Origin of the sequence: Corynebacterium sp. CNCTC7651 (assembly GCF_021496665.1) — a bacterium.
Classification (GTDB): Bacteria; Actinomycetota; Actinomycetes; order Mycobacteriales; family Mycobacteriaceae; genus Corynebacterium.
The window spans coordinates 1,081,150-1,138,507 of record NZ_CP071246.1 but is presented as its reverse complement, the minus strand read 5'-3'; the positions used below and the strand labels follow the sequence as shown (position 1 = coordinate 1,138,507).

General features: G+C 65.6%; 53 protein-coding genes and 2 pseudogenes (2 of these 55 running past the window's edge). 40 read left to right on the top strand and 15 right to left on the bottom strand.

The window, feature by feature from the left end; translation table 11 throughout:
* Together JZY91_RS05465 and JZY91_RS05460 are read right to left on the bottom strand one after the other, a co-directional pair.
* On the bottom strand, positions 1–332 hold the 5' end (the start) of the coding sequence (locus JZY91_RS05465; RefSeq protein ID WP_234948920.1) for a quinone-dependent dihydroorotate dehydrogenase. It extends 754 nt beyond the left edge of the window; 332 of the gene's 1,086 nt are visible here — the first part of the coding sequence; it begins with the start codon at positions 330–332; the stop codon falls past the left edge of the window.
* Complete coding sequence (locus JZY91_RS05460; protein ID WP_234948919.1) at positions 332–1,375, bottom strand: YncE family protein; 1,044 nt, start codon at positions 1,373–1,375, stop codon at positions 332–334. The genes JZY91_RS05465 and JZY91_RS05460 overlap by 1 nt, the downstream gene beginning before the upstream one ends.
* A gap of 86 nt (positions 1,376–1,461) precedes the next feature.
* On the opposite strand from JZY91_RS05460, the gene JZY91_RS05455 reads away from it, so the two are divergent.
* The 9 genes from JZY91_RS05455 to JZY91_RS05415 all read left to right on the top strand — a co-directional run bounded on the left by JZY91_RS05455 (position 1,462) and on the right by JZY91_RS05415 (position 10,384).
* Positions 1,462–2,289, top strand: a complete 828-nt coding sequence (locus JZY91_RS05455; RefSeq protein ID WP_234949063.1) for an undecaprenyl-diphosphate phosphatase — start codon at positions 1,462–1,464, stop codon at positions 2,287–2,289.
* Positions 2,290–2,302: 13 nt separating this feature from the next.
* On the top strand, positions 2,303–3,580 hold the full coding sequence (mshC, locus tag JZY91_RS05450; protein ID WP_234948918.1) for a cysteine--1-D-myo-inosityl 2-amino-2-deoxy-alpha-D-glucopyranoside ligase: 1,278 nt from the start codon (positions 2,303–2,305) through the stop codon (positions 3,578–3,580).
* 21 nt (positions 3,581–3,601) lie between these two features.
* On the top strand, positions 3,602–3,997 hold the full coding sequence (locus JZY91_RS05445) for a hypothetical protein (protein ID WP_234948917.1): 396 nt from the start codon (positions 3,602–3,604) through the stop codon (positions 3,995–3,997).
* A complete protein-coding gene (locus JZY91_RS05440; RefSeq protein ID WP_370639270.1) occupies positions 3,963–4,655 on the top strand; it encodes an HAD family hydrolase in 693 nt (230 codons plus the stop codon). The genes JZY91_RS05445 and JZY91_RS05440 overlap by 35 nt, the downstream gene beginning before the upstream one ends.
* Before the next feature lie 11 nt (positions 4,656–4,666).
* Positions 4,667–4,930 carry a phosphoribosyl-ATP diphosphatase gene (locus tag JZY91_RS05435; protein ID WP_234948916.1) on the top strand — a complete coding sequence of 88 codons (264 nt, stop codon included), beginning with the start codon at positions 4,667–4,669 and terminating at the stop codon, positions 4,928–4,930.
* A 24-nt stretch (positions 4,931–4,954) separates the two neighbouring features.
* A complete protein-coding gene (gene hisG, locus JZY91_RS05430; protein WP_234948915.1) occupies positions 4,955–5,803 on the top strand; it encodes an ATP phosphoribosyltransferase in 849 nt (282 codons plus the stop codon).
* A gap of 27 nt (positions 5,804–5,830) precedes the next feature.
* Positions 5,831–7,264, top strand: a complete 1,434-nt coding sequence (aspA, locus tag JZY91_RS05425; protein ID WP_234948914.1) for an aspartate ammonia-lyase — start codon at positions 5,831–5,833, stop codon at positions 7,262–7,264.
* Between the two features lie 117 nt (positions 7,265–7,381).
* Positions 7,382–8,692, top strand: coding sequence for an anaerobic C4-dicarboxylate transporter (locus JZY91_RS05420; protein ID WP_304504136.1), 1,311 nt, complete (start codon positions 7,382–7,384; stop codon positions 8,690–8,692).
* Positions 8,693–8,698: 6 nt separating this feature from the next.
* Positions 8,699–10,384, top strand: a complete 1,686-nt coding sequence (locus JZY91_RS05415) for a formate--tetrahydrofolate ligase (protein ID WP_234948913.1) — start codon at positions 8,699–8,701, stop codon at positions 10,382–10,384.
* Here JZY91_RS05415 and JZY91_RS05410 read toward each other — a convergent pair.
* Positions 10,381–11,223, bottom strand: coding sequence for a RecB family exonuclease (locus JZY91_RS05410; protein WP_234948912.1), 843 nt, complete (start codon positions 11,221–11,223; stop codon positions 10,381–10,383). The genes JZY91_RS05415 and JZY91_RS05410 overlap by 4 nt on opposite strands.
* A gap of 37 nt (positions 11,224–11,260) precedes the next feature.
* Here JZY91_RS05410 and JZY91_RS05405 point away from each other — a divergent pair, with 37 nt between their 5' ends.
* From JZY91_RS05405 to JZY91_RS05390, 4 genes are all read left to right on the top strand, one after another.
* Positions 11,261–12,478, top strand: a complete 1,218-nt coding sequence (locus JZY91_RS05405; protein WP_234948911.1) for a M18 family aminopeptidase — start codon at positions 11,261–11,263, stop codon at positions 12,476–12,478.
* Positions 12,479–13,312 (top strand): tRNA (adenine-N1)-methyltransferase, encoded by an 834-nt coding sequence (locus tag JZY91_RS05400; protein ID WP_234948910.1) that lies wholly within the window; start codon positions 12,479–12,481, stop codon positions 13,310–13,312.
* A 77-nt stretch (positions 13,313–13,389) separates the two neighbouring features.
* Positions 13,390–15,018 (top strand): proteasome ATPase, encoded by a 1,629-nt coding sequence (gene arc, locus JZY91_RS05395; protein ID WP_234948909.1) that lies wholly within the window; start codon positions 13,390–13,392, stop codon positions 15,016–15,018.
* 138 nt (positions 15,019–15,156) lie between these two features.
* Positions 15,157–16,224 (top strand): bile acid:sodium symporter family protein, encoded by a 1,068-nt coding sequence (locus tag JZY91_RS05390; RefSeq protein ID WP_370639269.1) that lies wholly within the window; start codon positions 15,157–15,159, stop codon positions 16,222–16,224.
* A 65-nt stretch (positions 16,225–16,289) separates the two neighbouring features.
* Here JZY91_RS05390 and JZY91_RS05385 read toward each other — a convergent pair whose 3' ends face one another.
* Both JZY91_RS05385 and JZY91_RS05380 read right to left on the bottom strand, forming a co-directional pair.
* A complete protein-coding gene (locus JZY91_RS05385; protein ID WP_234948907.1) occupies positions 16,290–17,966 on the bottom strand; it encodes an HNH endonuclease signature motif containing protein in 1,677 nt (558 codons plus the stop codon).
* Between the two features lie 314 nt (positions 17,967–18,280).
* Positions 18,281–19,699, bottom strand: coding sequence for a PLP-dependent aminotransferase family protein (locus tag JZY91_RS05380; RefSeq protein ID WP_234948906.1), 1,419 nt, complete (start codon positions 19,697–19,699; stop codon positions 18,281–18,283).
* Positions 19,700–19,742: 43 nt separating this feature from the next.
* Here JZY91_RS05380 and pdxS point away from each other — a divergent pair, with 43 nt between their 5' ends.
* From pdxS to JZY91_RS05335, 9 genes and pseudogenes are all read left to right on the top strand, one after another.
* Positions 19,743–20,618, top strand: a complete 876-nt coding sequence (gene pdxS / locus JZY91_RS05375) for a pyridoxal 5'-phosphate synthase lyase subunit PdxS (protein ID WP_234948905.1) — start codon at positions 19,743–19,745, stop codon at positions 20,616–20,618.
* A 15-nt stretch (positions 20,619–20,633) separates the two neighbouring features.
* The gene (dop, locus tag JZY91_RS05370; RefSeq protein WP_234948904.1) at positions 20,634–22,133 is read left to right on the top strand and encodes a depupylase/deamidase Dop; all 1,500 of its coding nucleotides are present in this window, start codon (positions 20,634–20,636) and stop codon (positions 22,131–22,133) included.
* Positions 22,134–22,137: 4 nt separating this feature from the next.
* Positions 22,138–22,323 carry a ubiquitin-like protein Pup gene (locus JZY91_RS05365; protein ID WP_234948903.1) on the top strand — a complete coding sequence of 62 codons (186 nt, stop codon included), beginning with the start codon at positions 22,138–22,140 and terminating at the stop codon, positions 22,321–22,323.
* A 5-nt stretch (positions 22,324–22,328) separates the two neighbouring features.
* A complete protein-coding gene (gene pafA, locus JZY91_RS05360) occupies positions 22,329–23,723 on the top strand; it encodes a Pup--protein ligase (RefSeq protein ID WP_234948902.1) in 1,395 nt (464 codons plus the stop codon).
* A 6-nt stretch (positions 23,724–23,729) separates the two neighbouring features.
* Entirely contained in the window at positions 23,730–24,659 is a 930-nt protein-coding gene (locus JZY91_RS05355; RefSeq protein WP_234948901.1) for a YafY family protein, read from the top strand.
* Positions 24,656–25,618, top strand: coding sequence for a YafY family protein (locus JZY91_RS05350; RefSeq protein ID WP_234948900.1), 963 nt, complete (start codon positions 24,656–24,658; stop codon positions 25,616–25,618). The genes JZY91_RS05355 and JZY91_RS05350 overlap by 4 nt, the downstream gene beginning before the upstream one ends.
* A gap of 63 nt (positions 25,619–25,681) precedes the next feature.
* On the top strand, positions 25,682–26,023 hold the full coding sequence (tatA, locus tag JZY91_RS05345; RefSeq protein ID WP_234948899.1) for a Sec-independent protein translocase subunit TatA: 342 nt from the start codon (positions 25,682–25,684) through the stop codon (positions 26,021–26,023).
* 102 nt (positions 26,024–26,125) lie between these two features.
* Entirely contained in the window at positions 26,126–27,187 is a 1,062-nt protein-coding gene (gene tatC / locus JZY91_RS05340) for a twin-arginine translocase subunit TatC (protein ID WP_234948898.1), read from the top strand.
* 14 nt (positions 27,188–27,201) lie between these two features.
* Positions 27,202–29,990 (top strand): annotated as a pseudogene (locus JZY91_RS05335) (DEAD/DEAH box helicase).
* Here the strand turns inward: JZY91_RS05335 and JZY91_RS05330 are convergent.
* Positions 29,987–30,562 carry a trypsin-like peptidase domain-containing protein gene (locus JZY91_RS05330; protein WP_234948897.1) on the bottom strand — a complete coding sequence of 192 codons (576 nt, stop codon included), beginning with the start codon at positions 30,560–30,562 and terminating at the stop codon, positions 29,987–29,989. The pseudogene JZY91_RS05335 and the gene JZY91_RS05330 sit on opposite strands and share 4 nt — an antisense overlap.
* A gap of 52 nt (positions 30,563–30,614) precedes the next feature.
* On the opposite strand from JZY91_RS05330, the gene JZY91_RS05325 reads away from it, so the two are divergent.
* The 6 genes from JZY91_RS05325 to JZY91_RS05300 are packed head-to-tail and all read left to right on the top strand — an operon-like array spanning position 30,615 to position 36,914.
* The gene (locus JZY91_RS05325) at positions 30,615–31,787 is read left to right on the top strand and encodes a M24 family metallopeptidase (protein WP_234948896.1); all 1,173 of its coding nucleotides are present in this window, start codon (positions 30,615–30,617) and stop codon (positions 31,785–31,787) included.
* The gene (locus tag JZY91_RS05320; protein ID WP_234948895.1) at positions 31,784–32,533 is read left to right on the top strand and encodes an SDR family oxidoreductase; all 750 of its coding nucleotides are present in this window, start codon (positions 31,784–31,786) and stop codon (positions 32,531–32,533) included. The genes JZY91_RS05325 and JZY91_RS05320 overlap by 4 nt, the downstream gene beginning before the upstream one ends.
* 22 nt (positions 32,534–32,555) lie before the next feature.
* Complete coding sequence (locus tag JZY91_RS05315) at positions 32,556–33,710, top strand: lipase family protein (protein WP_234948894.1); 1,155 nt, start codon at positions 32,556–32,558, stop codon at positions 33,708–33,710.
* 10 nt (positions 33,711–33,720) lie between these two features.
* A complete protein-coding gene (locus JZY91_RS05310; protein ID WP_234948893.1) occupies positions 33,721–34,308 on the top strand; it encodes an FxsA family protein in 588 nt (195 codons plus the stop codon).
* Positions 34,305–35,888 (top strand): apolipoprotein N-acyltransferase, encoded by a 1,584-nt coding sequence (gene lnt / locus JZY91_RS05305; protein ID WP_234948892.1) that lies wholly within the window; start codon positions 34,305–34,307, stop codon positions 35,886–35,888. Before JZY91_RS05310 ends, lnt begins: the two co-directional genes overlap by 4 nt.
* A 12-nt stretch (positions 35,889–35,900) precedes the next feature.
* Positions 35,901–36,914: a polyprenol monophosphomannose synthase gene (locus JZY91_RS05300; RefSeq protein ID WP_234948891.1), complete on the top strand. Its 1,014-nt coding sequence runs from the start codon at positions 35,901–35,903 to the stop codon at positions 36,912–36,914.
* Between the two features lie 108 nt (positions 36,915–37,022).
* Here the strand turns inward: JZY91_RS05300 and JZY91_RS05295 are convergent, their stop codons facing one another.
* Complete coding sequence (locus JZY91_RS05295) at positions 37,023–37,403, bottom strand: RNA polymerase-binding protein RbpA (RefSeq protein WP_234948890.1); 381 nt, start codon at positions 37,401–37,403, stop codon at positions 37,023–37,025.
* A gap of 152 nt (positions 37,404–37,555) precedes the next feature.
* Here JZY91_RS05295 and JZY91_RS05290 point away from each other — a divergent pair, with 152 nt between their 5' ends.
* Complete coding sequence (locus JZY91_RS05290) at positions 37,556–37,903, top strand: hypothetical protein (RefSeq protein ID WP_234948889.1); 348 nt, start codon at positions 37,556–37,558, stop codon at positions 37,901–37,903.
* A gap of 8 nt (positions 37,904–37,911) precedes the next feature.
* Complete coding sequence (locus JZY91_RS05285; protein WP_234948888.1) at positions 37,912–38,622, top strand: YceI family protein; 711 nt, start codon at positions 37,912–37,914, stop codon at positions 38,620–38,622.
* A 166-nt stretch (positions 38,623–38,788) separates the two neighbouring features.
* On the opposite strand, the gene JZY91_RS11850 is transcribed toward JZY91_RS05285, so the two are convergent.
* Positions 38,789–39,103, bottom strand: a complete 315-nt coding sequence (locus JZY91_RS11850; protein ID WP_370639297.1) for a hypothetical protein — start codon at positions 39,101–39,103, stop codon at positions 38,789–38,791.
* Between JZY91_RS11850 and JZY91_RS11845 the strand changes: the two are divergent.
* Both JZY91_RS11845 and JZY91_RS05280 read left to right on the top strand, forming a co-directional pair.
* Positions 39,083–39,381, top strand: a pseudogene (locus tag JZY91_RS11845) (FAD-binding oxidoreductase); the annotation flags it as partial. The gene JZY91_RS11850 and the pseudogene JZY91_RS11845 sit on opposite strands and share 21 nt — an antisense overlap.
* Positions 39,358–41,745 (top strand): FAD-binding and (Fe-S)-binding domain-containing protein, encoded by a 2,388-nt coding sequence (locus JZY91_RS05280; RefSeq protein WP_370639280.1) that lies wholly within the window; start codon positions 39,358–39,360, stop codon positions 41,743–41,745. The pseudogene JZY91_RS11845 and the gene JZY91_RS05280, both read left to right, overlap by 24 nt.
* Before the next feature lie 26 nt (positions 41,746–41,771).
* Here the strand turns inward: JZY91_RS05280 and JZY91_RS05275 are convergent, their stop codons facing one another.
* A complete protein-coding gene (locus JZY91_RS05275; protein ID WP_234948887.1) occupies positions 41,772–43,076 on the bottom strand; it encodes a class I SAM-dependent methyltransferase in 1,305 nt (434 codons plus the stop codon).
* 129 nt (positions 43,077–43,205) lie between these two features.
* On the opposite strand from JZY91_RS05275, the gene JZY91_RS05270 reads away from it, so the two are divergent.
* Both JZY91_RS05270 and JZY91_RS05265 read left to right on the top strand, forming a co-directional pair.
* A complete protein-coding gene (locus tag JZY91_RS05270; protein ID WP_234948886.1) occupies positions 43,206–44,573 on the top strand; it encodes an NAD(P)/FAD-dependent oxidoreductase in 1,368 nt (455 codons plus the stop codon).
* 176 nt (positions 44,574–44,749) lie between these two features.
* Entirely contained in the window at positions 44,750–45,823 is a 1,074-nt protein-coding gene (locus JZY91_RS05265) for a magnesium and cobalt transport protein CorA (RefSeq protein ID WP_234948885.1), read from the top strand.
* Between the two features lie 5 nt (positions 45,824–45,828).
* On the opposite strand, the gene JZY91_RS05260 is transcribed toward JZY91_RS05265, so the two are convergent.
* The gene (locus JZY91_RS05260; RefSeq protein ID WP_234948884.1) at positions 45,829–46,263 is read right to left on the bottom strand and encodes a PaaI family thioesterase; all 435 of its coding nucleotides are present in this window, start codon (positions 46,261–46,263) and stop codon (positions 45,829–45,831) included.
* Between the two features lie 59 nt (positions 46,264–46,322).
* Between JZY91_RS05260 and gndA the strand changes: the two genes are divergently transcribed.
* The 6 genes from gndA to JZY91_RS05230 are packed head-to-tail and all read left to right on the top strand — an operon-like array spanning position 46,323 to position 53,995.
* Complete coding sequence (gene gndA, locus JZY91_RS05255) at positions 46,323–47,804, top strand: NADP-dependent phosphogluconate dehydrogenase (protein ID WP_234948883.1); 1,482 nt, start codon at positions 46,323–46,325, stop codon at positions 47,802–47,804.
* A gap of 55 nt (positions 47,805–47,859) precedes the next feature.
* Positions 47,860–49,182, top strand: coding sequence for a DEAD/DEAH box helicase (locus tag JZY91_RS05250; protein WP_234948882.1), 1,323 nt, complete (start codon positions 47,860–47,862; stop codon positions 49,180–49,182).
* A 21-nt stretch (positions 49,183–49,203) separates the two neighbouring features.
* Positions 49,204–50,619, top strand: a complete 1,416-nt coding sequence (locus JZY91_RS05245; protein ID WP_234948881.1) for a hemolysin family protein — start codon at positions 49,204–49,206, stop codon at positions 50,617–50,619.
* A complete protein-coding gene (locus tag JZY91_RS05240; RefSeq protein ID WP_234948880.1) occupies positions 50,616–51,668 on the top strand; it encodes a hemolysin family protein in 1,053 nt (350 codons plus the stop codon). The genes JZY91_RS05245 and JZY91_RS05240 overlap by 4 nt, the downstream gene beginning before the upstream one ends.
* A complete protein-coding gene (locus JZY91_RS05235; protein WP_234948879.1) occupies positions 51,669–52,532 on the top strand; it encodes a 3-methyladenine DNA glycosylase in 864 nt (287 codons plus the stop codon).
* An 11-nt stretch (positions 52,533–52,543) separates the two neighbouring features.
* Complete coding sequence (locus JZY91_RS05230; RefSeq protein ID WP_234948878.1) at positions 52,544–53,995, top strand: vWA domain-containing protein; 1,452 nt, start codon at positions 52,544–52,546, stop codon at positions 53,993–53,995.
* On the opposite strand, the gene JZY91_RS05225 is transcribed toward JZY91_RS05230, so the two are convergent.
* The 5 genes from JZY91_RS05225 to secA2 all read right to left on the bottom strand — a co-directional run.
* Complete coding sequence (locus JZY91_RS05225; RefSeq protein ID WP_370639268.1) at positions 53,992–54,567, bottom strand: MerR family transcriptional regulator; 576 nt, start codon at positions 54,565–54,567, stop codon at positions 53,992–53,994. The genes JZY91_RS05230 and JZY91_RS05225 overlap by 4 nt on opposite strands.
* Positions 54,568–54,683: 116 nt before the next feature.
* Positions 54,684–55,259 (bottom strand): bifunctional nuclease family protein, encoded by a 576-nt coding sequence (locus JZY91_RS05220; RefSeq protein ID WP_234948877.1) that lies wholly within the window; start codon positions 55,257–55,259, stop codon positions 54,684–54,686.
* A gap of 2 nt (positions 55,260–55,261) precedes the next feature.
* Positions 55,262–55,939, bottom strand: coding sequence for a MerR family transcriptional regulator (locus JZY91_RS05215; protein ID WP_234949059.1), 678 nt, complete (start codon positions 55,937–55,939; stop codon positions 55,262–55,264).
* A 186-nt stretch (positions 55,940–56,125) separates the two neighbouring features.
* Positions 56,126–56,557, bottom strand: a complete 432-nt coding sequence (gene odhI, locus JZY91_RS05210; protein ID WP_234948876.1) for an oxoglutarate dehydrogenase inhibitor Odhl — start codon at positions 56,555–56,557, stop codon at positions 56,126–56,128.
* Between the two features lie 86 nt (positions 56,558–56,643).
* Positions 56,644–57,358, bottom strand: partial view of an accessory Sec system translocase SecA2 gene (gene secA2, locus JZY91_RS05205; RefSeq protein ID WP_234948875.1) — the final stretch only. 1,577 nt of this gene lie beyond the right edge of the window; the window shows 715 of its 2,292 coding nt (coding positions 1,578–2,292); its start codon lies beyond the right edge, outside the window — the gene reads right to left on this strand; the stop codon is at positions 56,644–56,646.

Genomic DNA, 57,358 nt, shown 5'->3' with positions numbered 1-57,358 from the left:
GCCGGGAGCCGGAACAGACGCGGCGCCGGGTTGCCGGGCTGCGGCTTTGGGGTCACGGTGCCCATCTCGGCGTAGCCAAAGCCGAGCGCACCCCACGCGTCCACCTCGGCGGCGTTCTTGTCAAAGCCCGCCGCGAGGCCGAGCGGGGCGGGGAACTCGACACCGAAGAGCTCCTGGCACAGCACCGGATCGTGCACGCGCACGACGCGCTCCATGGCGCGGTTCGCCGGCTTCACCGCGTGCAGCACGCCGAGTGCGCCGCTGATGATGCCGTGGATGCGCTCCGGCGGGAGCAGGAACATGACTTTGAGGGCGCGCTCGTAGAGGCTCATTACTTTCCTTCCGGAAGGTCTCGCAATTGCTTATCGGTGGGGCGTACTACTTGCAGCCCGTCGCCGGTGGCGGAGGCGATGAGCAAAGTGCCGTCGTCAAGCGAAATAATGCTCTGCGGGTCGGCGACGGTGGCGATGGAGGCGCGCTCGAGCGGCACGCCGCGGGAGATGTCGTAGCCGGTGGCCACGTTGCCAGCGGTGGAGGCGACCCAGGCGAGGCGCTCCGCGGGATCCCACGCGGCGTCCCACGGGCTCTCCGGCACTGGGGCCATCTGCTGGAGACGGATGATGTCGTCGGTGGTGTAGACGAGGAGCTGCGAACCGGTCGCATCCGCGGCGAGTACCAGGCCGTTTTCCCCGCCGGTCACTTTGCCCACGCCGAGGCCGACGCGCAGGGTACCGCCCTGGCGCCCACCTTGCCAGTCCATGTCCTGGATGGTGGTGTCGAAGCTGTTGGTGCGCACCACGGTGTCCGGCTGCCCCTCGACGGGCACCGCCTGGATCTGGTCCGTTTCGCGCGCCACGGAGAAGGTCTTTGCCAGCTCCCCGTCCTTGTACAGCCAGACAGTGCGCTCCGCGTCGCTGCCGGCCAGCACCTCGCCCGTAGTGGTCACGGTCGCGGCAGTGACCGGGGCATCGGTGGCAATGGTCTCCTCGCCTTGGGCGGTGAAGAGGCGGATGCTGTCCCCGCAGCCCACCGCGAAAGTCCCGGCGTTGCCGGACGCGTCCCCGCACGCAGCGTCCAGCGGGTATGCCTTGGCCTTACCCGCCTTGAACTCCTCTAGGGTGCCCACGTGCAACGCGGACTCGGTGCGGGCGGCGATCAACCCGTCGGTGGCATCCAGATCGCGCACGGCTTCGAACTCCCACACCTCGCCGGCGAGCTGCGAGCGGTCCAGGGAGGGGGGAGAGGCGACCGGGGAGGCGTCGCCCATGTTCACCGCCAGCTCATCCGCGAGCTGGGTGGGGCCGGCGCCGCACGCCGTGGACAGCGCGGCGGCAGCGCAGGCCGCGGCCGCGACAAACATGCGGGAGTGTTTCACAGCCTTCAACCCTAGCAACCTGCCCCTGCGCGCCCGGTCCTTGGAGCGGGCGTGGGCGAGTAGTGTGTGCTGGCGTGACTGAAACGATGAGCTGGCTGCAAGTCATTGTCCTCTCCGTGGTGCAGGGCCTGACGGAGTTCCTCCCCGTATCCTCCTCGGGCCACCTGCGCATCGTCTCCGAGCTGTTCTGGGGACAGGACGCCGGCGCGAGCTTTACCGCGGTGATCCAGCTAGGCACGGAACTTGCCGTGCTGGTCTACTTTGCCAAGGACATCTGGCGCATCCTCACCGCGTGGTTTGCGGGACTCTTCGACAAATCGAAGCGCGGCTTTGATTACCGGATGGGTTGGATGGTCATCGTTGGCACCATCCCCGTCGGCCTGGCGGGCGTGCTGCTGAAGGATTTGATCCGGGAGAACTTCCGCAACCTGTGGATCACCGCGACGGTGCTCATCGTCTTCTCTTTCGTGTTCATCCTCGCGGAGCGGCAGGGCAAGAAGACCCGCGGGTTTGAGGAGCTGACGATGAAGGATGCCATCGTCATGGGCCTGTGGCAGTGCCTGGCGCTCATCCCCGGCGTGTCCCGCTCTGGCGGCACCATCTCCGGCGGCCTCTTCCTCAACCTGGACCGCGAAGTGGCCACCCGCTTTTCCTTCCTGCTGGCTATCCCGGCGGTGTTGGCTTCGGGGCTGTTCTCCTTGCCGGACGCGTTTGACCCCCAGGCGGGCCAGGCCGCTACCGGGTTGCAGCTGCTTGTGGGTTCCGGCATCGGCTTCGTGCTGGGCTACGTCTCCATTGCGTGGCTGCTCAAGTTCGTCTCCCACCATTCCTTCGCCTGGTTCGCGGCGTACCGCATCCCACTCGGCATCATCGTCATGGTGCTGCTGGGCACTGGTGTGATGCACGCCTACTAGTAGGCTGGCCGCCATGCAGTCTTGGCCACACCCGCACGTTCCCGCCGTGGGCGGCACCCCGGTCCCGCTCGCCCTCTTCGACACCGCTGACCAGAGCACGAAGCTTGTCGACGTTCCCGGGGACACCGCTCATGACACCGGCGACGGAGCGGGCCACGGAGCGGGCCACGCACGCCGCGAAGTTGGCATGTACGTCTGCGGCATCACGCCGTACGATTCCACGCACCTCGGCCACGCCGCTACCTACCTCACCTTCGACCTGATCCAACGCCAGCTGCTGGCCAACGGCCACAAAGTCCATTACGTGCAGAACATCACCGACGTGGATGATCCGCTGTTCGAGCGCGCCGAGCGCGACGGGGTGGACTGGCGCGAACTGGGCACCAGCCAGATTGATCTGTTCCGCAGCGACATGGAGGCGCTTGCCGTCATCCCGCCGCGGGAGTACGTCGGCGCGATGGAATCCATCGACGAAGTCATTGCGATGGTTCAGCGCCTGCTGGAGCTTGGCGCGGCGTACGCGTTGGAGGACCCGGACACAGGCGCCACCGACATCTACGCGCCGATCACCGCCACCGAGCAGTTTGGTTACGAGTCCAACCTGGACCGCGCCACCATGGAGGCCTATTTCGCGGAGCGCGGCGGCGACCCGGAGCGCCCCGGCAAGCGCGACCCGCTCGACGCGCTGCTGTGGCGCGGCCACCGCGAAGGGGAGCCCGCGTGGGAGTCACCGTTCGGCCCCGGGCGCCCGGGCTGGCACATCGAGTGCTCCGCCATTGCCACCACCAGGCTCGGATCCCACTTCGCCATCCAGGGCGGCGGCAGCGACCTGGCGTTTCCGCACCACGAGTTCTCCGCCGCCCACGCGGAGGCAGCCTTCGACGTACCCCGCATGGCCGGCCACTACGTGCACGCGGGCATGATCGCGCTGGACGGGGTGAAAATGTCCAAGTCCCTGGGCAACCTCGTCTTTGTGCACAAGCTCGCCGATGAGGGCCACCACCCGTCCGCCATCCGCCTCGCGGTCTTCGCCGGCCACTACCGCGCTGACCGCGACTTCTCCTACGAGGCCCTAGACCGCGCCGAGGAGCGCCTGGCGGTCTGGCGCGACATGCTCGCGCGGGAGGCGGACGAGGAGGCGGTGCTGGCAACCGTCGATAAGCTCAGGGAAGCCCTTGCGCAGGACCTGGACACGCCGCGCGCGTTGGAGATTGTGGATGCCGCCCCGGGGGACCACGGCGGGATCCTCGCCGCAGCGCTGGACGGGCTGCTTGGCGTGCGCCCGGCGTAGGTTTCGGGAACAATTACGGCTATGACCGCCCCGGAAAGTTCCATCCGCGCCCAGTTCCAGCCGGACGTTGATGAATTCATCGATGACCTGCGCACTTTCGCCACCGGCTCCTACCTCTCCGAGGACGATAAGGAGCTGTGGGACGAGCCCTTCGACCCGGAGGTGCTGCCGGAGCTCAAGGCGCTGATTGAGATGTTCCTCGACGCACTCGACTTGGTTGAGGATGACCCGGAGGGCGAGCGCCTCGCCGCCGTGGTGAAGCCGTTCTACGCCAACCTGGATGATTTCAACGAGAAGTACGCCAACGCCGTGCTGGAGCCGGAGGAGAAGGCGGACATTGAGTCCCTGGTCTTCCGCGCCGCCGCGGCCACCGGCGCGACCGATGAGGCGCTCAAGGAGCTGCCGGAAATTGAGTAGCCCCGCCGCCGTGTTCTGGGACATGGACGGCACCCTCATCGACACCGAGCCACTCTGGGGCCAGGCCACGTACGAGCTCGGCGAACTCCTCGGCCGACCGCTCACGCCCGAGGTCCGCGAGCGCACCGTGGGCGGCAGCTTCGACAACACCTTGCGCATCGTCGCGGCGTGGGCGGGCAGGGAGCTTTCGCTTGACGACGCTCACCTGTACAAAACCTGGATGTTCTCCCGCATGCGCGAGCTGTTCGCGGGCGGGATCGAGCTGAACCCAGGCGTGGAGGGGGTGTTGGCATCGCTTGCGGCCCGCGGGATGCCGATGCTGGTGACCACGAACACGGAACGCTCGCTGGCGGACCCGTGCATCGACGCGATTGGACGCGAGTTCTTCGTGGACACCATCACCGGGAACGAAGTTGGCCGGCCCAAGCCCGCGCCAGACATGTACCTGGAGGCGGCCCGTCGCGTCGGAGCCGCGCCGGGGGAGTGCCTGGTGTTCGAGGATTCCTGGTCCGGCATGAGCGCGGCAGCCGGGGCAGGGTGCCGGGTGCTTGGGCTTTCCGAGTCGGTGCCGGAGGGAGTTTCCGTGTTCGATCCCGCCCGCTTCGTGGGCGCGGGAGCGGCGGATGTTGACGAGTGGTTCGCCGAGCTAGTGGGTTAAGCTCGATGACCGTGAAAACTTTCGATGCGCTGTTCGCGGAACTGTCCCAGAAGGTCGCCGACCGCCCCGCCGGGTCCGGCACGGTGGAGGCGCTGGACAAGGGCGAGCATTTCATCGGCAAGAAGATCATCGAGGAAGCCGGCGAGGTGTGGATCGCCGCCGAGTACCAGTCCGACGCTGAGCTGGCCGAGGAGATGAGCCAGCTCATCTACTGGACCCAGGTCATGATGCTTAAGCGCGGGCTCACGCCGGACGACATTTACAAGTACCTCTAAGCAGCTTTACAAGGGGCATTTACGATGATCAAGATCGCCGTTCCCAACAAGGGATCACTCTCCGAACAGGCCGTCACCGTGCTCAAGGAGGCGGGCTACAAGGGCCGCGGGATGACGAAGGCGCTCAATGTGGTCGATGAGGCCAACGGGGTGGAGTTCTTCTTCCTCCGCCCGAAGGATATCGCCATCTACGTGGCGAAGGGCCACTTGGACCTGGGCATCACCGGCCGCGACCTGGCCGCCGATTCCCGCGCGAAGGTGGACGAGGTCCTGGATCTGGGCTTCGGCGCATCCACCTTCCGCTTCGCCGCCCCGCAGGGCGAGACGTGGACGGTGGAGACGCTGGAGGGCAAGCGCATTGCCACCTCGTATCCGCACCTGGTGGAGGATTACCTGGCGGAGCGCGAGATTTACCCGGCCGAGATCATCCGCCTGGACGGCGCGGTGGAGATTTCGATCAAGCTCGGCGTGGCCGACGTGATTGCAGATGTGGTCTCCACCGGAGCAACGTTGCGCCAGCAGGGGCTTGCGCCGTTTGGGGAGCCGATCATGGCGAGCGCCGCTGTCGTCGTCAAGCGTGCGGGAGCCGAGCTGGGGGAGGACCATGAGCGGGTGCTCAAGCGCATCACCGGCATTCTCACCGCGCACAACTACCTGATGATTGACTACAACGTGGCCCGCGAGAAGCTCGATGCCGCGGTGGCGCTTACCCCGGGCATCACTGGGCCGACGGTGTCCCCGCTCCAGCAGGAGGGTTGGGTGGCGGTCCGCGCGATGGTGCTCAAGCAGGACGCCAACCGCGTGATGGACGAGCTTGCGGCTATCGGGGCTGCGGGCATCTTGGCGACGGAACTTCGCATCGCCCGGCTCTAGCCTCCGCGGGAACGTACACTGGCGGGTATGACCACTTCGAATAGTCGCATTGAAGAAGACCTGCTTGGCACCCTCGAGGTGCCGGCCGACAAGTACTACGGTGTGCACACCCTCCGCGCCGTGGACAACTTCCAGATCTCCGGCACCACCATCAATGAATTTCCGGACTTCATCCGCGGCATGGTGCAGGTGAAGAAGGCCACCGCGATGGCGAACCGCCGCCTGCACACCCTGCCGAAGGCGAAGGCAGAGGCGATCGTCGCAGCGTGCGACAAGATTTTGGATGAGGGCTACTGCATGGACCAGTGGCCGTCCGACGTGTTCCAGGGCGGCGCCGGTACTTCGGTGAACATGAACACCAACGAAGTTGTGGCTAACGTTGCGCTCGAGCTGATTGGTGAGGAGAAGGGCGCCTACGACGTCATCAACCCGAACGATGACGTGAACATGTCCCAGTCCACCAACGACGCGTACCCCACCGGCTTCCGCCTCGGCGTGTACTACGCGGTCCAGGGGCTGCTGGAAGAGTTCGACGAGCTCCAGAAGGCGTTCCGCGCGAAGGGCGACGAATTCTCCGACATCATCAAGATGGGCCGCACCCAGCTGCAGGACGCGGTGCCGATGACCTTGGGCCAGGAATTCACCGCCTTCGGCGCGAACCTGAACGAGGAGCAGCGCACCATCTGCTCGGCGGCGGAGTCCCTGCTCGAGGTGAACTTGGGCGCGACCGCCATCGGCACCGGCATCAACACCCCGAGCGGCTACAAGGACCAGGTGGTCGCCGCCCTGCGCGAGGTGACCGGCCTGGACATTCAGGCGTCCCCGGACCTCATCGAGGCAACCTCCGACACCGGCGCGTACGTGATGATGCACTCCGCCATGAAGCGCGCCGCCATGAAGCTCTCCAAGATCTGCAACGACCTGCGACTGCTGTCTTCCGGCCCGCGCGCAGGCCTGAACGAAATCAACCTTCCGGAGCGCCAGGCAGGCTCCTCCATCATGCCGGCCAAGGTCAACCCGGTGATCCCGGAGGTTGTGAACCAGGTCTGCTTCAAGGTATTCGGCAACGATGTCACCGTCTCCATGGCGGCGGAGGCCGGCCAGCTCCAGCTCAACGTGATGGAGCCCGTGATTGCGCAGGCCCTGTTTGAGTCGATCTCGCTGCTGACCAACGCTGCCCGCACCCTGCGCGAGAAGTGCGTCACCGGCATCACCGCGAACAAGGAGGTGTGCGAGGCCTACGTGACCCGCTCCATCGGCATTGTTACCTACCTCAACCCGGTCATCGGCCACCACGCGGGCGACGTGATCGGCCGCGAGGCGGCTGCCACCGGCCGCAGCGTGTACGACCTCGTGCTGGAGAAGGAGCTCATGACCGAAGACGAGCTGAAGAAGGTCCTGAGCAAGGAGAACCTCATGCACCCAGAGTACCGCGGCAAGATCTACCTCGACGAGGAGTAGTAAGCGGGCAGGAGGAGGCGTAGCCGGAATCACACGCGCCTGGCTAGGTAAGGTGATATCTAGCGCGGGATAATAGGGGTGACAGTATTTCCCTCTCTATCCCGAAGGATTCGTGCCGTGCTACTCCTGCTGCAGCTCGTTATTCTCTTCGGCGCCATCGTTTTAGGTGCGCGCATGGGCTCCGTCGCCATCGGCTTCGCCGGCGGCCTCGGAGTCCTTCTTCTTGGTTTGACCGGCATGCCGGTGACTGCGGACGCCATCCCGTTCGACGTCATCGGCATCATCATGTGCGTCATCGCCGCCATCTCGGCGATGCAGCTCGCCGGCGGCATGGACTATTTGGTCCGGTTGGCGGAACAGTTCCTCCGCAGGAACCCGAAGCGCATCACGCTCTACGCGCCGATTGTTACCTGGTTGATGACGGTGTTCGCCGGCACCGGCCACACCGCATTCTCCACCCTCCCCGTGATTGTGGAGGTAGCGAAGGAAGGCAAGGTTCGGCCCTCGCGCCCGCTTTCGGTGGCGGTTATTGCCTCGCAGATGGCCATTGTGGCGTCACCGATCTCCGCAGCCGTGGTGTTCATGGCCTCCATCCTCGAGCCGCTCGGCGTAGGCTACCTCCAGCTGCTGGCGGTGATGATTCCAGCCACCTTCCTCGCTATCTTCCCGACTGCCTGGATTGCCAACCGCATGGGCAGGGACCTTGAGGAAGACCCCGTGTACCAGCAGCGCCTCCGCGACGGCTTGGTCGCCGCCCCGACGGGCCACACCAATGTGGCGACGAAACCCGGCGCGAAGACATCTGTGGTGATCTTCCTCGTCGCCATCTTGGTGGTGATGGTGTACGCAACCCTGATTTCGGACCAGATCGGCCTGATCCAGGATCCGACCATCCCGCGCAACGAGGCCATCATGGCCATCATGCTTGCCGCGGCCGCGGTGATCCTGCTGACCAGCAAGTCCCAGGCCGCGGAGGTGCTGAACACCCAGGTGTTCAAGTCCGGCATGTCTGCCTGCGTGTGCGTGCTGGGTGTGGCGTGGCTGGGCACCACGTTCATCAATTACTACATCGAGGACATTCAGAACATCGCCGGCGACGTGCTGCAGGCGCAGCCGTGGCTGCTCGCGGTGGTGCTCTTCTTCGCCGCTTGCCTGCTGTACTCCCAGGCAGCGACCGCGAAGGCGCTCATGCCGGCGGCGCTTGCCATCGGCGTCAGCCCGCTCACTGCAGTGGCGGCGTTCCCAGCGGTGTCCGCGCTCTTTGTGCTGCCGACCTACCCGACGCTGCTCGCGGCCGTGGAGATGGACGATACCGGCTCCACCCGCATCGGCAAGTACGTGTTCGACCACCCGTTCCTAGTGCCCGGCGTGCTCTGCATCACCGTCGCCGTTGCCCTCGGATACGCGATCGGAGCTGTTGTACTCTAGGGCGGTATGACGCAGACCACCCCGGATACTCAGCAGCCAAAGTCAGACGTCGAGATCGCCCAGGCGCACGAGTTGCGCCCGATCGGTGAGATTGCCCAGCGCGCGGGGGTGGCGGACGCCGCCCTCGTGCCCTACGGCAAGCACATGGCCAAGGTAGACATCACGCAGGTGCCGGAGCGTGAGCCGGGCAAACTTGTGCTGGTGACCGGTGTGTCCCCGACACCGGCGGGTGAGGGCAAGTCCACGATGCTAATCGGGCTCACCGATGCGCTCACCCGCCTTGGCCACAACGCAATGGTAGCGCTGCGCGAACCTTCCTTGGGCCCGGTGATGGGTATCAAGGGCGGCGCTGCCGGCGGCGGCTACTCCCAGGTGGTGCCGATGGAGAACATCAACCTCCACTTCACCGGCGACTTTCACGCGATCACCAGCGCCAACAACACGCTCGCCGCACTCATTGACAACCACATCCAGCAGGGCAACGACCTTGGCATCGACCCGCGCCGCGTGACCTGGCAGCGCTGCCTCGATGTGAACGACCGCAGCCTGCGCAACGTGGTCACCGGCCTTGGTGGTCCGGGCAACGGCGTGCCGGCGGAGACGGGATTCACCATCACCGCCGCGTCCGAGATCATGGCGATCCTCGGCCTAGCCACCGACCTGGAAGACCTGAAGCGCCGCCTGGGCAACATCACGATTGGCCTGACGTACGACAAGCAGCCGGTGACCGCTAGCCAGCTCAACGCCGAGGGTGCGATGGCCGCCCTGCTCAAGGACGCGATCAACCCCAACCTGGTGCAGACGCTGGGCGGCACCCCGGCCTTCATTCACGGCGGCCCCTTCGCCAACATTGCGCACGGTTGCAACACCCTCATCGCCACCCGCACCGCGCTGGCGTACGCAGACATTGTGCTCACGGAGGCGGGCTTCGGCTCCGACCTGGGCGCGGAGAAATTCTTCGACATCAAGGCGCGCTACGGCGAGTTGGATGTTGCAGGCGCCGTCATCGTGGTCACCATCCGCTCCATCAAGCACAACGGCGGTGTTGCCAAGGACCAGCTCAAGGAGGAAAACCTTGAGGCGCTTGAGGCTGGCATCGTGAACTTGGAGCGCCACGTGGACAACGTGCGCAAGTTCGGCGTCACCCCGGTCGTGGCGCTGAACCACTTCGCCACGGACACCGACGCGGAGCGCGAGTGGGTGAAGCAATGGGCGGAGGGCTTCGGCGTCGCCCTGCAGGAGGCCGATGTCTGGGCCCGCGGCGGCGAGGGCGCCGAGGACCTTGCCCGCACCCTGCTGGAGAACCTCACCGAGGGCACTTCGACTCAGCTCTATGATCCGGCGGACGGTGTGGAGAACGCCATCGCCACCATCGCGCGCGAGATCTACCGCGCCGACGATGTGCAGTACTCCGCCCAAGCGCTCAAGGACCTGCAGACTTTGAAAGAGAACGGCTTTGACACCCTCCCGGTGTGCGTGTCCAAGACGCAGTACTCTTTCTCGGACGACCCGGCCGCGCTCGGCGCCCCGACCGGCCACACCCTCCACGTGCGCAACCTGCTTCCGCGCACCGGTGCGGGCTTCATCGTGGCGCTGACTGGCGACGTAATGACCATGCCGGGCCTGCCCAAGGTCCCGTCCGCGAACAAGATTGACATCGATTCGGACGGCGTGATCTCTGGGCTGTTCTAGCGCAGCCCCTCCACCACATCTTCTACGGCATCTGCCGCCGAGCCCGGCCAGCCCGGGTAGGCGGGCGGGGTGCCGCCGAAGGCGGGGCAGAGCGCCTGGAACGGGCACCAGTCGCACAGCCGCGAGGTGCGGGGGCGGAAAGACCCGGCCTCGCCGTCGGCGACGATCTTTGCCCACAGGTCTCCCAGATCACGCTCGAAATATTCGAGCTCCTCGCGCGAGGGGGTCATGATCATTGAATCCATCACGCCCAGGTACATCAGCTTGAGCTGGGTGGGGATCACCCCGAACAACCGCCAGTACACCAGCCCGTAGAACCGCATCTGCGCCACCGCGGTGCCGGAATACTGCGGCTTGGGCATCTTGCCGGTTTTATAGTCCACCACCCGCACCTCGCCGGTGGGGGCAATGTCCACGCGGTCGATGAATCCGCGCACCGGCACACCGTTCGGCAGCACCGCGTTGACGTACATCTCCTGCGCCTCCGGGTCGAACCCAACCGGGTTCTCCATGTGGAAGTATCCGCGGAGGAGCGAGCGAGCGTCGATAAGCAGCTGAAGCTCATCCGTAACCGGCGCTGCGCAGTCCGGCTCCTGCTCGCGCATCTTTTCCCACGCGGGGCGCAGTTGCTTGACGGCGGCGGGGAAGGTGCGCTGCTCGCGAGGCCAGTCGAACATGGTCTCCAGCACCGCGTGAACCAGCGTGCCGCGGACCTGGTGAATCGATTTCGGCTCCGGCAACCTGTCAATCGCGCGCAACCGGTACTGCAGCGGGCACTGGCGGTAATCGGCGGCGCGGGACGGCGAGATGGCGAGGGGCTTGGCGGCGGCTTCGGTCATGGTGGGTTCAGCCTAACCCAGCGCTAGGGTGGACTGTATGACTATGTCCACTGAAGTGAACACACTGGCGGACTTCATCGCCGCCAGCCCGAGCTCCTTCCACGCGGCCGCGAACGTGCGCGACACGCTGGTCGCCGCCGGCTTCGCCGAGGATTGGGAAACCACCCCGGGCGGCCACGTGATGGTGGTCGGCGGCGCGGTGCTCGCCTGGTGGGTGCCGGAGAACCCGCGCCCGCGCTTCCGCATCGTGGGCTCCCACACGGACTCGCCGGGCCTCGCGCTCAAGCCGCAGCCTGACTTCGAGCGCGAAGGTTTCCGCCAACTCGCCGTCGAGGTCTACGGCGGCGCCATCCTGAGCACGTGGTTCGACCGCGAGCTCACGTTCGCGGGGCGCATCTCGCTTGACGACGGCTCCTCCCACCTCGTCAACACCGGACCCATCGCCCGGGTTCCCAACCTGGCTATCCACCTCTACCGCTCAGACCCGCCGGAGATGGACCGCCAGACCCACATGCAGCCGATCCTGGGCGCGGATCGCCCGATGATGGAGATCATCGCCGAGGCTGCCGGGGTGGATCAGGGGCGCATCGTCTCCCACGAGCTGATCTGCGCCGACGCCCAGGCCCCGGCGGTGCTGGGCGACACCTTGGCCGCCGGCCGGCTGGATAATCTCTCCAGCGTGCACGCCTCCTTGGTTGCCCTGTTGCGTGCGGTGGAGGAGGCGCCGACGGACGGCGACATCTTGGTGCTGGCCACCTACAACCACGAGGAGGTCGGCTCCGCCACCACCACCGGCGCCGGCGGCCCGCTCTTGGAGCGGCTGCTGGCCAAACTAGCGGCGCAGGTGGGGAACCCGGTGGACATCTACGCGCAGTCATCCCAGGTCTCCGCGGATGCTGCTCACGCCGTCCACCCGAACTACCCGCACAAGCACGACCCGACCCACCGCCCGCTGATGAACCGCGGCCCGGTGCTCAAGGTCAACGCAAACCAGCGTTACGCCACCGACGCGGACACCCAGGCCATCTGGCAGCGCGCCTCCCGCGCGGCCGGGGCGCCGGTGCAGTTCTTCGTTGGCCACAACGCGGTGCCGTGCGGCTCCACCATCGGGCCGATCTCCTCGACCCGGCTTGGCATCCCGACGGTGGACGTGGGCATCCCGCTTTTGTCCATGCACTCCGCCCGCGAGCTGTGCGGCCTCCAAGACCAACGCTGGTTCGAAGATGCCCTGACCGCCTACTACTTGGGGGCATAGGTGTACTCAGGCAAGTTCCAGCCCGGCGACAAGGTGCAGCTCACCGACGCGAAGCGCCGCCACTTCACCATCGAGCTCGTCCCCGGAGCACACTTCCACTCCCACAAGGGCATGGTTGCGCATGACGACATCATCGGCAACGACGAAGGCTGCGTCGTCCAATCCACCCTCGGCGCCGATTACCTCTGTTTCCGCCACCTGCTGGTGGACCACGTCCTCTCCATGCCGCGCGGCGCCGCGGTGATCTACCCGAAGGACGCGGCCCAGATCCTCGTTGAGGGCGACATCTTCATGGGTGCCAGGGTGCTGGAGGCCGGCGCCGGCTCGGGCGCGCTCACCATGTCGCTGCTGCGCGCGGTCGGGCCGGAGGGGCGCGTGTTCTCCTACGAGATCCGCGACGACCACCTCGCCTTCGCCCGCGACAACGTCGCCGAGTACTTCGGCGGGGAGCCGGATTGGTGGACCCCGCGCCTCGGCGACTTCGGCGAGGTAACCACCGAGGAGCTCGGCGGCCCAGTGGACCGCGTCATCTTGGACATGGTGGAACCGTGGCAGTTCATCGACACGGTGAAGAACGTGCTCATCCCGGGCGGCGTGTTCATGACCTACGTCGCCACCGTGCCGCAGCTGATGAACATCATGGAGGCGATCCGTGAGGCGAAGTGCTTCACCGAGCCTCGCGCGTGGGAGACCCTCCTGCGTGAGTGGAAAGTGGAGGGCCTGGCCACCCGCCCGGAGCACCGCATGAACGCCCACACCGCATTCCTGGTGTGGACACGCAGGCTTGCCGACGGCGCCGTGCCGCCCCGCCCGCAGCGCCGGGCGCGGAGGTAAGCGCAGAGGTAGGTGCGGAGTAAGGCGCGGGCAGGGAAGCGTCGTAAAGCAAAATGCCCCCAAGCTAGGCTGGAGCTATGTCCGGCTACAGAATCGAAGACGACGCTTTCGGCCCCGAGCTGCGCGAGCTCAAGCGCGAGAACCAGGCGATGGGGGCGCGCAACAAGAAGCTTGCGGAGCTGCTCAAGTCGAGCCGGGATAAGCTCAACAGCCTGTACGCGCAGGTAGAGGCGCTGGGGGAGCCGGCCTCGACGTACGGCATCTACCTCGCCCCGGCGTCGAACCCGATGGAGGCGGAGGTGCACACCTCGGGCCGCCAGATGCGGGTGAAGGTCGCGCCGACGGTGCCGCCGGAGTCGCTCAAGCCCGGCACTCTGGTCCGGCTCGGCGACGGCACTGTGGTTGTGGAGGCGTGCGGGTACGAGGATTCCGGCCAACTGACCACCCTGGTGGAGAAGATCGGCGGGGACCGCGCCGTGGTGTCGGACCAGCAGGGCACGGAGCACCTGGTCCACCTCGCTGAACCGCTGCAGCAGGCTGCCCGTGCGGGCGACACGGTGCTGGTGGACCTGAAATCCGGCTACGCCTTCGAGCGGATTGCAAAGACCGAGGTCAACCAGCTTTCCCTGGAGGAGGTGCCGGACGTGACCTACGCGGACATCGGCGGCCTTTCCTCTCAGATTGAGACGATCCGGGATTCTGTGGAGCTGCCGTTCGCCTACCCGGAGCTCTACCGCTCCTACAAGCTCGCGCCGCCGAAGGGCCTGCTGCTGTACGGCCCGCCCGGCTGCGGCAAGACCCTGATCGCGAAGGCGGTGGCGAACTCGCTTTCGCAGCGCATCGGCGATGGGGGTCAGGCCCACTTCATCAACGTCAAGGGTCCGGAGCTGCTGAACAAGTTCGTGGGCGAGACCGAGCGCCGCATCCGCCTCATCTTCGAGCGCGCACGCGAGCTCGCCTCCGAGGGGCGCCCCGTGATCATCTTCTTCGACGAGATGGAATCCATCTTCCGCACCCGCGGCTCCGGCGTGTCCTCCGACATGGAGACGACGGTGGTTCCGCAGCTGCTGACCGAGATCGACGGCGTGGAGGGGCTCGCCAACGTGATCGTCATCGGTGCGACCAACCGCGAGGAGCTGATCGACCCCGCCATCCTCCGCCCCGGGCGCCTCGACGTGAAGATTCGCGTCTCGCGCCCGAACCGCGAGGAAGCGGCGGACATCTTCACCCGCTACATCACCCCGGACATCCCGCTCGCGGCGCCGGCACCGGAGCTGATTGAGGCCGCCGTCGACGCGCTCTTCGCCCCGCGCCCCTTTGTGAAGCTTTCGCTTATCGACGGTACCGAGGAGACCCTCCACTATTCCGACTTCGTCTCTGGCGCGATGATCGCCAACGTGGTGGACCGCGCCAAGAAGCTGGCGATCAAGGACCACATTGCTGGTGGGGGCGTGGCTGGTGGGGGCGTGGCTGGTGGGGGCGTGGCTGGTGGGGGCGTGGCTGGGGAGGTTGCGGTTGCGGAGGGTGCTGCCGGCAGCGATGCGAGCCCTACCGGCATCACGGCGGACCACCTGCGCCAAGCTGTACGCGAGGAGCAGGACGAGAGCGAGGACATGCCGAACACGGCGAATCCCGACGAGTGGGCCCGCATCACCGGCCGCCAGGGCAAGCGGGTTGTGGCTGCTGAGGTGCTCGCTGCCGAGTAGGACGCAGCTGCCGTACTCACCCCCGGTTTCTCATGTAACCGGGGGTTCTTTGCGTGCACACTTGTGATGTGTACTACACTGCCGAACATCATTGATCCCGGAGAGTGGGATTGAGTTTCACACTATGAACAGGAGGGCATGATGGCCGCCGCACATTCACCGCTCAATGGGTCCACGCCTGTGGAGCCCGGGTTTGAGCCGGAGTTCACGGCGCAAAAAGACCGCTCCGCAGCGATTGCGGTAGCCGCCTTCCCAGCGTTCATCCTGGCCGGCGCGGCGCTGGCGTTCTTCTTCCCGGCGCCGTTCCTACCGCTGACGCAGTACATCACCTACTTCCTGATGATCATCATGTTCGGCATGGGCCTCACCCTCACCATCCCGGACTTCAAGGAGGTTGCGCGCCGCCCGGTCCCCATCTTGATTGGCGTGGTGGCCCAGTTTGTGATCATGCCGCTCGGCGCCGTGCTGGTGGCCAAGATCTTCGGCCTCAACCCGGCGCTGGCCGTCGGCCTGCTCATGCTCGGCTCTGTGCCGGGAGGCACCTCCTCCAACGTGATCGCGTACCTGTCCAAGGGCGACGTGGCACTGTCCGTGGCCATGACCTCGGTGTCCACTCTGATCGCACCGATCATGACTCCGATCTTGATGCTGCTCCTCGCGGGCGCCAACGTCGAGGTGAACGCGGCGGGCATGGCGAAGTCGCTCGCACAAACCATCCTGATCCCAGTCATCGGCGGCCTCGTGCTTCGCTACTTCCTCGACGCTTGGATGGAAAAGATCGCGCCGGTGCTGCCGTGGATCTCCATCATCGGTATCGGCGGCGTTGTCTTCCCAACTGTTGCCAAGAACCGCGAGGCGCTCATCGAGGTCGGCCTCATCGTCTTCCTCGCGGTGCTCGCCCACAACGTGCTGGGCTACCTGCTGGGATACTATGCAGCGAAGTTCACTGGCCAGCCGGAAAGCTACCGCCGCACCGTCGCCATCGAGGTGAGCACCCAGTCCGCCGGCCTCTCCAGCGGCATGGCGGGCAAGTTCTTCTCCCCGGAGGCCGCCCTCCCCGGCGCCGTGGCCGCCGTGCTGCACAACATCACCGGCGCGGTGTACGCATGGCTGGTGCGCACCCACCCCACCGAGAAGGACCTTGGGCCACATGCAGCCCGAGCAGGCAAGTCTGTTGACCCGGCTGAGGTCCCAGCTGCCACGTAGCAGAGAAGCCTCGCCGGAACAGGCACAGTTTAAATAGGCAGGGATCACTGCCCAGCCCCCCTGACCTAGAAGGGCGGGCCGTCGGGACCAAAGGGGAATGGCTCGGGAGCCCAATATCGGGGCGTGCATTTTGACGGGGTAGCCGGTGACGGTGGGGAAGCTGTCGGTGTACCCACAGCCGGTGTACCCGCAGCCGGGGGACTTGCGGGCGGGCCGTTTCTAGGTGGAGGGCCATCGGGCGACATGGCGGCACGCTTCGCCCCACGTTGCCGGAGTTTGGAAACGGCCGAGTTCCTCGCGCCGTCCGATTCGTTGAACTCTAAATCCTTGCCGGGTCTGCGGAGCCCGGCTCTGCCGGCTTCTTGGTCGTACTCCATGTGACAGCTGTTAAACATGTTGTCGCGGTGGTCATTGTTCCGTCTGTGATGCTCTCTGCAGAGCCCGGTGAAGTTCGCAATGTCCGTATTGCCGCCCTGAATCCACGCGAGGATGTGGTGGGCCTCGCACTCTGTCATCGGGGCGGAGCACCCGGCCCAAGCGCATACGCCCTGGACTGCGAGCATCGCGATACGCTGGCCCAGCGATGCCGTACGACGGTTGCGGTAGAGGTTGAGCGGCAGGTAGGTTGCGCCGTCAATGGTGAGCACGAACTCGGCGGCCCCATCGGTGCCGAGGCGGACGATGTCGAACGCATCCACATCAATACCCGAGTTGGTGGAGAACAGGGTGGTGGCGTCAGCGTCCGCAATGTCGTCCGGGGTTACCGAGATGACCAACGACGCACACCCAGCGTTCTGACGCTTCTCCTCGTCGTCGAACGACTTAAGGATGTTCACGAACTGGTCGTACATCCGCTGCTGGGGTGAACGGTAGTCCTCTACGCCCTCAGGCAAGTTGGAGTTCGCCACCAAGCCCTTGTCTAGAAGCGCCTTCGCCAAGGCTGCGTCGCCTCGGGTGGCTTTAATGTGGATATCCACCATCCCGTCCGCGCCCACAGAGCCAATTCGAGCGAAGCGCTTCTCCATGCCCGCATTCGGGTTCTCCGGCTGGCGATACTTCCGATTCTCCGCATCCACCCAGCGGCGAACTGTGGCGCGCAGGTCCCTCACATCGCGCTGTTCTGCCTCGGCGAGGGCGGCCGCCAACAAACGTGGGCGGGCACCCTTGGCTGCGTCGAGAAGCTTGTCAAGCTCCTGGCGGATAGCGTCCTGCTTGGCAGCACTCACCTTATCGGCCTGCTCGCGGGCCTTCCGCTGATCCTCGCGCGCCTTCGCCTTCTGCCGCTCGCGTTCCTCCTCCCGCTGACGGCGCTCCTCAGCCTCACGGGCGAGACGTTCCGCCTCAGTCTCGGTGTCCCCGGCAGCGCTGAAGAGGTCCTCCGCGGAGTCCTCACCATCTGGAGCGGGTGGGTCGGTCAGATCAGGCTCTGGCACCTCGGGCTCAGCGAACAAGTCACGGCCGCGGGCGAGGCGGTCAAAAGCCTCCTTTGCGCTCAGGCCCATACGCTCCTTCAGGTAAGCGTTCGCGTACTTGGCGCCGACGAGGCTGCCGGCGCCGTCCCGCTCCGCGATGTGGGCGAAGCTGGCATCCACCAGAGCCTTCGCGTGCAGCACAGCCTCTAGCCGCTCCATGTCTTCGTGAACATCCCGGAACGCAACCTCGGAAGGATCGGCGAACATGTCCCGAATCTGCAAGAGCGAATGGCTAATGGTATCGACTAGTTTGCGCAGCTCAGTAGGCATGTTCCCCTCCTTCCCGGGTGATGTTATTCGCGTTCTTTTTAGAACTTGTTCATCACCTTAGAAACCCCGCCCCACCTCAAAGCCCAAAAACGGCACTTTTCTCAAACTTTAGTATGATTCGAGTGACATATACCACAATCTCGTCGCAACATCTACACCTTCGGCACCACCAATCCCGCCAGCAACACCGACCTACGCACCACCAGCCCCACCAGCAACAGCTCGGCCCGCCCCGCCGCCTCAAAGCACCCCACAAACCCCCCTCAATACCGCCGCCTCAAAGCACCCCACAAATCCGCCTCAACACCGCCACCTCAAAGCACCTCACAAACCCCCCTCAACACCCGGACAACCTGCTCAAACTCAGCGTCGGTGAGGTGCCCAAACGCCAGCACCAACCCATCCCCGCCGGACCACAGCGACTCCACGCGCCCGAACTCCAGCCCAGCGGACTGCAGCGCGGATTCGAAGGTTTTGCGCATAAGGGGAGCGTCGAAAAGCAATTGCAGCTCCACCCCGCTCGGTGCGGAAAGCCGCACCTCAACCCCGGGGACCCGGGACAATGCGGGAACCACCTCCGCCTCCAGCACCCGCCTACGGCGTGCAATCCGGGCGTGCATTGCGCGCGTGGTGCGCCGCACGGCACCGCTGCGCAGGAGCTGGGCGATCGCGCGTTGCGTCACAGTACTCACGGGCATCCCCAGCACCTTCCGTACCTTGCGTAACGCATCGATGCTCCCCTCAGCCGCCACCACATACCCTGCGGCCAGCTCCTTGGACAGCAGCGTGGAGAACGTCCCCAGCGTCACCACCTCGGCGCCCCCGCCCAGCGACGCGAGGGGCGGCTGGGGCGATATGCGGTAGCGGAGTTCGGCGTTGAAATCGTCCTCTATAAGTACAGTGCCGCTTTCCGCCGCCCACTCGATGAGCTCCAAACGCCGCGGCGCCGGCATCGATCCGCCGATGGGGTAGAGGTGGGCAGGGGTGACCAGCAGCGCATCCAGCTCCCGCTCCAGACTCGCAACAACCACGCCCTCAGCATCGGTCCGGCACCCCACAACCTCGTGTCCAGCCAGCGGAATTACCCGCCTCAGTCCGGGGTGGCCAGGGTCCTCCACACCCACGCGCAACCCCTGCCCAAGGCTCATCAGGATCAGCAGCAACCCCTCGCGGGAGCCGCCCGTCACCACCACGTGCGCGGGGTCCACGTTCACGCCGCGTGCCAGCCGCAAATGCTCCGCAATCGCCTCGCGCAGTTCTGGCTCACCCGCCGGATCGAACCGCTGCCCGGGCGCAGCCGGCGCCGCCGAAGCTTCCCGCCACGCCCTCCGCCACGCCGCGGGGCTGATCGCACCCACGCCACTCCCGGTCGGCCGCAGTGACAACAGGGGCTTTTGCTTATCGACGTTCCCTTCAACCCAACCGCCACCTGAACCAGGCGCACTTGGCGAAGAAACCCGCAGCTCCGGATGCACGCGCGTCGGCGCGCCCTGCGAGGCAAGGAGGTAGCCCTCGCTGATCAGCTGGTCATACGCCGTCACCACCGTGCCTCGCGAGACGCCGGCCTGCTGCGCCGCCGCGCGAGTGGAGGGCACCTCGTCGCCCGGCTTCAGGGCCCCGGTAGCCACAGCTGTTCGCACCGCCGCGGCAATTTGGGCGGGAAGTGGCTGGGGGTTGGTGGAAGAAACGTCGAAAAGCATAAGCCCCAACTGGTCCAGAGAATGAATTGACAACTGGCTCTAGGAATCTACCAGTCAATCGCGCAGACTGGTCGGTATGGCTGATTTCACCGAGATTAATTCCCAGTTCATCGGCGGCGTGATCATGGACGTGGTCACCCCGGAGCAGGCGAAGATTGCCGAGGACGCGGGCGCCAGCGCTGTCATGGCGCTGGAGCGCGTGCCGGCGGACATCCGCGCCCAGGGCGGCGTGGCGCGTATGAGCGACCCGGACCTGATCGAAGGCATCCTGAACACAGTGAGCATCCCGGTGATGGCGAAGGCGCGCATCGGCCACCTCTACGAGGCCAAGATCCTGGAGCACCTTGGCGTGCACTACATCGACGAGTCCGAGGTCTTGAGCCCCGCGGACTACGTCAACCACATTGACAAGCGCGACTTCAGCGTCCCGTTCGTCTGCGGCGCGACCAACCTGGGCGAGGCCCTGCGCCGCATCAACGAGGGTGCGGCCATGATCCGCTCCAAGGGCGAGGCCGGCACCGGCGACGTCTCCGAGGCCACCAAGCACATCCGCAAGATCAAGGGCGAGATCGCTGGCCTGCAGGCCATCTGGAACAGCAACCGCGACGAGCTCTACGTCGCCGCCAAGGAGATGCAGGCACCGTACGAGCTGGTGGCGTACGTGGCGGAGCACGGCAAGCTGCCGGTCCCGCTCCTTGTCGCCGGCGGCGTGTCCACCCCGGCCGATGCCGCGTTCATGATGCACCTGGGCGCGGACGGCGTGTTCGTGGGCTCCGGCATCTTCAAGTCCGGCAACCCGGAGGCACGTGCAAAGGCAGTGGTGAAGGCCACCAAGAACTGGCAGGACATCGCCGCGGTCACCGAGGCGTCCCGCGGCCTGGGCGAGGCGATGGTGGGTATCAACGTCACCGACCTGCCCGCGCCGCACCGCCTCGCCGAGCGCGGCTGGTAGCTAGACTCTGAGCCCATGCAACGCTTCATGGGCACGGAAACCGAGTACGGCATCACCACACCCAGCGAGCCGGAGCTGAGCCCGCTGCTCACCTCCACGCACGCGGTGGTGGCGTACGCGGCGATGAACACCGCGGCACGCTCCCGCTGGGACTATGAGGAAGAAGCCCCGTTGAAGGACACGCGCGGCTTCGACCTCCAGCGCTACCGCACCGTGCCGGTGGTGGACCCGAACGCGATGGGCGTGGCTAACGTGGTCACCGTCAACGGCGCGCGCTTCTATGTGGACCACGGCCACCCGGAATACTCGGCCCCGGAGACCACGAACGCCTGGGACGCGATGGTGTATGACGCGGCGGGGGATTACTACCTGAACACCGCCGCCGCGAACATCCAGCAGCTGTGGGACGAGCAGGTGAGCGTGCTCCACCGCCACGAGCCCTGCCCGCCGGTGAAGTTCTACAAGAACAACGTGGACGGCAAGGGCCAGTCCTACGGCAGCCACGAGAACTACCTGTACAGCCGCGACACCGATTTCGCCCGCCTGACCCAAGCGCTCATCCCGTTCTTTGTCACCCGCCAGGTGATCATCGGCGCCGGCCGCGTCGGCATCGGCCAGGCCAGCGATCAAGATGGCTTCCAGATCTCCCAGCGCGCGGACTACTTCGAGCAGGAAATCTCCCTTGAGACCACGCTCAACCGCGGCATCGTGAACACCCGCGATGAGCCGCACGCGCTGGCAGACCGCTTCCGCCGCCTCCACGTCATCGTGGGCGACGCGAACATGAGCCAGTACTCCAACTACCTCAAGCTGGGCATGACCAAGCTGGTGCTCGACGCCATCGAATCCGACGTGGACTTCACCGACCTCACCCTGCAGGATCCCGTCGCGGAGATCAAGCGCGTCTCGCACGACCCCACCCTGAAGCACGAGCTCTTGCTTGCCGACGGCCGCAGGATCACCGCCATCAACATCCTCCGCGAGTACCGCGCCCGCTGCGCGGAACTGGACGGAAAAGATGACGCAGATACGCATGTGCTCCAGCTCTGGGGCGAGATCCTGGACGATCTCGAGCGAGACCCGCTCTCCACCGCGGACCGCTTGGACTGGACGGCGAAGTGGGCGCTCATCCGCACCTACCTGGACCGCGGCGTGGACATTGCAGACCCGAAGCTGAAGCTGATCGACATCCAGTACGCGGATATCGACCCCGCGAAGTCCCTCTACCACGCGCTGGTGCGCAAGGGCAGGATGAAGACCCTGGTCAGCGAGGAAGACATTCGCCGCGCGGTGACCAACCCTCCGGAGGATACCCGCGCATACTTCCGCGGCAAGGTGTCCGAGAAGTTCGGCGAGGACGTGATCGCCTCCAGCTGGCAGTCCATTATCTTCTCCGTCGAGGGTGCCCCGCGCCGGGTCTCCATGGATTTCATCGACGGCTTCACCAAGGCGGAGGTCGGCGAGGCGCTTGACCGCGCTGATACCGTCCGTGAACTGTTGCAAGAGATAGGGTAGGACCATGGCAAACCAGCAGCAGATTCACGGCACCGGCGGCGGCTCGGACGAGCAGGACGAGGCCTTCGAAGCCGGCCAGGCGCAGATCAACACCGCAGGTACGGATGACCTGCTCGATGAGATTGACGCGCTGCTAGACACCAACGCCGAAGAATTCGTGCGCTCCTTCGTGCAGAAGGGCGGGCAGTAACGCCCATGCAGGCATACCCCCGCCGCATTATGGGTGTGGAGACGGAGTTCGGCGTCACCGCGTACCGGGACGGCAAGACGGTGCTCACCCCGGAGGAGGTGGCGCGCTACCTCTTCCGCCCGGTGGTGTCCAAGCACCGCAGCTCCAACATCTTCACCCAGAACGCCTCGCGCCTGTACCTGGACGTGGGCTCCCACCCGGAGTTCGCCACCGCGGAGTGCGACTCGGTTTCACAACTCCTGGCCTACGACAAGTCAGGCGAGTACCTCTACAGCCAGCTCGCAGAGCAGGCAGTGGAGGCGCTAGCCGCGGACCGCATCGCGGCGGACGTGTTCTTGTTCAAGAACAACGTGGACTCCATGGGCAACTCCTACGGCACACACGAGAATTACCTGATCAGCCGCGAGCTGGTGCTTAAATCCTTTGGCAAGCAGCTGCTGCCGTTCCTGGTCACCCGCCAGCTCATCTGCGGCGCCGGCATGATCAAGAAAGGCGAGTTCGTCATCTCCCAGCGCGCCGACCAGGTGTGGGAAGGCGTTTCTTCGGCGACCACGCGCACGCGCCCGATCATCAACACGCGCGATGAGCCGCACGGCGACTCCCGCCGCTTCCGCCGCATGCACGTAATCGTGGGCGATTCCAACATGTCTGAGCCAACATTCGCCCTCAAGGTGGGCTCGACGCTCCTGGTCATCGAGATGCTGGAGGCGGGCTTCGAGCTTGACGACGTTGAGTTGGACAACCCCATCGCCCACATCCGCCCGATCGCCTCGGATCCGACGGGTTCGACCGAGATGCTGCTGAAGGACGGCCGTACGGTCACCGCCCTGGAGATCCAGCAGGCCACGCTGGATGCTGCGAAGCGCTGGCTGGAGGTCCGCCCGGACGAGGGCACGCCGAACGAGGAGATGGGCCGCATTGTGGACCTCTGGCAGCGCACGCTCGACGCGATTGCCAGCCAGGACTTCTCCGGCGTGGACACGGAGATTGACTGGGTGATCAAGCGCAAGCTGCTCACCCAGTTCAAGGACCGCCTTGGCGTGGAGTGGGGCCACCCGAAGCTCAAGCAGATTGACCTGACGTACCACGACATCAATCGCCAGCGCGGCCTGTTCTACCTGCTGGAGCGCAAGGGCCTTGCCAAGCGCTGGATCACGGACGAGGACATTGCCGCCGCCGCGACCACGCCGCCGCAGACCACCCGCGCCGCTTTGCGCGGCCGTTTCCTCGATGCCGTGCAGGAGGCGGGCACGGACTATAACGTCGACTGGGTGCACCTCAAGGTCAACCGCCCCGAGCCGCAGACCGTGGACCTGCTGGACCCGTTTGTCACGGAGGACCAGCGGGTGGATGACTTAATCGACTATGTCCGCGCCCACGCGGAAGGCGCAGAAGGGTAGCAGGCTGTGGCTGAATCGGATGCCGTCCGCCGGCTGGTGAACCTCACCTTTGCGCTGCTCGGGTCCGACAAGCCCCGCAGCATCGCATGGGTCGGCGACAATGTGGACGGTTACGAGGGCCGCAGCTACGAAGCGCTGGACAAGCAGATCCGCACTGATATCAAAGACCTGCGCAGGATGTGGATCCCAGTGCACATCACCAACGGTGAGCTGACCCTGAACAAGGAGCGCTACGAGCTCGCTCCCGTCGAACTCACCGAGGCAGAGGCCACCGCCATCGGCTTGGCGGCTGACCTCGCCGAAGGCGCGAACCTCGGCGCGTTCGCGCGCTCCGGCTGGACCAAACTCGCGGCATCGGGAGCCACCCGCACCTTTGACAGCCCGGCAATCTCCTCCGTTTCCAACGACATCACCCGCCTTGATCCGGAGACCTTGCGCCGCCTCCTTTTCGCGGTGCGCAAACCCGCGCGACTGACATTCACATTTACGCCAGCCGCCGGCGCGCCCACCCAACAGCGCACCGTAGACCCGTGGGGGATTGTGCCTCTGAACAACCGGGCGTACCTGGTGGGCTGGGACGTGGACCGCGGGGCAGAGCGGGTCTTCCGCATCCACAAGATCTCCAACGTCCGGTACCGCGAAGTGGGCGATTTCCACTCGGCGCAGGGGGATCTGCAAACGGTCGTCGAAAAGCTGCTGCGGGGACCTGTGGCTGACGCGGAGGTGACGGTTGCAGCCGGGGCCGGGGACGCGCTGGCGGTGCGCGGCGAGCGGGACGGCAACGTGATCCGCTTGCGCGGCGTGGAGCGGGATTGGCTGGTGCGAACTATTGCCAGTTTGGCGGGCAGCGTGGTGGCGGTAGAACCCGAGGACGTGCGCCGCGATGTGGCTGCGCTGCTTCACGCCGCTGCCGGCCAGAAAGGAGCGGCGGAATGAGTGACAAGCTTCAGCTCCAACAGCGCACTGTGCGCATTTTGAACCTGCTGGCCTACGTGGGCAAACACCCCGGCTCCACGGTGATGGAGATGGCGCGGGATCTCGGCTTGGACCCGGTCCAGGTGAGGGATGATCTTGACCTGCTCCACCTCTCCGGCCTGGGCAAGCACGCAGGCGAGATGATCGACCTGGAGCACGACTGGATGAGTGTCAAGATCATCGATTCCAAGGGGCTGGACAAGCCTCTGCGCATGACCCCCACAGAGGCGAACGCGCTGCTGCTGCTCCTGGAGTCCTTGGAGACGATGCCGGGGCTGGTGGATCGCAGCGCGGTGACCTCGGCCGCGGAAAAGATTCGTGAGGTGACGCTGGAAGGCGCGGTGGGCGATGCCCGTTACGCGGATCCGGACGGCACCGCGGCGTTCACCGACGTCATCGCGCAGGCGCTTGCGGAAGGCCGCCAGCTCGAGCTCACGTACTACTCCGTCACCTCGGATGCCACCACGACCCGCACGGTGTCTCCCATGGACACCTTCCACAACAACGGTCAGACGTACCTGCGCGCGCTGGACGGCGACACGGTGAAGCACTTCCGCTTCGACCGCATCCGGGGGGCTTTGCTTCTCGACGCTCCAATTGACAGCGCCGCCGCCTCGAGCAGCGCCTTCGATCCGCAAAACCCATTCGACTTCAGCGAGACCGCGGTGGCGGAGCTGCGCATCCACCGCACGGCTACGTGGCTGGCGGATTACTGGGATCTTGAGCTGGACGGCAGCGACATCGCTGCCTTGGAAAGCGCGGGCGTGGAGTGGGTGCGAGCCCGCTTGCGTTACGGCAGTGGGGACTGGCTTATTCGCTTCTGTCTCGGCCAGGCGGACCGCGTGGTACTGGAAGCGCCGGCGGATCTGGCCGCGGAAGTGCAGCGCCGTTCGGCTTCGGCGCTTGCAGCGTTGCTATGATCCCGTGAAGCGGACCTTTTCGCACCCGTTACGGGCCCGCGCAAACCGTTGGAAAGGACAGTCATGCCGAGTGTCGGCCTCCCCGAAATTCTCATCATCCTCGCCATCGTGCTGCTGCTGTTCGGCGCGAACAAGCTGCCGGACCTTGCGCGTTCCATGGGCCGCTCCGCACGCATCTTCAAGTCCGAGGTAAAGGAGATGCGCCGCGAGGACATGGAGGACCCCGTTACGCAGCCGGGTCAGCAGCAGATTGCCGCCCAGCCGTCGCAGTACCCGGCCCAGCCGAACAACCCGAACGATGTTGCGAACCCGGGCTACCCTGTGAACCCGGCGAACCAGGAGACGCGCAGCGCTGCGCAGCCGGACGATTTCTGGGATCGCCCCGAGAACCAGCCGCGCCGATAGACCGTGGCCAGCACACGCGACCCCGCGGCGCGGGCCTCTTCGCGGCAGGTAAAGCAGGCGAAGCGGCAGAGGCAGAGCCGCAGGCATAACCCGCAAGGGGAGATGACGCTGGTGGAGCACCTGCAGGAGCTCCGCCGCAGGATCATCATTTCGCTCGCCGCCGTTGCCGTGGGAACCGTGATCGGTTTCATCTGGTATCAGAACACCCCGCCCGGCATCACGCCGTTGGGCGAGATTATCCGCGGGCCCTACTGCAACCTGCCCGAGCACCTGCGGGCGGACTTCACCCACGACGGGTCCTGCCGCCTGCTGGCTACCGGGCCGTTTGAGATGTTCATGCTCCGCCTGAAGGTGGGTGCCTTGGCCGGTCTGGTATTGGCCTCGCCGGTGTGGCTGTACCAAACATGGGCCTTTATCACCCCTGGCCTGCACAAGAACGAGAAGCGCTACACGTTCACCTTTGTAAGCTTGGCGGTACTGCTTTTCGTCGCCGGCGCGCTGCTGGCGTACTTTGTCTTGGACAAGGGGCTGTACGTGCTCATGACCATGGGCGGCGAGGTGCAGGTAGGTGGCCTGACGGGCCAGAAGTACTACGACTTCCTCTTGGGCCTGACGCTTGTGTTCGGCGTGAGTTTTGAGCTGCCGCTGATCGTGGTCATGCTGAACCTGGTCGGGGTGCTGCGTTATGAGCATGTGAAAGATAAGCGCCGCGGCATCATCGTGGGCCTCTTCATCTTCGCCGCGTTCATGACACCTGGCCAAGATCCGTTCTCCATGCTCGCCCTCGGCACCTCGATGTGCCTGCTGGTGGAACTGTCTTTCCAATTCATCCGCTTCAACGACAAGCGCCACGATCGCGAGCGCCCCGACTGGTTGGATCTCGAGGATGATGAGGCTTCGAGCCCGATCGGCCGCGCACAACCGGTGGGTGCCGCAGCCCCCGTGCACGCATCCGGTTCCGCGCGGGGGCGGGCATCGAACGTCGCTAAGCCTGAGCCCATCGCGCCGGCCGCACCTGTGCGCAGCTACCCCAGCCCTCGCCGCACCCAAACCCCGAGCACCTCGGGCAGCACTAGCAGGAAAGCGAATCCGCCTGCGCGCCCCGCTGAGCCGCCGCAGGGTTCGAGCTACGGCAGCGGAGGCATGTTCGACGACGTTCTCTAGGTACCCTGGGGCGCATGACAACTCCCGATGCCGCGAACACAGTCCCTGAATCCTTTTTGGCTGAATATGCGGCGTCGAAAAGCTTCGCCCTGGATGCGTTCCAGATCGAAGCATGCCGCGCCGTGGAAGCAGACCGCGGGGTGCTGGTGTGCGCCCCGACCGGCTCCGGCAAGACCGTGGTCGGCGAATTCGCGGTGGCGCTGGCGCTCTCCCGCGGCACCAAGTGCTTCTACACCACGCCGATTAAGGCGCTGAGCAACCAGAAGTATCACGACCTGGTGGCGCAGCACGGCGAGGATGCCGTGGGGCTTTTGACTGGGGACGTCAGCATCAACGGCAGCGCCGAGGTGGTGGTGATGACTACCGAGGTGCTGCGCAACATGATTTACGCCGAGTCCCCGCAGCTGGAGCGCCTGTCCCATGTGGTGATGGATGAGATCCACTACCTCGCCGACCTGGACCGCGGCGCGGTGTGGGAGGAGATCATCCTCAACCTGGACTGGATGACTCGGTGAACCTCATCGGCCTTTCCGCCACGGTGTCCAACTCGGAGGAGTTCGGCGAGTGGCTGGGCACCGTGCGGGGTGATACCGCCGTGGTGGTGTCCGACCACCGCCCGGTGCCGCTGAGCCAGTACATGATGGTGGGCCGCAAGATCTTCCCGCTGTTTGAGCCGGGCACGGACGGCAGGGTGAACCGGGACCTCGAGCACACGATCGCCCGCATCGAAGCGGGCAGTGCGGACGAGGGCCGCCGCGACTTCGAGGAGGGGCGCGGCTTCCGCTCACGCGCGGCCGGTCGGCGCAGCGGGCACGAGCGCGCCCAGGACAAAATCCGCCCGGTTGGCCGCCCGGAAGTGGTGGCCGCCCTGCAGGGGCGCGACATGCTGCCCGCCATCATCTTCATCTTCTCCCGCGCCGGGGGCGACGGGGCGCTGTTCCAATGCCTCCGCTCCCGCAAGGAGCTGACCACGCCGGAGGAGCAGGACGAGATCCGGGCGATTATCGACGACGGCGTGCAGGACATCCCGGAGGAAGACCTGCAGGTGCTCAACTACCGCCAACTTCGCACCGCGTGGATCCGCGGTTTTGCCGCCCATCACGCCGGCATGCTGCCCGCGTTCAAGCACATTGTGGAGCAACTCTTCGTCCGCAACCTGGTCAAGGTGGTCTTTGCCACCGAGACGCTTGCGCTGGGCATCAACATGCCGGCGCGCACCGTGGTGCTGGAGAAGCTGATCAAGTTCAACGGCGAAGCGCACGTGGACCTCACGCCCGGCCAGTACACGCAGCTCACGGGCCGCGCTGGCCGCCGCGGCATCGACCACATCGGCAACGCAGTGGTGCAGTGGGCGCCCGCGATGGATCCGCGGGAAGTGGCCGGCCTCGCCTCCACCCGCACGTACCCGCTGGTGTCCCCGTTCACCCCGGGCTACAACATGGCTATCAACATGCTGGGCATGAACGGCTACGATGCTTCGATCCGCCTCATCGAGCAGTCCTTCGCCCAGTTCCAGACGGACCGCTCCGTGGTGGGGGAGGTGCGCGACATCGAGCGCCTGCAGTCCAAGGTGAACAAACTGCACGAACAGCTCGAGCGCGACATCGCCTCCTTCGCCCCGCCGTCGGATGACCCGGCGGGAGACTTGGTGGAGTACTTGGAGCTGCGGCGCGACCTCTCCGATGCGGAGAAGGAGGCCCGCCGCCACTCCGTGGAGGACAGGCAGGTGGAAACCCGCACCATCCTGGCCCGCCTGACGGTGGGCGAGGTCATCGCCATCCCCGGCAAAAAGATGCCGGAACTCGCCGCGGTGGTGCAGGCCGCCTCCCGCAAGGATGATCCGAGGCCGTGGGTGACCACGGAACGCGGGTGGTCCGGTCGCATCGACACCTCCACCTTCCGCAACCCGCCCCTGGTGGTGGGCCGCATCAAGGTGCCGCGCCACATGCAGGAACAGCCGCGCAAGCACACCCGCAAAGTGGTGGAGATGCTGCGCCGCGGCAACTTCAACGCGCCGAAGAAGATGCGGGGCGAGGCCCGCACCCGCCCCAACAAGCAGGTGCTGGCGCTGCGCGAGGCAATCCGTAACCACCCGGTCCACCACTGGCCCGCGGCCGATCGGGAAATGCTGGCACGCGTGGGCGAAGAGCTGGTGCGCGAGGAGCGGAAGCTGAACAAGCTCTCCCGGCGCGTGGATGCCTCCACGGATACGCTGGGCCGCACCTTCGAGCGCATCATTGGCCTGCTCACCGAGATGGATTACGTGGAGATTGTGGACGGTGAGCCGCAGGTCACCGAAGAGGGCGAGCGCCTCGCCCGCATCCACAACGTCTCGGACCTGCTGGTGGCGCAGTGCCTGAAGCGCGGGATCTGGGACGAGCTGGACCCCGCTGAGCTCGCTGGCGTTGCATCAATGGTGATCTTTGAAAACCGCAAGGCCACCGGCGGTTCGCCGGAGGCCGCGACGGAGCGCATGGCGGACGCGATGCATGAGACGATGCGCATCTACGGCGAGCTGGTTTCTGACGAAAAGCGCCACCAGCTCCCGGTGACGCGCATCCCGGATGCCGGCTTTAGCCTCTCCATCCACCAGTGGACGGCCGGCGCGCCGCTAGGCTACGCGCTTGCCGCGGCCGCGGAATCGGGCGCCGAGCTCACCGCGGGCGACTTCGTGCGCTGGTGCCGCCAGGTGATCGACCTGCTGGAGCAGATTGCCAAGACCGGGTACTCGGACGACATCCGCCACAACGCCAACCGCGCCATCGACGCCATCCGCCGCGGCGTGGTCGCCATCGGCAGCTAACGGAGGGCTTCGAGCTTTTCGACGATCGCTTTCGGTAGCACCGACACCGTGGCCACCCCGAGGTTCTTCTCACACGGATCGAGGATGAGGGACTGGGTTGCGAAAATGTGGCCGTCGTAAAGCACGGGCCCTCCCGAATCCCCCTTGACGGCGCGCGGGGAGTTGAGGATGAGCGCGGCGGGGCGTGCGATGGTGCTGCGGCTGCGGGAGACCGCGAGTGGCAGGGCCGTGAGCAAGCGGCCTGGGCGTGCCGCGACCTGCTGAGATTGCCCGCCGAATCCGAGCGTGACCGTGCGCGCGAAGGGGAGCGGGCACGGGCCGAAGGTTGGGAAGGCGTCGACAACGTCGATGGCTTTGGTGAGCGTGGCCAGCGCGATGTCTGTGCCCGGGAAGCGCTCCAGGTGCTCGATGCGGCGGCGCGTGCCCGCAACAGTGCAGGTGACGCGCTCAAGTTCGAGATCCGGGGCGAAGAAGTGCCCGCACGTCAACACCGTGGCCGGGCCGACGAGTGTGCCGCTGCAGTAGCCCGCCGCGCCGGCGATGCGCGCAAGGTGGGCGAGAGAAACTGGCACGCAGGCGAGTCTAGCCAGCAGCCGCCACCAGGGGTGGCTCTACGATGGGCCCATGCCGTTTTTCGATGATGCCGCCTACACCGCCCGCCGCGATGCCGTGTCCGCAGCCCTCGCCCCAGCTCATAGCGCTGGACTGGTAGTGGGCACCGGGCCGGAATTCGCGTACCTCACCGGCTCCGCGATGCGTTCGCACGAGCGCCTAACGGCCCTGGTATTCGCGCCTGGCGGCGGCGTGCTTGCCGTGGCCCCGATGACGGACGTGGACACACTGCGGGCCGAGGGAGCCCTGGACGGCGTGGAGCTCGTAGGGTGGCGCGACGGGCAGGACCCGTACGCGCTGGTCACGGAGTTCCTGGCCGGTGCTGCCGACGGCGGCACCGCGCCCTCCGTCGAGGGGGCCAGCGCTGCCGGAGGCATGGCCGCGGTGGATATTGCCCCGGGCTTGACGGCGGACCACACCTTCGCGCTGCAGGACCGTCTCGGTGCTGCGGGGTTAGCAACCCGACTCATCGACCCCGAGATCGGCGCATGCTTCAGCGCCAAGGACCCGGCGGAGATCGCGGAGCTGACCAAGGCGGGCGCAGCCATTGACCGCGTGCATGCCCGGGTGCCGGAGCTCCTTGCGCCCGGGCGCACCGAGAGGGAGGTCGCGGCGGACCTCGCCGAGCTGATTCACGCCGAGCACCAGCGCGCGGACTTCATCATCGTCGGTTCCGGCCCGAACGGCGCCAACCCGCACCACGACTATTCGGATCGCGTGCTGGAAACGGGCGACATCGTGGTGGTGGACATCGGCGGCCCGCTGGATTCCGGCTACAACTCCGACTGCACCCGCACCTACGTTGTGGGCGGGGATCCAGGCGCGGCTGATCCCGAGGCTCTCGCCGCGTATGAGGTCCTGCACCGCGCCCAGCTGGCGGCGGTAGAAGCGGCGCGCCCCGGCATGACCGCAGGCGAGCTCGACGCGGTTGCGCGCGACATCATCGCCGAGGCCGGCTACGGCGAGTACTTCACGCACCGCCTGGGCCACGGTATTGGGCTGGCGGTGCACGAAGCGCCGTTCATCATCGGCGGTAGCGAGGTGGTGCTGCGCGAGGGCATGGCGTTTTCCATCGAACCCGGCATCTACATCCCGGGCCGCTTCGGCATGCGCATCGAGGACATCGTGGTCCTCACCGCCGACGGTGCGGTGGCCCTCAACTCCCAGCCGAGGGACCTGCGATGACATCAGCTTCTCACGGCGCAATCCTGCTTCTCGGCGCCACCAGCGACATCGGCGGCGAGATTGTCCAGCGCATCTGCGCCGGGCGCCACGTGGTGGCCGCGCTGCGCGATCCGGAGGACGGCGGCCGAGGGGAACGCGTTGCGCAGCGCCTGCGGGAAGCCGGGGCTGCACGGGTGACGACGATGCACTTCGACGCCGCGGACCTCGAGTCCCACCGCCAGCTAGTGCAGCGCGCCGCGGAAGACGGCGAGGTGACCACCGCGGTTGTCGCCTTCGGCATCTTGGGCGACCAGGAGCAGGCGGAGCACGACGAGGGCGAGGCCGTGCGCATCGGCACCGTGGACTATCTCGCGCAGATCAGCATGCTCACAGTGCTGGCGGATGAGATGGAGCGAGGAGAGATCTACGCGTTCAGCTCCATCGCGGGTTGGCGGGCGCGCCGCGCGAATTACGTCTACGGATCCACCAAGGCGGGGCTCGACGCATTTTGCCAGGGCCTCGCCGACCGGCTGCACGGCACGGGTCTGAACCTGATCACGGCGCGGCCCGGGTTTGTCATCGGATCCATGACCGCCGGCATGAAACCCGCACCCATGTCCGTGACCCCGGACGTGGTGGCGGATGCCGTGGTCGCGGCCGCCGCGCGAGGCAAAAGTGCAACGGTGTGGATTCCCCGCCGCCTCGCCGCGCTCGCGTTCGTGATGCGCCTGGTGCCGCGCCCGATCTGGCGGCACATGCCGAGGTAGGCGGGCGGTATGTGGAGCGAGGTTGCGCGAGCCGCTGCGGGGCTGGCCCGATTTCGGTGCCGCGACGTGGTTGACGGGGGTGCGCCCGGGAACGCTGCTGGCCGCCGCGGAGATTCGCCCGGTTGGTTTAAGCGGGCGGGCGAATCCCGCCGAGTCCTGGCGGATCGATTACGCCACGTCCGACCGCAAGAGCCGGATCCTGACAGCTACCGGCGCCGTGTTCCGCTCCCGCACGCCGTGGCGCGGCAAGGGCCCGCAGCCCACGATCGCGTTCGCGCCGTCCACGCAGGGTGTGGCGCGGCACTGCGATCCCTCCTACTCCTGCACCGTCGGCGCGCAGGTGCGCCGCAACCCACTTGACGCGATCGCGGCCTACGAGCAGCCGGCGATCAACCTGCTCGTCGCCCACGGTGCGAACGTGGTGCTGACGGATTACCCGCGCGACCCCGAGGACAACGTGCAGCTGTATTGCGACCACGTGTCCTCCGCCCGCGCGCTGGCGGACGCGGTGCGCGCCGCCGCATCCCTCGGCGTGGGCGCGGAGAATCTCGGGCTGTGGGGGTTTTCCCAGGGCGGCGGGGCCGTCGGTGCCTGGCTGGAGCAGCCCGAGTACGCCCCGGAGCTGCAGCCTCTGGCCGCCGTGGTCGGCGCCCCTCCGGCGGATCTCACCGCCATGCTTGATCACGTCGATGGCGCGATGGCGTCCATCGTGATCCTCTACGCCGTCGCCGGGATGATGGCCTCCGACACCGCAATCGCGGAGGAGATCGCCCCGCACTTGAGCCCCGAAGGCCTCGAGGCCGTGCTTTTCGACGCCCGCGTCTGCGCCGCCGGCGCCGTAATCGTGCGCCCGTGGGAGAAGACCCGCCGCTGGACCACGTCCGGCGTGAGCATGGCGCAGCTGCTGGATGACTTGCCCAGGACCTCCGAGTTCCTCGCCGCCAACACCCTCGGCGCGCGCCGCCCGCTGCGCATTCCAACACGGCTCTGGGCATCGCGTTACGACGATCTGGTGCCTCACGCGACCGTCGAAAAGCTTGCGGAAGCGTGGGGCCGGGACTTGGAAACCCGGCGCTTGCCGCGGATGCTGGGCCGCACGGGGACAAACCACTTCGGGCCGTACTTCCAGCACCTGGGACGCGACACGGAATGGTTGCTGCGCCAACTGGGCAGGTAGCATGAGCCGCATGCCGCTGCTCTTGTTCGCGTATTTTGCCCTCGAGGTGCTCGCCTTCATCGGCGTGGCCAAAATGATCGGTGTCGGGTGGGCGCTGCTTGCCGTGCTCGGCGTGATGGTGCTCGGCGGATTCCTTGCCAGCGTGATGGTGCTCGGCGGATTCCTTGCCAGCGTCTCCCTGCGCGGCGCGCTTGTCTCCGCGGCGGAGGGCCGCTCCACGATCGGCAGGCTCGCCGGTGATTCAGCGCTGCTGATGGTGGCGTGGGTGCTATGCCTCGTACCCGGCTTTGTCACCTCGTTCTTTGGCTTGCTCATGATCTTCCCGCCCACCCGGGCGCTTATGCGCCGCAGCATCGGCGCCCAGGCGCAACGCAGCATGGAGGAGTTCGGCGTGCGGATGTATGAGGCATCGCCGATGTCTACGCTGCGCACCAGCTACGGCTCCTTTACCCCGGAAGCGCAGCCCGGCCGGGTTGGCCGGGCCGGCACCACTCACCGGGAGTCGGCGGAGGAGCACGAGGTGATCGACGCGGACGAGCTTGAGCGCTGGTACCGCATGGACGGCCCCGGTGAGCACCCGGAGGGCCGCCAGCAGTGATCGCGTTTCTGCGCTTCGCGCTTGCCGCCATCGGCGGCTGGCTGGTGTATTTCTCCTACGAGCCCATAGGCCTCAGCCTGGCGGCGCCGCTTGGCATCGGGCTGTTCTACCTCGCCCTGATGCCGTGGTCCCGCCGCTTCACTGCGGCCACCGGCATGGCGGGGGAGGCGCAGGAGCGCCCGACTGCGGGGTTCGGCGCGCTGCTGGGATACACGCACGCTGTGGTGACCTACCTCTTCCTGCTGCCGTGGATCGGCGAGTTCGTCGGCGCAATGCCCTATGTGGCGCTCTCGCTTTTCCTGGCGCTGTACGGGATCCTCACCGGCGCCTTCGGCGTTCTGGCAGCCCGCTGGCGCTACGGCTTCCTCGCTTTCCCCTTCATCTACCTCGCCGTAGAGTTCGCCCGTTCTTCCTTCCCGTTCGGCGGGTTTGCCTGGGTGCGCCTTGCCTGGGGCCAGATCAACGGGCCTCTGGCCAACCTTGCGGCCTGGGGCGGCCCGGCACTGGTGACGTTGGCCGCGGTGTTCGCCGGCGTGGGCCTTGTCATGCCGTGGCTCACCCGCGATTGGCGGCAGCGCATCGCGATCGCCTGCTTCGTGTTCCCGCTGGGTTTCGGCGAGCTGGCAGGAGTGTGGGTAGACCGTGACGCCGCGACCGTGGACACGGTTCGCGCGGCGACGGTGCAGGGCAATGTGCCACGCATGGGCCTGGACTTCAACGCGCAACGCCGCGCGGTGCTGGCGAACCACGTCAACGAGACCATCGCGCTTGGCCGCGAGGCCGAGCAGACGGGCAAGCCGCTCGACCTCGTCATATGGCCGGAGAACGCGTCCGACGTGAATCCGTTCATGGATTCCGATGCCGCAGCGCTGATCGATTCCGCCGTGCAGGCAATCGACGCACCTCTCCTTGTAGGCACGCTCACCCGCGACGAGGTCGGATCCCGCAACACCATGGTGGTGTTCGACCCGGAGACCGGGGCAGGGGACTACCACCACAAGCGCTTCCTGCAGCCGTTCGGCGAGTACATGCCTATGCGCGATTTCTTCCGCAACTTCTCCGACCTCGTGGACCTGGCGGGCGATTTCAAGCCCGGCGACGGCCCGGGTGTCGTGCAGATGGGGGATGTCACCCTTGGCGTAGCTACCTGTTACGAGGTCGCAGAGGATCCCGCGTACCGCATGGCGGTGCGCAACGGTGCGCAGATCTTGGCCACCCCGACCAACAACGCGACGTTCGGGTTCACGGACATGACGTACCAGCAGCTGGCGATGAGCCGCATGCGAGCAATCGAGACGGACCGCGCTGTGATCGTCGCGGCCACGTCGGGTGTCTCCGCCATCGTGCACCCTGACGGCACGGTGTCGCAGCAGACCGAGATCTTCACCTCAGATCACCTCGTGGAGGACCTGCCGCTGCGGGAGCGCGTCACACCCGCGGTCCGCTTCGGCGGGGCGCTCGAGTGGGTGCTTGTCTTGGCCGGTCTTGCACTGATGATCGGTGCAGCCGCCACCTCGCGTCGGGGGTATGCTGCTACAGGGTCGCGGGCTATCCGCGCCGAGAACAAAACGCACGTATAAGGAGCACCCACTGTGTCGACCACCACGCTGGTGATCATCCCGACGTACAACGAGGTAGAGAACCTGCCGCTGATCGTCGACCGAGTCCTCAACGCGAATCCGGACGTGGACGTCCTCGTCGTGGACGATAATTCTCCCGACGGCACCGGCGAGAAGGCCGACGAGCTTGCCGCCGCGCACGACCGCGTGAACGTTCTGCACCGCAGGGGCAAAGAGGGGCTCTTGGCCGCGTACCGCGCCGGTTTCACGTGGGGCCTCGAGCGCGATTACGAAGTGCTGGTGCAGATGGATGCGGACGGCTCCCACGCGCCCGAGGAGCTTTCTTTGCTTCTCGACGAAATTTCGAACGGCGCCGACCTTGTCATCGGCTCCCGTTACGTTGAGGGCGGCGAGGTGAAGAACTGGCCGAAGCAGCGCTACCTGCTGTCCAAGGTGGGTAACCGCTACATCTCCCTCATGCTGGGCGGCGAGGTGAAGGACATGACCGCGGGCTACCGCGCGATCCGCCGTGAGGTGCTGGAGGAGCTTGACCTGGCTGCGCTTTCCCCGAAGGGCTACATCTTCCAGGCAGAGCTGGCGCACAAGGCGATCGACGCCGGCTTCGACGTCCGCGAGGTCCCCGTGACGTTTGAGGACCGCAAGCTGGGGGACTCTAAGCTGGATGCGAGCTTCGCGGTCGCTTCCCTGGGCGAGGTGACCAAGTGGGGTATCACCGATACCGCTCGCGACGCGTCCGAGCTGGTGAAGGAGATGACCGCACTGGCACAGTACGAGATCAACCGCGCAAAGCTGCCGAACATCGGCGAAGTTGTGACCTCTGCGGCAGAGACCGCCGGCAACACTGCCGTGGCGATGAAAGATCTGGCAGCGTACGAGCTCAAGCGCACCAGCCTCTCCGAAATCCCGGGTAAGGCGAAGCACCTCGTTGAAGATGCCGCGAACACCGCCGCATCGATGGTTGAGCTAGCCGGCTTCGAGCTGCGCCGCGCCGGCCTGCTTGGCGACGGTAAGCGGGACACCAAGTAACGTTCGGCAGCCCGACACTGGGCTGACACGGAAAAAGGGGCGCGCACCGGCCGTGGTGCGCGCCCCTTTTTTTGCTGAAAGCAGAGTGGATCCGAGGTTACGGGGCTGTTAGCCCTCCGCCTCCTTGGCCTCAGCTTCCTTCGCCATGCGGGCGGCGGTGCGGCGGCGCTTGCGCAGCTGTTCAAGGCGCTCTTCCAGCAGTTCATCGAGCTCTTCGATGCTGCGGCGCTCACGCAGCATGTCCCAGTGGGTCCGCGGCGGCTTTGCCGGCTTGGCCTCTACACCCTCACCCTCCATGAGGATGCCGACCTGGCCGTTCTTGCACATCCACTCTTCGGGGATCTCCGCGTCATCCGCGAAGGGAACCTCGAACACCTCCCCGTTCGGGGTCTGGTACTTCGCCATCTGGCGTGGCGCCAAGTCGTGGTCGCGGTCCGTTTCGTAGCTCACTGCGCCCATGCGACTTCCGCGCAAAACACGATCAGCCATGCTGTCACAATCCCTTCGCTTCGTGCCTCAGATCGCCCCCAGTGCAGGGGATCGAGCTATCGCTACAGTATAACGGCGGACATCCTGCGATTGTTCCCACCCACGTAAGGAGCGTCTAGGGCTTTTACGCTGGGTGTATTAGAGTCGTACGGGTGTCGGGTGAAGTAAGGGCTGCAGCGCGTCCCGCACCCGTATGTCTTTGGTGCGGGCGGGAGCTCGCGGTCCAAGAGGGGAGAGGTCGCAAACGGAAATACTGCGGCCAATCTTGCAAACAGCGGGCGTATGAGCAACGCCATAACTTATCGGGCGCGGGGATTGCCGAAGGATCGGTGATACTGCGCCCCGAGCGAGTAGCGGAGCTGCGAGACGAATTGTTCGAGTTGCGCTGTGCGGCGGAGGATGTCCGCACCGCCGCAGGCGAAGGCGCCGACCCGGAGGAAATTCGTCACCTGTGTGACGAATTGGTTGCAATGGCAATTGAGATTGAGAAGTTGAGGTAAGGGAATAGATGTCTACCGCAAACGCGAAGCACCCGAAGGGCCGCACCGGGCTGATTGTCGGCGTGTCCGTCTTCATTGTTATCGCACTTGCCGTCGCATTTATCCCGCTCATCATGATGCTGTTCAACTCCGGTGTGAAAACGGAGGGGATCGACGACACAGCGTTGCGCGAGCCCACCACGGAAATCGACGGCACCTGGACCGTAACCAAGCGCCCGGGTGCCAACAGCACGTCAGCGGGATTCACGTTTAATGAGGTGCTGCCGGGTGAGCGCAAGACTACGTCGGGTTCCACCCAAGGCGTCACAGGCGCCGTGGTGATTGAGGCTGGAACGCTGCAGTCCGGCGACGTCACCGTGGACATGACGAATCTGACTACGGACAGCGATGTCCGCGATAACAACGTCCGCCGGAAGATCTTCCACACCGATCAGTACCCGGAATCCACGTTTGTAATCACGGAGCCGGCCGACCTGTCAGCGCTGGCGGATACGGGTGGGATCGGCCAGATTGAGCTGACGGGCGATCTGACCATCCACGGCGAGACCAACGCGATCACGCACACCTTTGATGTGGTGCGCTCGGGCGACCGCCTGATTGTTGCCGGAGACATCCCGATCAACCGTCTGGACTACGGCGTGGAGACACCGGAGTTCGTCGCCGCGACGATTGCAGAAGAAGGCGAGATCAACATCCGGCTCAACCTGGCGAAGGACTAGCCGACCGGAAGAGGCCCGAATCCAGAGGGCCCCAGATCCCGCCACCTTTCCGTAACAATACGTATTAATAGCCGGAGTGACAGTTGGCCAACGCCGGCCGATTGTCCGCCCCATATCTACCCTTTTGTCCGATAATGTACATTATGTCAACTAAAGCTGACCTTGGCTAAGATACCTGCTCCTCCGGTCGTACCATGGGCACATGGCTAAGATGTTCGCCCCCAATCCGCAACGCATCCCCAAACCCGCCTACGCCGAAACCAAACCCGATGCCGTCAGCGCCAAGTACGCCAACGGCTCCGACGCCACGCTGCGCGAGCAGCTGAGCGAGATCGTCGGCCCAGACAACGTCCAGGCCCGCGTCTCCGATCTCGTCCGCTTCGCGTCGGATGCCTCGCCGTACCGCGACATCCCGTCGATCGTCGTCCAGCCGCGCAACGCCGATGATCTGTCGAAACTCATGCGCTTCGCCCGCGAGCACAAGCGCACGCTCACCTTCCGCTCTGCCGGCACCTCGCTGAACGGTCAGGCGAGGACGACATCCTGGTGGATGTCAAAACCAACTTCACAGGCATGGAGGTCCTGGAGGACGGCGCGCGCCTGCGCTGCCGCCCCGGCGTTGTCCTCGGCCACGCGCAGGCGGTACTTCGCCGGCACGGCTACATGCTCGGCCCGGATCCGGGTTCCACTGCCTCCGCCTCCGTCGGCGGCGTCGTGTCCACCAACGCCGGCGGCATGCGCTGCAAGCTTGAGCGCGACTCCTACCACACCATCGACCAGGCGCAGTTCGTGCTTACCGACGGCACCATCGTAGACACCCGCGACGGCGACGACGCCTTCCGCACACAGTGCCCGGAGCTCTACGAGAACCTGATCCGGCTCCGCGACCGCATCCGAGGCGACGACGCGCTCACCGACCGCCTGCGCAAGAAGTTCTCCATCCGCAACACCAACGGCCTGCGCGTGGACGCGTTTTTGGATGAGGATGAGCCGGTCCGCATCCTCATGCGCCTGTTGGTGGGCTCCGAAGGCATCCTCGGCGTGTTCACCGAGGTTGAGATGCGCACCATCGAGCTGCCGAAGAAGAAGGCCGTGACCTGGGTGGTTCTCCCTGACATCCGGGATGCCGCGAACTACGTGGCCAAGTTGGTGGATGCCGGCGCCGAGGCCTGTGAGCTGCTGGTTTCGGACGTGATGAAGCGTTCCGTGGGCAACTTCAAGCAGGCGCCGAAGGAATGGGCGGACATCGACTCGAAGACCGCAGCCCTGCTGCTCGAGGTCGGCGGGGTGGATGAGGATGCCCTGCACGAGGCCGTTGCAGCCGCGGAGGACGTTCTGCAGGATGCGGACCTGCTCTCCCCGCTGCACTTCGAAACTGACCCGAAGGTGCAAAACGGCATGTGGCAGCTCCGCAATGGTCTCTTTGGCCTGATCGGCGAGAACCGCCGCCAAGGTACAGCCCTGATCACCGAGGATGTCTGCTTCCCTCCGGCGGACATCGGCGAAGCTGCGGCCGACCTGATGGACCTGCTCCAAGAGTACGGCTACCCGGATGCCGTGATGGGCCACGCGCCGTACGGCAACCTCCACTTCTTCATCACCCCGAACTTGGCCAACGAGGAGGAACTGGAGCATTACGCAAAGTTCCTCGACGCGCTGACGGAACTTGTGGTGGACAAGTACGACGGCTCAATGAAGGCAGAGCACGGCACCGGCGTGAACATGGCTCCCTTCGTGCCGCGCGAATGGGGCGAGGAAATCTTCGAGCTGTTCTGGGAGGTCAAGGACACCCTCGACCCAGCCGGCATTCTTGCCCCCAACGTCAAGCTCACACGCTCGACTGATATCCACCTCCAGCGCTTCAAGTCCTTCCCCAAGGTTGAGGATGAGATCAACACCTGCGTGGAGTGCGGCTTCTGCGAGCCGATCTGCCCGTCGCGGCACGTCACCGTCACCCCGCGCCAGCGCATTGTGCTGCGCCGCGAGATGGCGCGCCAGCCGGAAGGCTCCGAAGTGCTGGAGAACCTGCGGGACCAGTACCAGTACGACGCCATCGACATGTGCGCCGCCGACGGCACCTGTGCTATCCCCTGCCCGGTAGGCATTGATACCGGCAAGGCCATGAAGCAGCTGCGCGCAGCCCAGGCGACAAAGGCGGAACGCACCACCGCCAAGCGCATTGCTAAGCACTACGACGCTGTCGAGGTCCTCGGCCGCACCGCGGTCGCCGGCGTGAACTTCATGGGCCCATCCCTTGCCAACGCCGTGACTACGGTCGGCCGCACCCTGATCTCGCCGGAGCGACTGCCTTCCGTGCCGGGCCCAATGCCCCACCGCGCTCCCGACATGCCGGAGACGCAGCGCGAGGGCGCGGCAGCGGTCTACTTCCCCGCCTGCGTGAACCGCATCTTCGGCCGCCCGAACCACGTGCCGGAAGGCTCCCTGGCCACCCCGAACGCCGTGGCGGAGCTTGGCCGCCGCTCCGGCGCGCCGGTGTGGATCCCGGACAACGTGGACGGCGAATGCTGCGGCATGCCGTTCTCCTCCAAGGGCTTCACCGAGGCGTACCGCGTCAAGGCGCTTTCCCTGCTGGATCAGATGTGGGAATGGTCGAACCAGGGCGAACTGCCAGTGATTGTCGACGCCGCCTCGTGCAGCCACACCATCGTCGACTCCATGCCGGAGATCCTGATCGGCGAGGAGCTGGAACGCTTTGAGAATATCCGCGTCCTGGACATCGTCGAATGGCTGGACCAGGAAGTGGTCGAGCACCTCGAGATCACCGAGGACCTGGGCCGCATTGCCGTCCACCCGCCGTGCTCCGGCGAGCACATGGGCACCACCGACGCGCTGCTTGCGCTCGCGGATGCCTGCGGCGACGCTGCCGTTCCGGAGGGCGCGGCGTGCTGCGGCACCGCGGGCGACCGCGTCATGCTCCACCCCGAGCTGGTGGAGTCCGCGACCCGCGAGGAGCGCGCGGGGCTGGAGGCAGGCAACTTCGACTGCTTCGTCTCCGCGAACCGCACCTGCGAGATGGGGTTGGAGATGGTGGCGGGTAAGCCGTTCGAGTCCATCGCAGCCCTCCTCGAGCGCGCCTCGCGCCCCCAGGTCACCCTGGCTTAGGGGCGGGGTGTTTAGGGGCAGGGTGCTTAGCGACGACCGCCTCTACTCCGCGTCGTCGCCACCACCTGCGCGAGGTCAAGCATGCCGAGACGTGCCAGGGCCTCGCGCAGCGCGAGCTGCCAGGTCCACAGCCGGCGGTAGACCACGTCGAACCCGTCCGCGGCCGCGTCCCGCAGCCTGGTATCAAAGGTCGCGCGCTGCAGCTTCAGCGAGGCAGCAAGGTGGTCCGGCGCGAGCGTCACGCCGGTCAGCCGCAGGCCTGTGTGCTGGTCCAGCATGGTGGCGATGTCTTTGATCGTCGCAAAGTGCAGGCCCGGCCAGATGTACGCCCGCAGCGAGGAGAGCGCGGCGGTGCCTGCGCGGGACATGCGCTCGGTGCGTACCACAGTCTGCGCAGCCGCCCGCCCACCTGGCATAAGCGCGCTGTCCACAGCACGCAGGTAGCGGATCTTCTCGCGCGGCGCGAGTGTCTCCAGGTACTCGGCGCTCACGATCGCGTCATAGGTCGGGCGGGACGGGGCGAGGCCCCACTGGCCGGTGAGCACGTGGACAGCGTCTTCAGCTCCGGCGAACACGAGGTGTTCCCGCAGTGCTTCAGCGGTAGCGGGTTGCGCAGCGACGCAATCCACGTTTGCCCGGCGTGACGCCGCCTCCACCGCAATCGCGCCGCCTGCTGTTGGAACCACGAGGGTGTGAGACCCCCGAGTGACGTGCGCGGCGTCTAAGAGCATGCTGGTGCTGCGCGCCTGCGCATCAGCCAGGTCTAGGCGCGAGGTGTCCAGCGGCGCGCCGAACTCGGTTACCGCGACATAGTGGCGGGCAGGCTCCCTCCCCTTCCCGGCACCGGGCACCCTGGATTTGAACGCCTTGCGTTCGGTGGTCGGCACACCGGTGGCGAAGTGCCCCTGGAACGGACTCACGCCATCGCCCGAGTAATGCGACACCAGACTCGGCGGCACCTCGCCGAGCGCATCCGCCGAGGAAGGTGCGAGCTTGGTGGTGCGGGGCGCGTACTTCGCGCGAACCAGCCCCTCCAGCACGTGGACCAAGCTTTCCGACGACGCGGTGTGCCACTCCCCTGCCAAATACCCCTCGGCCAGGCCTATCCAGCCGCTGGCGGCAATACGCGTGAACACGTCGGCGTGGTCGACAACCAGGTCGGGCTGTGGACCGTCGAGAAGCAAGCCAGCCCGCGACACGGCCCGCGCGAAGCCGGCCTCAGCGAGCCGGGAGCGAGTTCCGGCACCCGTGATCTGCGGGAGCTTGGCAACCCCCGGCCACGCTGAAGCGTCTATGGCCGCGAGGTGGACTGGTTCAACCCTCTCACTCACCGGGCCCATGCTAGCTGCTGAGCGGTTGAGGATGGCCGCGCCACGGCGGTACTCGCTGTGAGCGTTCTGCGGCGGGGGCGTACACTATGCGGAGGTATTTTCGCACCCTTTTTAAAGGAGATTTGGACCATGGCAGATAGGCCGTACCGTCCGGCTGGGAGCCGTCATCACGTTGTCATCATCGGTGCCGGTTTCGGCGGCCTCTACGCTGCCCGCGAGCTCGCGGACGCGGACGTGGACATCACCCTGATTGACCGCACCAACCACCACCTCTTCGCCCCGCTGCTCTACCAGGTGGCTACCGGTCTGCTGTCCTCCGGCGAGATCGCGGTGTCCATGCGCCAGCTCACCCGCGGCCAAGAGAACCTCCTGGTTGTCCGCGGTGACGTGCAGGGCATTGACACCGAGGCACAGGTTGTCACCGCCATGGACGCGGGCGAGGAGTTCGAGTACACCTACGACTCTCTGATCATCGCCGCCGGCGCTGGCCAGTCCTACTTCGGCAACGACCACTTCGCGGAGTTCGCGCCGGGCCTGAAGACCTTGGATGACGCGTTTGAGATCCGCGCCCGCATCATGGACGCGTTCGAGCGCGCCGAGCTGGCGGAGGATCCGGCGGAGCGCGAGAAGCTCCTCACCTTCGTCATCGTCGGTGCCGGCCCGACCGGTGTTGAGTTGGCCGGCCAGATCGCGGAGCTTGCGCACCGCTCCTTTGACAAGGGCCAGTACACCTTCAGCCCCGAGTCGACCAAGATTGTGCTCATCGATGGCCTGCCGCAGGTCCTTCCGCCGTTTGGCAAGCGCCTGGGCAAGGTTGCCCAGCGCCAGCTTGAGCGCGAGGGCGTGACTGTGGTGCTGAACTCCCTGGTCACCAACGTTGACGCGGAATCTGTCACCTACAAGAACACCAAGACGGACGAAGAAACCACCATCGAGGCGTACACCAAGATCTGGTCCGCTGGTGTGGAAGCGTCCCCGCTGGGCCGCATCGTCGCTGAGCAGGCTGGTGTTGAGGCAGAGCGCAACGGCAAGGTCCCGGTCAACCCGGACTGCTCCGTGGGCGACAAGCGCAACGTCTTCATCATCGGCGACATGATGAGCCTGGACCGCCTCCCGGGCGTGGCACAGGTGGCGATCCAGTCCGGCGAGTACGTGGCCAAGATTATCAAGGAGCAGGTCGAGCACGACGTGGCTCCGGAGGACCGCGATCCGTTCTCCTACTTTGACAAGGGCTCCATGGCCATCATCTCCCGCTTCAACGCTGTGGTGAAGATGGGCAAGGTGGAGTTCACCGGCTTCATCGGCTGGATGATGTGGCTTGTGGTTCACGTACAGTTCCTGCAGGGCATGCGCAACCGCACCGTGTCCACCTACACCTGGGCGCTCAACGCGTTCAACCCGCGCCGCTACAACCTGGTCACCACCAACGGCCAGCTGGAGCAGCGCACCCAGCGCACCGCACTGGAGAAGCTGGAGTCCGAGGAAGAGCAGCGCTAGATTTCTAGCCGCGCATACCCCGCCTGACCTGAGGTCGGCGGGGTTTTTGGCTATGTGCGCACGCTCTGTTCGACAGTGGTCGGAAAGCGCGTAGTATCACTCACGTTGTCTTCGCCTGCTCCATAGCGGGTGCGCTTTGCGCTGCCCTGAGCTCGAACGAAAGGGGGCTGAAGCCCATGCCGCCGCGCCTTCCCATGTCACGCCAGCGTCCTAAGAAACCGGAACCGCCGGCGCGCAAACCGGTTCCCGTCCCCATCGAGCGCTCTGTCGATTTCTGCCGCGTGTTCGTGGACGGCAAGAAGCTTCCGGGCAACCTCCGGATCCGCCAAGCGATGGAGGTGGTGGAGCAGCACGAAAACGCGTTTGTTTGGCTGTCTTTGAAGGCGCCGAGCGTGGACCAGATGGAGAAGATCGCTGAGACCTTCGACTTGGACGACTTGATCGTGGACGACATTGTGGATGCGCACCAGCGCCCAAAGATCGACCGCTACGATGAGCAGCTGTTCATGGTCGTGCGCTCCGTGCACTACCGGGACGACGAGGAAGTGCTGGACGCCCGCGAAATCATTTCTACCGGCGAGGTGCAGGTGGTGGCGGGCCCCAACTTTGCCATTACCATCCGCCACAACGCTCCCCTGCCGGATCTCACCGGCAAGTTGGAGGAGGAAGAAGACCTGGCGGTGCTGGGTCCCAGCGCCGTGGCCTGGGTGGTGGCAGACTACCTCACCGACAACTACCTGCGTGTTGCGGACTACCTGAGCCAGGACGTGGACGAGCTGGAAAACGAGGTGTTCACCCCGCGCCGGCAGATCAACATTGACAAGATCTACAACTACAAGCGAGAGATCTTGGAGATGCGCCACGCTATCGACCCGCTGGCGCCCGCCCTGCGCAACGGGTTGACCAATAACAAGGACCTGGTGCGCAAGGCCCTGCGCTCCTACTTCCGCGACGTGCAGGACAACGCCACGATCGTTAGCGACAGGCTGTCCAGCTTCGACGAGCGTCTGACCTCGCTGCTGGATGCTTCGGTGGCCAAGGTGTCCATGCAGCAGAATGCGGACATGCGCACCATCTCCGCAGTGGTCGGCATGGCTGCTGCCCCTACCATGATCGCGGGTATTTACGGCATGAACTTCGAGTACATGCCGGAGCTGGGATGGAAGTGGGCCTACCCCGCCACCCTTCTAGTGATGTTGCTGGTAATGGGCGCGATGCTTTGGTGGTTCCGCCGGAATAACTGGCTGTAGGCCCGCTAGATCTCCATCAACATCAGCTTGAGGTGCGTGATGGCGGCTAGCTTGCCCTCGTGCGACATCTCAATGCGCCACAGGTGGGTCGTGCGGCCGGTATGCACCGGGATGGCCACAGCCTCGATGCGGCCGGATGAGACACTGCGCAGGAAATCCGTGTTGTTGCTCATGCCCACCGCAGGGCGGCCTGTGGTGACGATGGCGGCTGCGGATCCCAGTGTCTCCCCGATAGAGGCGTAGACACCGCCGTTGACAATCCCTGCGACCTGCAGGTGCTGCGGGCCCACATCCAGATAGCCCTCAAGGCGCTCTGCCGAGCAGTACGTGATAACCAGGCCGAGGTGCTGGGCAAAGCCGATGTTAGCGGCGTTGAGCACTGCCAACTCTTCTTCGTTGAGCGGGTCAGTGACCGGCTCATTCAGGGAGCGCTGCGTCATGCGAGCAACTATAGGCAACCGCACGGCTACGCGGAGGTGGGTTACGTACGATTGGACCCATGACTTCCCCCCAGAACGCACCTGAATCCACTCACGGCACCGCGCAAATCGGCGTGGTCGGTATGGCTGTCATGGGCTCCAACCTCGCCCGCAACTTCGCATCCAAAGGCCACACCGTGGCCATCTACAACCGCTCTCCGGAAAAGACGCGCGCGGTGATGGAAGAGCACGGCCACGAGGGAACCTTCATCCCTTCCGAAACCATCGAGGATTTCGTCGCCTCCCTGGAGCGCCCGCGCAAGGCCATCATCATGGTGCAAGCCGGTGCGGCGACGGACGCGGTGATTGACCAGCTGGCAACGGCGATGGACGAGGGCGACATCATCATCGACGGCGGCAACTCCCTGTTCACCGACACGATTCGCCGCGAGCGCGAGGTGGCGCAGCGCGGCCGCCACTTTGTGGGCGCCGGCATCTCCGGCGGCGAGGAGGGCGCATTGCGTGGCCCGTCCATCATGCCGGGCGGACCAGTGGAGTCCTGGGAAACCCTGGGGCCCCTGCTGGAATCTATCGCAGCAAAGGTGGACGGCGTGCCGTGCGTGACCCACATCGGCCCGGACGGGGCGGGTCACTTTGTCAAGATGGTGCACAACGGCATCGAGTACGCAGACATGCAGGTTATCGGCGAGGCATACCACCTGCTGCGCTACGCCGCCGGTCTTGAACCTGCAGAGATTTCCGCAATCTTCAGCGAGTGGAACGAGGGCGACCTTGATTCCTACCTCATCGAGATCACGGCGGAGGTGCTTCGTCAGGTGGACAAGCACACCGGTAAGCCGTTTATCGATGTTATTGTGGATGCCGCTGGCCAGAAGGGCACTGGCCGCTGGACGGTCAAGGAGGCGCTGGATCTGGGCGTGCCGACGACGGCGATCGGCGAGGCTGTCTTCGCCCGCGCGCTGTCCTCCGCGCTTGCGCAGCGCGAAGCCGCCCAGCGCATCGGTCTGCCTTCCGGAGACCTGACCATGCTCGAGGAGCTGGGCATTGATAAGGACCAATTCATCGAGGATGTCCGTCGCGCACTCTACGCCTCCAAGCTTGTGGCGTACGCCCAGGGCTTCGACGAGATCAACGCCGGATCCAAGGAGTACGGGTGGGGCCTCAAGCCGGGCGACCTGGCGCGTATCTGGCGCGGCGGCTGCATCATCCGCGCGAAGTTCCTGAACCGCATCACCGAGGCGTACGAGCGTGACCCGGAGCTGCCGTCCCTGCTGCTAGACCCCTACTTCAAGGGCGAGCTGGAGAACGGCCTGATCGACTCCTGGCGCCGCGTTGTCATCGCAGCGACCCAGCTTGGCCTGCCGGTGCCTGTGTTCGCTTCCTCGCTCTCCTACTACGATTCCTTGCGTTCGGACCGCCTGCCAGCGGCACTGATCCAGGGCCAGCGCGACTTCTTCGGCGCACACACGTACCGCCGCGTGGATATGGAGGGCACGTTCCACACCGCATGGTCTGGCGACCGTGAGGAGATCTCCTACTAGCGCCATCTCTACTAGGGCTTAGGTTGGCTGGCTCGCGCGCTGTAAGATCGTCCCAATGACCTCTTTCGCCGATCTGGGGCTTCCCCGCGAGATCGTTGCCGTATTGCGCAAACAGGGCATCACGGAGCCCTTCCCTATCCAGGAAGCCGCTATCCCGGACGCACTCGCGGGCCGCGACGTCTTAGGCCGCGGCCCCACCGGCTCCGGCAAAACGTTCACGTTCGGACTGCCCATGCTGGCTCGCCTTGCCGGCGCGCCGTCCAAGCCCGGGAAACCGCGCGGATTGGTGCTAGCGCCCACGCGCGAGCTTGCCTCACAGATCCGCGAGCGTCTTGAGGAGCCGGCCGCGGCGCTGGGCCTTCGGGTGATGGACGTGGTTGGCGGCGTGAACATCAACCACCAGATCCGCGCGCTCGCCGCGCCGGTCGATCTGCTCGTGGCTACTCCGGGTCGCGCCGAGGACCTGATTAACCAGCGCAAACTCTCGCTCGACGCGGTCACTGTCACTGCCCTCGACGAGGCGGACCAGATGGCGGACATGGGCTTCCTGCCGCAAGTGCGCAAGCTTTTGGACCGCACCCCGGCGAACGGCCAGCGCCTGCTGTTTTCCGCGACGCTGGACGGGGACGTCGAAAAGCTCATTGCCCGGTACATGCATGACCCGGTGACGCACTCCACCGCGCCGGTGGAGGCGACGGTAGACACCATGGAGCACTACCAGCTGCTGGTGGGCAACCGGGATACGCGCAACGAGATCGTGCTGCAGATCGGCGCGCGCGAGGGCAAGACCATCATGTTCATGCGCACCAAGCACGGGGTGGATCGGCAGGTGAAGAAGTTGCGCCGCGTGGGCATTCACGCACAAGGCCTGCACGGCGACAAGGGCCAGGGAGCCCGCACCAGGGCGCTCGAAGGGTTCACGGACGGCTCCACCCCGGTGCTGGTTGCCACCGATATCGCCGCCCGCGGCATTGACATTGACGATGTCTCCCTAGTGGTGCACGTGGACCCGCCGGCTGAGCACAAGGCGTACCTGCACCGTGCTGGACGCACCGCACGCGCCGGCACGTCCGGCCGCGTGGTCACGCTGGTGATGGATGAGCAGCGCAAAGAGGTGGACCAGCTGCTCCGCAAGGCTGGCGTGGATGCGGAGGTGGTTCGCATCGCACCAATGAGCCCGGAATTGGTTAGGATTACTGCCGCACGTCAACCCGAGGGCACCCCGCTGCCGCCCCCGGGGCAGCAGCCTGCGGCGGGCGGGCAGGGTAGAAACCCGCAAGCACGCCGCGGCGCCCGCTCGCGCGGTTCCGGCGGCGGACAAGCGTCTGGTCGCCCACGCCGCGGCGGCCAGCAGAGAAAGAGGAGACCTGAGCGCTAGTTCACCCCGCTCACCACACACATGGACATAGTTATATCCATCCTCTCCCTTATCGGGTTCATCCTGCTCACCGCCTCAACCGGCCTGTTCGTGGCAATCGAGTTCGCCATGACGGGCCTGGAGCGCTCCACCATTGAAGCGCACGTGCGGGAAAAGGGCGATGCCACCGCGAAGGCTGTGGCGCGCGACCACGCGAACCTTTCGTTCGTCCTCTCCGGTGCCCAGCTGGGCATCACCCTGACCACCCTCGCCGCCGGTTTCCTCGCGGAACCGGTGCTGGGCCAGTACTTTACTCCCCTGCTGGAGCTTGTGGGTCTCAGCGCGGACGCGTCGCGCACCGTCGCTCTCATCCTCGCGCTTGTCGTGGCAACCTTCCTCTCCATGGTGTTCGGAGAGCTGGTGCCAAAGAACATCGCGATCACGGAGCCGCTGGGCACCGCGCGTTTCGTGGTGCCGCCGGTCAACGCGTTCAACACCGTCTTCAAATGGTTCATCAACACCCTCAACGCTTCCGCCAACTGGGTCGTCCGCAAGATGGGGATCGAGCCGGCGGATGAGCTGGCGTCCGCACGCTCTGGCCAGGAGCTCGGCGCCATGGTGCGCAACTCCGCAGAGGCCGGCGGCCTGGATGCGGAGACGGCTGCGGTGATTGACCGCTCGCTGCGATTCGGCGAGACAACGGCGGAGGAGGTGATGACGCCGCGCTCCACCATCGACTCCCTCGATGCGGAGGAAACGGTGGCGGACCTGATCGCCCTTGCCCGCGAGTCCGGCCACTCCCGTTTCCCCGTCCGCCGCGGGGACTTGGACGACACGATCGGTGTCGTGCACATCAAGGACGCATTCTCCGTACCCAAGGAGGAGCGCAGCGTGACAAAGGTTGCGTCGCTAGCCAAACCGGTCCCATTCGTGCCCGGCACGCTGGACGGCGACTCGGTGCTCAACCGCGTTCGTTCCGCCGGTTCCCAAGTGGTCTTGATTGCGGACGAGTACGGAGGCACGCAGGGCCTAGTCACCATCGAAGACGTGGTGGAAGAGATCCTGGGCGAGGTGTACGACGAGTATGACGACCGCGAGTCAGAGCGGGACTTCCAGCGCTTCGGCACCTCATGGGAGATCGCGGGCCTTGTGCGCTTGGACGACGTGGCGGAGAAGACCAGCTACACCGCGCCGGACGGGCCGTACGAAACGCTCGGCGGCCTGATCATGGCGACCTTGGGGCGCATCCCCAGAGTTGGCGACAAGGTTGTGCTGCCGGAGGCTGTGGCGACCTTCCAGGAGGAGTTTGAATCCGGCGGCGGGGGCGGCCACTGGCTTGCCCGGGTGACGGTGATGGATGAAAGGCGCGTGGACCGCGCAATCCTCACCCCCATCACACCGGAACAGGCCGCGAAGTATCTCGCAGCCCAGGCAGACGTTGAGGGGGCGGCGCGATGAACATCCTGACCGCAATCCTCCTCATCGCCGTGCTGCTTGCAGCCAACGCGTTCTTCGTGGCCGCTGAGTTCGCACTGGTGTCGTCCCGCAGAGACCGCCTCGAATCCCTGTTGGCGCAGGGCAAGGGCGAGGCCAAGAACGTCATCTACGCCATCGAACACCTGTCGATCTACTTGGCCGGTGCCCAGTTCGGCATCACTGTGGCCTCCCTGATCTTGGGCAAGGTGGCGGAGCCGGCCATCGCCCAATACATCGAGGCGCCGTTCAGCAGCGCGGGCTTGCCACCGGAGCTGCTGCACCCGATCAGCTTCGTCATCGCCCTAATCATCATTTCTTTCCTGCACATCCTGCTGGGCGAGATGGTGCCAAAGAACATCGCCATCGCAGGCCCGGAATCCACCGCGATGCTGCTCACCCCGGCGTTCACCGTGTGGATGAAGATCACCCGTCCCATCATTGAGGCGCTGAACTGGGTGGCGCGCACGACGCTGAAGGCCTTCGGCATCGAGCAGCGGGATGAGTTGGAGTCCACCGTGGACCAGGAACAGCTGGCCACCATGATCAAGGAGTCCAGCGAGGAGGGCCTGCTTGACGCGGAGGAGACTGCTCGCCTGGCCAACGCGCTGCGCACGGAGTCCCGCAACTTGGTCGAGGTCATGATTCCCCTGGAGGACGTCAAGACCATCCCGTACCACCCCCGCGGCATCCGCCTCTCTATCATCGAGGACGCGGTGCGTGAGACCGGCTACTCCCGCTACCCGGTCGAGCGCGCGCCGGGTGTGCTGATCGGCTACGTCCACGTGAAGGACATCCTGGACCTCATGGAGTGCGAGGATGAGGATCCGGTGGTCCCCGTCAACCGCATCCGCCCCTTGAGCATTGTGGACGGCAGCCAGTCGCTCGATGACGCGCTGACATCCATGCACCGCCGCTCCGCCCACATGGCGCAGGTGCGGGTGAACGGCGAGCTGGTGGGCGTGGCAGCGCTGGAGGACATCATCGAGGAGTACGTGGGCACGGTGAGCGACTGGACCCACGAGGACGAGTAGATGCCCGCCTCCTACTCCCCCGCCGAGGCTCGCGCAGCTGAGGCGGCTCACGTCGCCCGCGCCGAGCGCTACACGCTCCCACACCTTGAGCGCCGCACCCGCGGCACGTCCCACCCCGTGTGGGACTTTCTCTTCGACTACTACCCCTTCCGCGCCAGCCAGCTCACCCGCTGGCATCCGGGGTTAGGGGCCACGCTTATCGACGCTTCCTTAAGCCGCCACAAGGATTACCCCTTCTACGTGATCGATGCCGACGGAGCGGTGCGCCTCGACGTGGATGCCTTCCTGGCTAAACGGGGCCGCGACATGGAGCGCATCCAAGAGCTGCTCTCGGCCACAGCGACGCGCCAGGCGCACTTCGACTGCTTCGGCATGCACGAGTGGGCGATGGTCTACCGCACCGATGCGCCGCGCCACAATCTTCCGCTGCGATTGGGGCGGGAGGGCACGGATGCTGTCGTCGACAAGCATCAGCTCAAGTGCAGCCACTTCGATGCCTACCGCTTCTTCACGCCGCCCGCGGTGCCGCTGAATCTCACCGTGCTGGAGCGTGGGACGCAAGCAGAGCACGACCAAGCGGGGTGCGTGCACGTGTCCATGGATCTGTACAAGTGGGCCGCCAAGATGGGGCCTGTGGTACCGGGTGAGCTGCTGCTGGACGCGTTTGAGCTGGCGATGCAGGCGCGCGTGCTGGACATGGAGGCATCGCCGTATGACTGCCGGTCGCTTGGATTCGGCGTGGTCGCGGTGGAAACGCCGGAGGGCAAGGCGGAATACGTGGCCCGGCAGCGGGCTCTCGCGGCAGAGGCGGAGCCGATTCGGGCGCGCCTGCTGGCTCTACTCGAGGAGCTTCTGGCGCACTAGACTGCCTAGCTATGGGACGGCACTCGAACGGGAAGAATAACTACCAGCTCTCCGCGGGGGCCATAGTCGCGCTGGTTGTCGCGCTGCTGCTCATCGCGGGCATCGTCTGGTCAATGGTTGGGCGCGGTTCCGGCACCAGCGAGAACGCCTCGAACGCGGCGGAGCCGACGTGCGTGTCCGGGGACTTGGCGCTGCCGATCGCGGCTTCGAATGAGGCGATCGGGCGGACACTGGTTGACCAGTACGCGGGGACCAACCCCGTCGTGCGGGATTACTGCGTCCAGCCGGTCTTGGTGGACAGCCTGAAGGACGCGGCGGTGTACATCGCTCCGAACACTGCCGTGGCACACCAGGAGCTGGCCAACGCGGGCCGCACCGCCGCGGTGGCAGAACCCGAGATCGTGACCGCGGACGTGGTCGGGCTGGCTTCGCCGCAGGGGTCGGAGGCTCCCGAGGGCGCCGTTGTGGGCATTGATGCAGTCCGCTTCCCCACCGACACCCCAGCGTCCTCGGCCATCGCCGCCGCTGTGCTTGCCGGCGAAGATACCGCCGCGGTCAAGGCGTTGACAGACCAGCGCGTTGCCACCGCCACCGACGTTGACAGTGAATCAGTGGCTGCGGTGTCCGAGGCAACAACGCCTACGGGCTGGACCTTCGGACCCCTGGATGCAGCCGTGCACTACGCCGCGATCCCCCTCAACACCGGTGACACGGTTGATGAGAACCAGTCGCGCGCCGGGCAGGATTTCGCCCGCGCGTTGGGCGAGAATTTCTCCACCGACGGGGTGCCCGCTCAACCCATCATCTCTGAGCTGGTGTGGGCGGCAGCGCTACCGTCCGGCGGGGCCGCAATCACTGCGGATGGCGCATCCCCGAGTGCCGCCGACGATGCCGCCGTTGCTGCCGACGGCGAAGTTATGGACACGCTGTTCCTGCTGGACACCTCCGAAGCGATGGCACCGTATCTGGAGGCCGCGGAAGAAGGCGTGGCTGAGGCCGCAGGCGAAGTAGCTAGCGGCGGCTACGCCGTGGCGCTGTGGAACTACTCCTCCCCGCTCTCTGAGGGCGTGACTCACGGCTACCGCAGAAACATCGCGTTCACGCCGGATGCTGCGCCGGTGCAGGACGCAGTACGCCGTTTCTTGACGGGTGGCGTGCCGCAAACCCGCGAAGCCGTCACCGCCGCGCTGGACACGGTAGTTTCGGCGCAAAGTGCTCAGGGGTCACCGGCCCGGATTGTCCTGATCACTACCGGCACGGCGGACGCAGGCAACGACGCAGCCTTTACTGAGGCGCTAAAGCAGGCGCGCGACGCTGGGATCAGCGTCGCGGTAGTACATGTCGGCGATGGGCCGAAGGATCAGGCGCTGGATGCCGGAGCAGCTTCACGCCAAGAGGCAAGAGACAGCGACGACATCCGCGCGGCGATCGTCGCCGCGGTCGGCAGTGAGGGTGAGCGCTAGGACGTCTTGAGGCGGCGCCGGGCAGCCAGCTCGTCGATGCCCACGACGTTGTCCGGCTCCGCGTCCTCGATCACGCGCTCTGACGGGAACGCGGAGATGGTGCCGGTGAGTTCCTTCATGATCTGCGGGACGGCGATGCCGAACACGCCCTGACCGCCGTTGAGCAGGTCAATGATCTCCTCGTTGGAGCGGCACTCATACACCGTCACACCATCGGACACCAGGGTGATCTCGGCGATGTCGTTCACACCACGGTCCCGCAGCTTGTCCACGGCGAGGCGGATGTTCTGCAGAGAGATGCCGGTATCAAGCAGGCCCTTGACAATCTTGAGCACCAAGATGTCCTTGAAGGAGTACAGGCGCTGGGAGCCGGAGCCTTTCGCACCGCGGATGGACGGGCGCACAAGGTTAGTGCGAGCCCAGTAATCGAGCTGGCGGTACGTAATGCCGGCAACCTGGCAAGCGATGGGAACGCGGTAGCCCACTTCGTCGGACGGGCCAATGTCGAACAGTGACTCCTGCACCGGCGCGTTCTCGTCCTGCGCCGGGGTATCAATGGTGTTCCCGCTCACGTAATTACTCCCATGGTGTTTGCCTGATGGCCTACTGCATATTAAAGGTCAGCCTAGACCTCAGGTCAAGACTTGAGACTGCAACACGCCGAAAGTTTCAACCTCAACTTGAAGGTTTAGGGTTCGTCGTCTAGCTTGCCGTCGAAACCCAGCTCCCGCATGAAGTCCTCGAACGCGTCCGGGTCCAACTCAGGCTCCCGCTCCCCCGTGACCGCCTCAGGCCGCGGGCCGGCAGCGAGATCTCCTTCAGTCAAGGTGGCATCCGGGATATCCAGGCCGAAGAACTCCCGGGCGTCGTGCTTCGTCAGCGCCATGGACGCTTGCTGGAGCACCGTCTCATCCGCCTCGAGCTGGACGTCTGCAACCAGGGCAAGGAGCAACGCATCCGACGGCCGCATGTCTATCTCAGCACCGCCCTCTAACGTCAACGTCGCAGTGAACATGCCGTCGTGGTAGCTGGAAAGCTCGATGCTTGCGATACCCGGGGTGGTTTGCGCAATGATGTCCGCCATCGCCTCGTGGGCGTCCGGCCGCTTCGGGGACCAGTCGTCCAACCGAGCAGCGAGCGTAGCCCCTTCAATGGGCGGCAGCCACAGCGGAACGTAGCGGCCCTTCTCCTCCCACTCCAGGAGGGCGCAAAGAAACTGCTCGGGGCCGAACGGGAATACCCCGAGGAGGTTTACGGGTACCACGGCTAGCGGGAGAGCTGGTTGCGCAGCTCGCTCTTCACCAGCGAGGTGTGCAGGGACACGACGAGCGCCGAGATCTGCTGACCGAGTTCTTCCGCCTGCTGGCGCGCGGATGCCTTGCCGGACTTGGCCACCGGCTCCGTCACCTGGGCAATGAGGTCCGCTTGGCGGGTGGCGGCGGTGCGCAGTGTCTTCAGGTGACGCGCGTCGAACCCGAATTCTTTGAGCGCAACGGCGGTGGTGGTCACCCGTACGTCATCCTCCGAGAACAGGCCGGCGGCGTTGGGGGTGATAAGCCCCGCCTTGATCAGTTCCGCGACGGTGGCTTCATCCGCCCCAGCGCGCTGCGCAACCTCAACGTCGGTCAGCTGGGTCGCAGCCGGTGCGCGAAACGCCTCCGGCGAGACGATCGGCTCAGCGTCCGCGGAGGTGAGGATTGCGGCAACCTGACCGGAATCCATCGCGTCAAGCTGCTCGCGGATCACTTTCAGCGGCAGGTAGTTGTCGCGCTGGGTAACCAGGATATAGCGCAGTCGCTCCACGTCCGCGTCCGTGAAGCGTCGGTAACCGGACGCCGTGCGCTGCGGGGTGATCAAACCTTCAGACTCCAGGAAGCGGATCTTGGACACGGTCACGTCCGGGAATTCCGTCCGAAGCCGCTCAAGCACAACGCCGATGGACATGGTTTTCACGGACTGGCGTGTGGCCGCCTGCGGGGCGGTCTTACGGATAGCGCTCACGAACGGTGCTCAATCTTTCGTCGAGGTTTAAGGTTTGGGAAACAATATACCCGGCTTTAACCGACACGCGAGTCGTTCGGTTAGAAACCGGGCTAATTGTGGTAGCTGGAGGCGTTAGCGCCGATCCATCTACTTTGCGGTGGAGATGAAGACCAGGCGGAACTTGCCAATCTGAATCTCGTCACCATCCGAGAGCACCTCAGAGTTGCGCGGCTCACGGTTCACGTAAGTGCCGTTCAGGGAGCCCACGTCAACCACCTCGAAGCCGTCCTCCTTGCGGCGGAACTCTGCGTGGCGGCGGGACACGGTGACATCATCCAGGAAGATGTCCGCCTCCGGGTGGCGGCCTGCGGTGGTGGAATCCTGGTCGAGGAGGAAGCGGGCACCAGCGTTCGGGCCACGCTTGACCACGAGCAGCGCAGCACCTTCGGGCAGGTTCTCTGCACCAACGGCAGCGTCCTGCGAGGCAGCTGCACCAGACTCCATTTCCTTCAGCAGGTCAGCGCGGAAGACCGAGGTCGTCTCGACCTGGTTCTGCGGCGTACCCGTGTTCTCGCTCATCGGTTTCCTCCAAGCAATCGAAAGGGTTAATCAAGGGTCATATTACCGACTGGCCCGCCGGCCTGCGGGCCGTGACTCACGCCACCCTAGCGGAAGATGTTTCCGATACCTGAGATGACGGAGTTTCCGGAACCGGCAAGCGGGTTGTCGGACACCATGTAGGTCCACGTAGAGCTGGGGCGTTTCCAGCCGGCGTCGGCAAGCATTGCCCCCCGCTCCGTAATCTCCACGGTGGCGAAAGTCTCAGCAGCCTTGTCCACGGCCCTGTTCGCGAGGTCCTTGAACTCGCGCACGGCGATGCGGTGGTACTCATCGATCGGCGTTTCGCGGGCGATGGCGCGCAAGTGGATGGATTCGCGGACGTCGTCCATCAGGGCGAGGTGCTCAGACCATTCGTCGTCGAGGTGGAAGAGCATGATGTCGCGCGCGGCCTGCTCCCGCACATCCTGCGGGAGGTGGTCCAGCTCCGCGGCCCGCTGTGGGTTACGCTCCGCCAGCTCGCGCCATGCGGTGTCCGTGTCCAACAGCGCTGCACGACGCTCATCCAGGATGTCCCGGTGATCGGCGAGGAGCTTGTTGTACTTCCAGGTCTGCGAGTGGATCTCCAGCAGTTGGCCCTCGGTCACGCGCTGGCAGTGCTCCACAAACTGCTGGATGCGGTTCGATTCGATGCGCCCGTCCTGCGCCGGCTGTGCGGTGACCTGCTCATCCGCGCCGCCGACCTTCACAATGTCGTCCTCCAGGGACACGAAGAACAGGCTCAGGCCCGGGTCACCCTGTCGTCCCGCGCGCCCGCGCAGC

What these genes read in the sequence shown, in the direction of transcription:
- JZY91_RS05455 (WP_234949063.1), top strand. Translation starts at nt 1,462, where the DNA reads ATGAGCTGGCTGCAAGTCATTGTCCTCTCCGTGGTGCAGGGCCTGACG.
- mshC (WP_234948918.1), top strand. Translation starts at nt 2,303, where the DNA reads ATGCAGTCTTGGCCACACCCGCACGTTCCCGCCGTGGGCGGCACCCCG.
- JZY91_RS05445 (WP_234948917.1), top strand. Translation starts at nt 3,602, where the DNA reads ATGACCGCCCCGGAAAGTTCCATCCGCGCCCAGTTCCAGCCGGACGTT.
- JZY91_RS05440 (WP_370639270.1), top strand. Translation starts at nt 3,963, where the DNA reads ATGAGGCGCTCAAGGAGCTGCCGGAAATTGAGTAGCCCCGCCGCCGTG.
- hisG (WP_234948915.1), top strand. Translation starts at nt 4,955, where the DNA reads ATGATCAAGATCGCCGTTCCCAACAAGGGATCACTCTCCGAACAGGCC.
- aspA (WP_234948914.1), top strand. Translation starts at nt 5,831, where the DNA reads ATGACCACTTCGAATAGTCGCATTGAAGAAGACCTGCTTGGCACCCTC.
- JZY91_RS05415 (WP_234948913.1), top strand. Translation starts at nt 8,699, where the DNA reads ATGACGCAGACCACCCCGGATACTCAGCAGCCAAAGTCAGACGTCGAG.
- JZY91_RS05410 (WP_234948912.1), bottom strand. Translation starts at nt 11,223, where the DNA reads ATGACCGAAGCCGCCGCCAAGCCCCTCGCCATCTCGCCGTCCCGCGCC.
- JZY91_RS05405 (WP_234948911.1), top strand. Translation starts at nt 11,261, where the DNA reads ATGACTATGTCCACTGAAGTGAACACACTGGCGGACTTCATCGCCGCC.
- arc (WP_234948909.1), top strand. Translation starts at nt 13,390, where the DNA reads ATGTCCGGCTACAGAATCGAAGACGACGCTTTCGGCCCCGAGCTGCGC.
- JZY91_RS05390 (WP_370639269.1), top strand. Translation starts at nt 15,157, where the DNA reads ATGATGGCCGCCGCACATTCACCGCTCAATGGGTCCACGCCTGTGGAG.
- JZY91_RS05385 (WP_234948907.1), bottom strand. Translation starts at nt 17,966, where the DNA reads ATGCCTACTGAGCTGCGCAAACTAGTCGATACCATTAGCCATTCGCTC.
- pdxS (WP_234948905.1), top strand. Translation starts at nt 19,743, where the DNA reads ATGGCTGATTTCACCGAGATTAATTCCCAGTTCATCGGCGGCGTGATC.
- dop (WP_234948904.1), top strand. Translation starts at nt 20,634, where the DNA reads ATGCAACGCTTCATGGGCACGGAAACCGAGTACGGCATCACCACACCC.
- JZY91_RS05365 (WP_234948903.1), top strand. Translation starts at nt 22,138, where the DNA reads ATGGCAAACCAGCAGCAGATTCACGGCACCGGCGGCGGCTCGGACGAG.
- pafA (WP_234948902.1), top strand. Translation starts at nt 22,329, where the DNA reads ATGCAGGCATACCCCCGCCGCATTATGGGTGTGGAGACGGAGTTCGGC.
- JZY91_RS05350 (WP_234948900.1), top strand. Translation starts at nt 24,656, where the DNA reads ATGAGTGACAAGCTTCAGCTCCAACAGCGCACTGTGCGCATTTTGAAC.
- tatA (WP_234948899.1), top strand. Translation starts at nt 25,682, where the DNA reads ATGCCGAGTGTCGGCCTCCCCGAAATTCTCATCATCCTCGCCATCGTG.
- tatC (WP_234948898.1), top strand. Translation starts at nt 26,126, where the DNA reads ATGACGCTGGTGGAGCACCTGCAGGAGCTCCGCCGCAGGATCATCATT.
- JZY91_RS05325 (WP_234948896.1), top strand. Translation starts at nt 30,615, where the DNA reads ATGCCGTTTTTCGATGATGCCGCCTACACCGCCCGCCGCGATGCCGTG.
- JZY91_RS05320 (WP_234948895.1), top strand. Translation starts at nt 31,784, where the DNA reads ATGACATCAGCTTCTCACGGCGCAATCCTGCTTCTCGGCGCCACCAGC.
- JZY91_RS05310 (WP_234948893.1), top strand. Translation starts at nt 33,721, where the DNA reads ATGCCGCTGCTCTTGTTCGCGTATTTTGCCCTCGAGGTGCTCGCCTTC.
- JZY91_RS05295 (WP_234948890.1), bottom strand. Translation starts at nt 37,403, where the DNA reads ATGGCTGATCGTGTTTTGCGCGGAAGTCGCATGGGCGCAGTGAGCTAC.
- JZY91_RS05285 (WP_234948888.1), top strand. Translation starts at nt 37,912, where the DNA reads ATGTCTACCGCAAACGCGAAGCACCCGAAGGGCCGCACCGGGCTGATT.
- JZY91_RS05280 (WP_370639280.1), top strand. Translation starts at nt 39,358, where the DNA reads ATGCGCTGCAAGCTTGAGCGCGACTCCTACCACACCATCGACCAGGCG.
- JZY91_RS05270 (WP_234948886.1), top strand. Translation starts at nt 43,206, where the DNA reads ATGGCAGATAGGCCGTACCGTCCGGCTGGGAGCCGTCATCACGTTGTC.
- JZY91_RS05265 (WP_234948885.1), top strand. Translation starts at nt 44,750, where the DNA reads ATGCCGCCGCGCCTTCCCATGTCACGCCAGCGTCCTAAGAAACCGGAA.
- JZY91_RS05260 (WP_234948884.1), bottom strand. Translation starts at nt 46,263, where the DNA reads ATGACGCAGCGCTCCCTGAATGAGCCGGTCACTGACCCGCTCAACGAA.
- gndA (WP_234948883.1), top strand. Translation starts at nt 46,323, where the DNA reads ATGACTTCCCCCCAGAACGCACCTGAATCCACTCACGGCACCGCGCAA.
- JZY91_RS05250 (WP_234948882.1), top strand. Translation starts at nt 47,860, where the DNA reads ATGACCTCTTTCGCCGATCTGGGGCTTCCCCGCGAGATCGTTGCCGTA.
- JZY91_RS05245 (WP_234948881.1), top strand. Translation starts at nt 49,204, where the DNA reads ATGGACATAGTTATATCCATCCTCTCCCTTATCGGGTTCATCCTGCTC.
- JZY91_RS05240 (WP_234948880.1), top strand. Translation starts at nt 50,616, where the DNA reads ATGAACATCCTGACCGCAATCCTCCTCATCGCCGTGCTGCTTGCAGCC.
- JZY91_RS05235 (WP_234948879.1), top strand. Translation starts at nt 51,669, where the DNA reads ATGCCCGCCTCCTACTCCCCCGCCGAGGCTCGCGCAGCTGAGGCGGCT.
- JZY91_RS05230 (WP_234948878.1), top strand. Translation starts at nt 52,544, where the DNA reads ATGGGACGGCACTCGAACGGGAAGAATAACTACCAGCTCTCCGCGGGG.
- JZY91_RS05215 (WP_234949059.1), bottom strand. Translation starts at nt 55,939, where the DNA reads ATGTCCATCGGCGTTGTGCTTGAGCGGCTTCGGACGGAATTCCCGGAC.
- odhI (WP_234948876.1), bottom strand. Translation starts at nt 56,557, where the DNA reads ATGAGCGAGAACACGGGTACGCCGCAGAACCAGGTCGAGACGACCTCG.